The 55,939-nt window shown below is 71.0% G+C and carries 57 protein-coding genes and 2 pseudogenes (2 of these 59 only partly in view); 15 read left to right on the top strand and 44 right to left on the bottom strand.

Annotated features, from left to right (window positions below; genetic code table 11):
* The 3 genes from AB0B68_RS04650 to AB0B68_RS04640 all read right to left on the bottom strand — a co-directional run.
* Nucleotides 1–566 carry the 5' portion of an HAD family hydrolase gene (locus AB0B68_RS04650; protein WP_357193594.1) on the bottom strand. It extends 247 nt beyond the left edge of the window, so the window shows 566 of its 813 coding nt (coding positions 1–566); the start codon lies at nt 564–566; the stop codon falls past the left edge of the window.
* Nucleotides 566–1,387, bottom strand: a complete 822-nt coding sequence (locus AB0B68_RS04645) for an HAD hydrolase family protein (protein WP_355004487.1) — start codon at nt 1,385–1,387, stop codon at nt 566–568. The genes AB0B68_RS04650 and AB0B68_RS04645 overlap by 1 nt, the downstream gene beginning before the upstream one ends.
* 174 nt (nt 1,388–1,561) lie before the next feature.
* Nucleotides 1,562–2,305, bottom strand: a complete 744-nt coding sequence (locus tag AB0B68_RS04640) for a hypothetical protein (RefSeq protein WP_357257852.1) — start codon at nt 2,303–2,305, stop codon at nt 1,562–1,564.
* Nucleotides 2,306–2,436: 131 nt separating this feature from the next.
* Between AB0B68_RS04640 and AB0B68_RS04635 the strand changes: the two genes are divergently transcribed.
* From AB0B68_RS04635 to AB0B68_RS04625, 3 genes are all read left to right on the top strand, one after another.
* Nucleotides 2,437–2,868 carry an OsmC family protein gene (locus AB0B68_RS04635; RefSeq protein ID WP_355004485.1) on the top strand — a complete coding sequence of 144 codons (432 nt, stop codon included), beginning with the start codon at nt 2,437–2,439 and terminating at the stop codon, nt 2,866–2,868.
* 149 nt (nt 2,869–3,017) lie between these two features.
* Nucleotides 3,018–3,365 carry a metallopeptidase family protein gene (locus AB0B68_RS04630; RefSeq protein WP_357193788.1) on the top strand — a complete coding sequence of 116 codons (348 nt, stop codon included), beginning with the start codon at nt 3,018–3,020 and terminating at the stop codon, nt 3,363–3,365.
* A gap of 128 nt (nt 3,366–3,493) precedes the next feature.
* A complete protein-coding gene (locus tag AB0B68_RS04625) occupies nt 3,494–4,216 on the top strand; it encodes an AIM24 family protein (RefSeq protein WP_354969821.1) in 723 nt (240 codons plus the stop codon).
* A gap of 87 nt (nt 4,217–4,303) precedes the next feature.
* Here the strand turns inward: AB0B68_RS04625 and pheA are convergent, their stop codons facing one another.
* The 5 genes from pheA to AB0B68_RS04600 all read right to left on the bottom strand — a co-directional run bounded on the left by pheA (nt 4,304) and on the right by AB0B68_RS04600 (nt 7,812).
* Nucleotides 4,304–5,257 carry a prephenate dehydratase gene (gene pheA, locus AB0B68_RS04620; RefSeq protein WP_355004484.1) on the bottom strand — a complete coding sequence of 318 codons (954 nt, stop codon included), beginning with the start codon at nt 5,255–5,257 and terminating at the stop codon, nt 4,304–4,306.
* A 10-nt stretch (nt 5,258–5,267) separates the two neighbouring features.
* Nucleotides 5,268–5,774, bottom strand: a complete 507-nt coding sequence (locus AB0B68_RS04615; RefSeq protein WP_357257850.1) for a hypothetical protein — start codon at nt 5,772–5,774, stop codon at nt 5,268–5,270.
* A gap of 207 nt (nt 5,775–5,981) precedes the next feature.
* Nucleotides 5,982–6,371, bottom strand: a complete 390-nt coding sequence (locus AB0B68_RS04610) for an ACT domain-containing protein (protein WP_357193605.1) — start codon at nt 6,369–6,371, stop codon at nt 5,982–5,984.
* 75 nt (nt 6,372–6,446) lie between these two features.
* On the bottom strand, nt 6,447–6,905 hold the full coding sequence (locus AB0B68_RS04605; protein ID WP_357193608.1) for a hypothetical protein: 459 nt from the start codon (nt 6,903–6,905) through the stop codon (nt 6,447–6,449).
* A 169-nt stretch (nt 6,906–7,074) separates the two neighbouring features.
* Nucleotides 7,075–7,812, bottom strand: a complete 738-nt coding sequence (locus AB0B68_RS04600) for a hypothetical protein (RefSeq protein ID WP_355004480.1) — start codon at nt 7,810–7,812, stop codon at nt 7,075–7,077.
* A gap of 163 nt (nt 7,813–7,975) precedes the next feature.
* On the opposite strand from AB0B68_RS04600, the gene AB0B68_RS04595 reads away from it, so the two are divergent.
* Nucleotides 7,976–9,190: an arginine deiminase gene (locus AB0B68_RS04595; RefSeq protein ID WP_357257848.1), complete on the top strand. Its 1,215-nt coding sequence runs from the start codon at nt 7,976–7,978 to the stop codon at nt 9,188–9,190.
* Here AB0B68_RS04595 and AB0B68_RS04590 read toward each other — a convergent pair.
* The 12 genes from AB0B68_RS04590 to AB0B68_RS04535 form a co-directional block, all read right to left on the bottom strand.
* Entirely contained in the window at nt 9,177–10,064 is an 888-nt protein-coding gene (locus AB0B68_RS04590; protein ID WP_357193613.1) for a DUF5926 family protein, read from the bottom strand. The two genes, AB0B68_RS04595 and AB0B68_RS04590, sit on opposite strands and share 14 nt — an antisense overlap.
* Nucleotides 10,065–10,123: 59 nt before the next feature.
* Complete coding sequence (locus AB0B68_RS04585) at nt 10,124–10,543, bottom strand: ATP-binding protein (protein ID WP_357258037.1); 420 nt, start codon at nt 10,541–10,543, stop codon at nt 10,124–10,126.
* A 61-nt stretch (nt 10,544–10,604) separates the two neighbouring features.
* On the bottom strand, nt 10,605–12,059 hold the full coding sequence (locus tag AB0B68_RS04580) for a PAS domain-containing sensor histidine kinase (protein WP_357193619.1): 1,455 nt from the start codon (nt 12,057–12,059) through the stop codon (nt 10,605–10,607).
* Between the two features lie 54 nt (nt 12,060–12,113).
* The gene (locus AB0B68_RS04575; protein WP_357193622.1) at nt 12,114–12,902 is read right to left on the bottom strand and encodes a glycerophosphodiester phosphodiesterase family protein; all 789 of its coding nucleotides are present in this window, start codon (nt 12,900–12,902) and stop codon (nt 12,114–12,116) included.
* A gap of 10 nt (nt 12,903–12,912) precedes the next feature.
* Nucleotides 12,913–13,248 (bottom strand): rhodanese-like domain-containing protein, encoded by a 336-nt coding sequence (locus AB0B68_RS04570; protein WP_030331693.1) that lies wholly within the window; start codon nt 13,246–13,248, stop codon nt 12,913–12,915.
* 58 nt (nt 13,249–13,306) lie between these two features.
* Entirely contained in the window at nt 13,307–14,254 is a 948-nt protein-coding gene (locus tag AB0B68_RS04565; protein ID WP_357257846.1) for an LCP family protein, read from the bottom strand.
* A gap of 190 nt (nt 14,255–14,444) precedes the next feature.
* Entirely contained in the window at nt 14,445–15,716 is a 1,272-nt protein-coding gene (locus tag AB0B68_RS04560; protein WP_357193628.1) for an LCP family protein, read from the bottom strand.
* A 159-nt stretch (nt 15,717–15,875) separates the two neighbouring features.
* Nucleotides 15,876–17,102 (bottom strand): LCP family protein, encoded by a 1,227-nt coding sequence (locus tag AB0B68_RS04555; RefSeq protein WP_357193631.1) that lies wholly within the window; start codon nt 17,100–17,102, stop codon nt 15,876–15,878.
* A gap of 76 nt (nt 17,103–17,178) precedes the next feature.
* Nucleotides 17,179–18,156, bottom strand: a complete 978-nt coding sequence (locus tag AB0B68_RS04550; protein WP_091396807.1) for an NAD-dependent epimerase/dehydratase family protein — start codon at nt 18,154–18,156, stop codon at nt 17,179–17,181.
* A gap of 88 nt (nt 18,157–18,244) precedes the next feature.
* Complete coding sequence (locus tag AB0B68_RS04545) at nt 18,245–19,936, bottom strand: cation acetate symporter (protein ID WP_357193634.1); 1,692 nt, start codon at nt 19,934–19,936, stop codon at nt 18,245–18,247.
* Nucleotides 19,914–20,279, bottom strand: coding sequence for a DUF485 domain-containing protein (locus AB0B68_RS04540; RefSeq protein ID WP_355004471.1), 366 nt, complete (start codon nt 20,277–20,279; stop codon nt 19,914–19,916). Before AB0B68_RS04540 ends, AB0B68_RS04545 begins: the two co-directional genes overlap by 23 nt.
* 176 nt (nt 20,280–20,455) lie before the next feature.
* Entirely contained in the window at nt 20,456–21,049 is a 594-nt protein-coding gene (locus tag AB0B68_RS04535; protein ID WP_357258035.1) for a flavin reductase family protein, read from the bottom strand.
* 618 nt (nt 21,050–21,667) lie between these two features.
* On the opposite strand from AB0B68_RS04535, the pseudogene AB0B68_RS04530 reads away from it, so the two are divergent.
* Together AB0B68_RS04530 and AB0B68_RS04525 are read left to right on the top strand one after the other, a co-directional pair.
* Nucleotides 21,668–21,805: pseudogene (locus AB0B68_RS04530) on the top strand (XRE family transcriptional regulator); the annotation flags it as partial.
* A pseudogene (locus tag AB0B68_RS04525) lies at nt 21,802–21,888 on the top strand (DUF397 domain-containing protein); the annotation flags it as partial. The pseudogenes AB0B68_RS04530 and AB0B68_RS04525, both read left to right, overlap by 4 nt.
* Before the next feature lie 5 nt (nt 21,889–21,893).
* Here AB0B68_RS04525 and AB0B68_RS04520 read toward each other — a convergent pair.
* The 12 genes from AB0B68_RS04520 to AB0B68_RS04465 all read right to left on the bottom strand — a co-directional run bounded on the left by AB0B68_RS04520 (nt 21,894) and on the right by AB0B68_RS04465 (nt 35,782).
* Nucleotides 21,894–23,585, bottom strand: coding sequence for an ABC transporter permease (locus AB0B68_RS04520; RefSeq protein WP_357193794.1), 1,692 nt, complete (start codon nt 23,583–23,585; stop codon nt 21,894–21,896).
* Nucleotides 23,582–24,346: an ABC transporter ATP-binding protein gene (locus AB0B68_RS04515; protein ID WP_203119014.1), complete on the bottom strand. Its 765-nt coding sequence runs from the start codon at nt 24,344–24,346 to the stop codon at nt 23,582–23,584. The genes AB0B68_RS04520 and AB0B68_RS04515 overlap by 4 nt, the downstream gene beginning before the upstream one ends.
* Before the next feature lie 192 nt (nt 24,347–24,538).
* On the bottom strand, nt 24,539–26,182 hold the full coding sequence (locus tag AB0B68_RS04510) for a cation acetate symporter (RefSeq protein ID WP_357193647.1): 1,644 nt from the start codon (nt 26,180–26,182) through the stop codon (nt 24,539–24,541).
* Nucleotides 26,183–26,596, bottom strand: a complete 414-nt coding sequence (locus tag AB0B68_RS04505) for a hypothetical protein (protein ID WP_238669992.1) — start codon at nt 26,594–26,596, stop codon at nt 26,183–26,185.
* 44 nt (nt 26,597–26,640) lie between these two features.
* A complete protein-coding gene (locus AB0B68_RS04500) occupies nt 26,641–28,407 on the bottom strand; it encodes a DUF4173 domain-containing protein (RefSeq protein ID WP_357257844.1) in 1,767 nt (588 codons plus the stop codon).
* On the bottom strand, nt 28,404–29,405 hold the full coding sequence (locus AB0B68_RS04495) for a HAMP domain-containing sensor histidine kinase (protein ID WP_357193797.1): 1,002 nt from the start codon (nt 29,403–29,405) through the stop codon (nt 28,404–28,406). The genes AB0B68_RS04500 and AB0B68_RS04495 overlap by 4 nt, the downstream gene beginning before the upstream one ends.
* A gap of 68 nt (nt 29,406–29,473) precedes the next feature.
* Nucleotides 29,474–30,154: a response regulator transcription factor gene (locus AB0B68_RS04490; RefSeq protein ID WP_124861938.1), complete on the bottom strand. Its 681-nt coding sequence runs from the start codon at nt 30,152–30,154 to the stop codon at nt 29,474–29,476.
* A gap of 145 nt (nt 30,155–30,299) precedes the next feature.
* Nucleotides 30,300–30,968 (bottom strand): DUF5701 family protein, encoded by a 669-nt coding sequence (locus AB0B68_RS04485; protein ID WP_357257842.1) that lies wholly within the window; start codon nt 30,966–30,968, stop codon nt 30,300–30,302.
* A 66-nt stretch (nt 30,969–31,034) separates the two neighbouring features.
* Entirely contained in the window at nt 31,035–31,796 is a 762-nt protein-coding gene (locus AB0B68_RS04480; protein ID WP_357258033.1) for a LytTR family DNA-binding domain-containing protein, read from the bottom strand.
* A gap of 23 nt (nt 31,797–31,819) precedes the next feature.
* The gene (locus tag AB0B68_RS04475) at nt 31,820–33,046 is read right to left on the bottom strand and encodes a histidine kinase (RefSeq protein ID WP_357257840.1); all 1,227 of its coding nucleotides are present in this window, start codon (nt 33,044–33,046) and stop codon (nt 31,820–31,822) included.
* Nucleotides 33,047–33,085: 39 nt separating this feature from the next.
* Entirely contained in the window at nt 33,086–34,657 is a 1,572-nt protein-coding gene (locus tag AB0B68_RS04470) for a sugar transferase (RefSeq protein ID WP_355418248.1), read from the bottom strand.
* Between the two features lie 264 nt (nt 34,658–34,921).
* Nucleotides 34,922–35,782, bottom strand: coding sequence for a DNA-formamidopyrimidine glycosylase family protein (locus AB0B68_RS04465; RefSeq protein ID WP_238687553.1), 861 nt, complete (start codon nt 35,780–35,782; stop codon nt 34,922–34,924).
* An 80-nt stretch (nt 35,783–35,862) separates the two neighbouring features.
* Here AB0B68_RS04465 and AB0B68_RS04460 point away from each other — a divergent pair, with 80 nt between their 5' ends.
* Entirely contained in the window at nt 35,863–37,137 is a 1,275-nt protein-coding gene (locus AB0B68_RS04460) for a glycosyltransferase (RefSeq protein WP_357257837.1), read from the top strand.
* On the opposite strand, the gene AB0B68_RS04455 is transcribed toward AB0B68_RS04460, so the two are convergent.
* The 3 genes from AB0B68_RS04455 to AB0B68_RS04445 all read right to left on the bottom strand — a co-directional run bounded on the left by AB0B68_RS04455 (nt 37,131) and on the right by AB0B68_RS04445 (nt 40,823).
* Entirely contained in the window at nt 37,131–38,111 is a 981-nt protein-coding gene (locus tag AB0B68_RS04455; protein ID WP_357193665.1) for a tetratricopeptide repeat protein, read from the bottom strand. The genes AB0B68_RS04460 and AB0B68_RS04455 overlap by 7 nt on opposite strands.
* A 97-nt stretch (nt 38,112–38,208) precedes the next feature.
* The gene (locus tag AB0B68_RS04450) at nt 38,209–40,467 is read right to left on the bottom strand and encodes a CHAT domain-containing protein (RefSeq protein ID WP_357257835.1); all 2,259 of its coding nucleotides are present in this window, start codon (nt 40,465–40,467) and stop codon (nt 38,209–38,211) included.
* Nucleotides 40,468–40,493: 26 nt separating this feature from the next.
* Entirely contained in the window at nt 40,494–40,823 is a 330-nt protein-coding gene (locus AB0B68_RS04445) for a hypothetical protein (RefSeq protein ID WP_357257833.1), read from the bottom strand.
* 597 nt (nt 40,824–41,420) lie between these two features.
* Here AB0B68_RS04445 and AB0B68_RS04440 point away from each other — a divergent pair.
* Nucleotides 41,421–42,371, top strand: a complete 951-nt coding sequence (locus tag AB0B68_RS04440; RefSeq protein ID WP_357257831.1) for a tetratricopeptide repeat protein — start codon at nt 41,421–41,423, stop codon at nt 42,369–42,371.
* Between the two features lie 34 nt (nt 42,372–42,405).
* Here the strand turns inward: AB0B68_RS04440 and AB0B68_RS04435 are convergent, their stop codons facing one another.
* The 5 genes from AB0B68_RS04435 to AB0B68_RS04415 all read right to left on the bottom strand — a co-directional run bounded on the left by AB0B68_RS04435 (nt 42,406) and on the right by AB0B68_RS04415 (nt 46,184).
* The gene (locus AB0B68_RS04435; protein ID WP_357193677.1) at nt 42,406–43,125 is read right to left on the bottom strand and encodes a CDP-alcohol phosphatidyltransferase family protein; all 720 of its coding nucleotides are present in this window, start codon (nt 43,123–43,125) and stop codon (nt 42,406–42,408) included.
* The gene (locus AB0B68_RS04430; protein WP_179781433.1) at nt 43,100–44,167 is read right to left on the bottom strand and encodes an iron-containing alcohol dehydrogenase family protein; all 1,068 of its coding nucleotides are present in this window, start codon (nt 44,165–44,167) and stop codon (nt 43,100–43,102) included. The genes AB0B68_RS04435 and AB0B68_RS04430 overlap by 26 nt, the downstream gene beginning before the upstream one ends.
* A complete protein-coding gene (locus AB0B68_RS04425; RefSeq protein WP_357257829.1) occupies nt 44,155–44,886 on the bottom strand; it encodes a phosphocholine cytidylyltransferase family protein in 732 nt (243 codons plus the stop codon). Before AB0B68_RS04425 ends, AB0B68_RS04430 begins: the two co-directional genes overlap by 13 nt.
* A gap of 78 nt (nt 44,887–44,964) precedes the next feature.
* A complete protein-coding gene (locus tag AB0B68_RS04420) occupies nt 44,965–45,735 on the bottom strand; it encodes a hypothetical protein (protein WP_357257827.1) in 771 nt (256 codons plus the stop codon).
* A complete protein-coding gene (locus AB0B68_RS04415; RefSeq protein ID WP_357257825.1) occupies nt 45,732–46,184 on the bottom strand; it encodes an NUDIX domain-containing protein in 453 nt (150 codons plus the stop codon). Before AB0B68_RS04415 ends, AB0B68_RS04420 begins: the two co-directional genes overlap by 4 nt.
* A gap of 109 nt (nt 46,185–46,293) precedes the next feature.
* Here AB0B68_RS04415 and AB0B68_RS04410 point away from each other — a divergent pair, with 109 nt between their 5' ends.
* The 4 genes from AB0B68_RS04410 to corA all read left to right on the top strand — a co-directional run bounded on the left by AB0B68_RS04410 (nt 46,294) and on the right by corA (nt 49,907).
* Entirely contained in the window at nt 46,294–46,686 is a 393-nt protein-coding gene (locus tag AB0B68_RS04410) for a CBS domain-containing protein (RefSeq protein WP_357193685.1), read from the top strand.
* 83 nt (nt 46,687–46,769) lie between these two features.
* Nucleotides 46,770–47,228: an ester cyclase gene (locus tag AB0B68_RS04405; protein WP_357257823.1), complete on the top strand. Its 459-nt coding sequence runs from the start codon at nt 46,770–46,772 to the stop codon at nt 47,226–47,228.
* Nucleotides 47,229–47,334: 106 nt separating this feature from the next.
* Nucleotides 47,335–48,429: a PLP-dependent aminotransferase family protein gene (locus AB0B68_RS04400; RefSeq protein ID WP_357193690.1), complete on the top strand. Its 1,095-nt coding sequence runs from the start codon at nt 47,335–47,337 to the stop codon at nt 48,427–48,429.
* 323 nt (nt 48,430–48,752) lie between these two features.
* Nucleotides 48,753–49,907 (top strand): magnesium/cobalt transporter CorA, encoded by a 1,155-nt coding sequence (corA, locus tag AB0B68_RS04395; RefSeq protein WP_357193692.1) that lies wholly within the window; start codon nt 48,753–48,755, stop codon nt 49,905–49,907.
* An 80-nt stretch (nt 49,908–49,987) separates the two neighbouring features.
* On the opposite strand, the gene AB0B68_RS04390 is transcribed toward corA, so the two are convergent.
* A complete protein-coding gene (locus tag AB0B68_RS04390; RefSeq protein WP_355004449.1) occupies nt 49,988–50,767 on the bottom strand; it encodes a hypothetical protein in 780 nt (259 codons plus the stop codon).
* Between the two features lie 84 nt (nt 50,768–50,851).
* Between AB0B68_RS04390 and AB0B68_RS04385 the strand changes: the two genes are divergently transcribed.
* Entirely contained in the window at nt 50,852–51,382 is a 531-nt protein-coding gene (locus AB0B68_RS04385; protein ID WP_272614231.1) for a peptidylprolyl isomerase, read from the top strand.
* Nucleotides 51,383–51,476: 94 nt separating this feature from the next.
* A complete protein-coding gene (locus AB0B68_RS04380; RefSeq protein WP_357193696.1) occupies nt 51,477–52,388 on the top strand; it encodes a rhomboid family intramembrane serine protease in 912 nt (303 codons plus the stop codon).
* A gap of 16 nt (nt 52,389–52,404) precedes the next feature.
* Here AB0B68_RS04380 and AB0B68_RS04375 read toward each other — a convergent pair whose 3' ends face one another.
* Entirely contained in the window at nt 52,405–52,887 is a 483-nt protein-coding gene (locus AB0B68_RS04375; RefSeq protein WP_357193699.1) for a PH domain-containing protein, read from the bottom strand.
* A gap of 124 nt (nt 52,888–53,011) precedes the next feature.
* Between AB0B68_RS04375 and AB0B68_RS04370 the strand changes: the two genes are divergently transcribed.
* Nucleotides 53,012–54,184, top strand: a complete 1,173-nt coding sequence (locus AB0B68_RS04370) for an acetyl-CoA C-acyltransferase (RefSeq protein WP_357257821.1) — start codon at nt 53,012–53,014, stop codon at nt 54,182–54,184.
* Nucleotides 54,185–54,203: 19 nt separating this feature from the next.
* On the opposite strand, the gene AB0B68_RS04365 is transcribed toward AB0B68_RS04370, so the two are convergent.
* Together AB0B68_RS04365 and AB0B68_RS04360 are read right to left on the bottom strand one after the other, a co-directional pair.
* The gene (locus AB0B68_RS04365; protein WP_357193705.1) at nt 54,204–55,088 is read right to left on the bottom strand and encodes a maleylpyruvate isomerase N-terminal domain-containing protein; all 885 of its coding nucleotides are present in this window, start codon (nt 55,086–55,088) and stop codon (nt 54,204–54,206) included.
* 81 nt (nt 55,089–55,169) lie between these two features.
* Nucleotides 55,170–55,939, bottom strand: the 3' portion of a protein-coding gene (locus tag AB0B68_RS04360) for a hypothetical protein (protein ID WP_357193708.1). The gene runs 169 nt beyond the window's last position; only the last 770 of its 939 coding nucleotides appear in the window; its start codon lies off the right edge, out of view; its stop codon occupies nt 55,170–55,172.

The raw sequence follows: 55,939 nt of genomic DNA, 5'->3' as shown, positions 1-55,939 counted from the left end.
ATCTCCACCAGCCCGGAGGACGACGAGTGCGTGGCCTCGGCCAACCCCGCCACCGCCGCGGCGATCAGCTCGGCGAAGGCATCCGGGTCCTGCTCGCCGGCTCGGGCGAGGAGCTTCACCGCCGGGACGGAGAGCAACTCCTCCGGCGTCTCGACCGGTCGGATGCCGCTGGCGTCGGCGTCCCAGCGCAGGGGGTAGTGCTCCTCGTGCCGCATCTCCCGGCTGTCCAGGATCTCCACGGCGAAGCTGATCCCGGGCACCTCGGCCCGTAGCCTCCGGGCCACCTCGGCCAGGTGGTGCGGGGCGAGCGGGTCAGCCCGCACCACCTCGTCGGAGAACGGGTCGTAGACCACGGCGCCGTTGGCGCAGACCGCCGGCAGCGGTCGGGCGAGCTGGTCGTACACCATTTTGAGCCAGCGGACCGGACGGCCGGTGACCAGGACGACCGGCGTGCCTTGCGCGGAGATCCGCGCGAGCAGGTCGGCGGTGCGTGGGCTGACGGTGTGGTCGTCGCGGATCAGCGTGCCGTCGATGTCGGTGGCGATGAGGCGGGGTGTGTCTCCCATTACCGGGACAGTAGCCGGTCCAGATACACCGCCACCCCGTCGTCGTCGTTGCGCAAGGTCACCTCGTCGGCGACGGCACGCAACTCGGGGTGCGCGTTGGCCACGGCCACCCGCGACCAGCCGGCCCACTCGAACATCGGCAGGTCGTTGGGCATGTCGCCGAAGACCAGCACATCGGCCGGGTCGACCCCGAGGGTCTGCGCCACCACTGTCAACCCGGTCGCCTTGTCCACGCCGGGCGGGCAGATCTCGATGAAGCCGAGCCCGGCCTGGGTGAGCGTGGCGACCTGCGGCGGGACGATCCGGCGGGCCACCGCCAGCAGCTCGTCCACGTGATGGTCGGCGGTCCGGGCGAACGCCTTGATCACGTCGCAGGCGAGGCACTCGTCGCGAGTGCGTGCCTCGAAGCGGTCCTGGTACGGCCAGCTCTCGTGGTAGTCGCCCCACAGCGGGGCGTCGTGCTCGTCGGACGCCTCGACCATCACGGTCAGCGGGCCGACCTCCGCCTCCAGGTCGGCGAGGAGCCGAGCCAGAACCTCGGCGGGCAGCCGCTCGTCGCGGAGCACCACCGGGCCGCTCGGGTCGCTCTGGTCGACCACCCGTCCACCGCCGGCCATCACCAGGAAGTCGGCGGCGCGGATGTCGTTGCGGGTCAACTCGGTCAACCGAGGGCCGCGTCCGGTCGCGCCGACCACCGGGATTCCGGCGGCGCGCACCCGGTCGAGCACCCCATGGGTGTACGCGGAGACGGTGTCATCGCTGCGGACCAGCGTCCCGTCGAGGTCGGTCGCGATCAACTTGGGCAGTCCCGGGCGGGTCATGGTTCCTCCTTCGCCCGCCGCCGTCGCACCGCCAGGGTCAGGGAACCCGAGTCTCGGAGTGACGGCGGGTCAGCAACCGTACCTCGCGGAACGGGTCGCATCCATGACTTCCAGGCGAATCGGACGCCAACTCCCACCCACTCCCGTTCGGTGGGCGGGTGATGGGGGGGCCGGTCAGGGCTGGGAGTCAGGGCGGGCGAAGGGGGCGGCGGGGGTGACCGTCAGGTCGGCCGGAGACGGAAGGCCGTCCTCGATCGGGTCGGGGCCCCGGCGGCGGCGCCAGGGGCGCGGTGCTGGCGCGTCGCCGGGCCGGTCATCGTCGTCTGGTGTGCCGCCGAACACGGCGGGGGGTGCGGCGGGAGTCAGTCGCAGAGCGGCAGCGAACAGCACACAGGCGACGAACGCCATCACCAGCCCACGGCCGTACTCGATCCGAAAGCCGTCCTCGAGCGAGTAGAAGAAGTTTCGCTGACCGGGGTTGTCGAGGCCCGCCGTGGCGGCCACCAGCAGCACCAGCAGGGCAGCGGCCAGGGTGAGGCCGACCAGCCGGGCATTCGGCCGTACGGCCGCCGTGCCGCGCAACGTCAGCGCCACGGCACAGACGAGGGCGATAAGCCCGACCAGGTAGCCGACCCCGAAGCCACCGACCTCGGACACCCCGGCGGGCACCTCGATAGTCGTGTTGCCCTCGGGCCCACCGTTCGGCAGGCTCATCACCAGCCACTCACCGACGAGCGAGGCGATCGCGGCCACCGCGCCCAGACCGGCGAGCAGCAGGGGCAGCCGGGGATCCTGCGCGAGGTCGGCCAGGGACCAGGCGAAGCGGCGTCGCGGGGCCGGCTCGTCGGCACCCCACTCGATCACCGCAGGGGCCTCGGAGCGGTCGCCCTGCCGCGGGATCGGAAGCTCCTCGGACATCGGCCACCCTTCCGCCGGTCACGGACCTGGGTCGCATCATGGCACAGCAAGCTGGTGGTGACAGGGATCGCAGGGCTGGCGCGCGCGCCGGTCTGTCGCCCGATGGTCGCCTTTCCGCTAGCGTTTGCCCCATGCCTATCCGTACCGCTTCAGCACAATGGCAGGGCAATCTCACCGAGGGCGCGGGCACCATTCGCACCGGTAAGGGCGGCCTGTCCGGCAACTACTCCTTCAAGTCGCGCTTCGAGGAGGGTGAAGGCACCAACCCCGAGGAGCTGATCGCCGCCGCGCACGCCGGCTGCTTCTCGATGGCGTTCTCCAAGGCGCTTGCCGACGCGGGCTCGACGGCCACCTCGGTCGAGACCACCGCCAAGGTGCACCTGGACAAGACCGACGCCGGCATGACCGTGACCCGGATCGATCTGGAGACGGTCGGCCAGGTCCCGGGGATCGACGAGGCGGAGTTCCAGAAGCTCGCCGAGGCCGCCAAGGCCAACTGCCCGATCTCCCGTCTGCTCTCGCCGGGCGCCGAGATCACCCTCAACGCCCGCCTGGCTGCCTGAGCCAGCCGGCCCACCCCGTACGTCCACGGAAGGAGCCTCCGCCCGGTTTCGGGTGGTCGCTTCTTCCGTGCATGTGCGGATGACAGTCACCGTCGTCCAGCAGGACCGGGCCGCGTGCCCGCGCGTCGGGCACAATGGGCGAGGTGCCGGTGGAGATGAGCCGTGAGCGCTTCGAGGAGTTGGTCGGCGAAGCCCTCGACGAGGTGCCCGAAGAACTACTCGGCCTGATGAACAACGTGGTGATCCTGGTCGAGGACGACCCACCTCCGGGAGAGGTCGACCTGCTCGGCCTCTACGAGGGGCACGCGCTCACCGACCGCGGTTGGGGCTATTCCGGTGTGCTGCCCGACCGGATCTTCATCTACCGCCGTCCGATCCTGCGGATCTGCGACAACGACGACGACGTCATCGACGAGGTGGCGGTTACTGTGGTGCACGAGATCGCCCACCACTTCGGCATCGACGACGCGCGGTTGCACGCGCTCGGCTGGGGCTGAGCCCCGCCGCTCGACGTCCGCCCACCCGCGCCACACGAACGCGCCGCGCCGCCCGTCCGACGGCCGGCGCTTGCCGAGGTCGCCTACCGTCGGTGCAGCGAACGCGACCCTATTCAGGAGGCCCTTTCATGCGCAGCGAGCTGTTCTCCGCGGAGAATCTGGAGAAGGAGTCCGCGCAGCCCGGCATGCGGTTGCAGAACTCCAAGATGTTGAAGATCGAGCTCAACGGCGAGGCGATGGCCCGGGTCGGGTCGATGGTCGCCTACCAGGGGAATGTGCAGTTCCAGGCGTTGGGTTCAGGTGGGCTCGGCAAGTTCCTCAAGCAGAAGCTCACCGGCGAGGGCGTCCCGCTGATGAAGGTCACCGGGCAGGGTGACGTCTTCCTCGCCGAGCTGGCCAAGGACGTGCACATCATCGACCTGGAGCCGGGCGACGCCCTCTCCATCAACGGCAGCAGCGTGCTCGCCTTCGACTCCACCCTCCAGTACGACATCAGGATGGTCGGCGGCGCCGGGATGGCGTCCTCGTCCGGCCTCTTCAACTGTGTGTTCAGCGGCTACGGGCGGATCGCCATCACCACCAAGGGCACCCCGGTCGTGCTGAACGTGGACGCTCCGACGTACGTCGACCCCCAGGCCGCGGTCTGCTGGTCGGCAAACCTCCAGACCGGCTACCACCGGGCCGAACAGCTCGGCCTCGGCACTCTGTTGGGGCGCCGCACCGGTGAGTCGTTCACCATGAGCTTCGCCGGTCAGGGCTTCGTGGTGGTGCAGCCGTCCGAGGAGCCACCCGTCATGGGCAGTGGCCAGCAGCAGCAGGAGGGCGGTCTGCTCGGCGGTCTGCTGAGCTGATCGACAGTCGCGCGACGCGCACCTGATCCGTCGAGCTGACCGCGGCGGCGCGGGCGCTCCCGTTTCCTCGGGGGCGCTCCGCGTCGGTCAGGTCAACTCGCCGGTACGCAGGCGGGCCAACCAGGCCGCCGCGTCGGCGTAGTCGACGTCGGAGAGGCCCGCCGGCGCGGGCACTGGGCGTTCGCCCGCCTCGGCCCACCGGTGCCGGGGGTAGGAGCCCAGGAAGCGCACGTCGGCACAGACCCTGCGGAGCCCCTGCAACGCCTCGCCCAGGCGTACGTCGGCGACGTGGCCGGTGCAGTCCAGGAAGAAGACGTAGCGGCCCAACGCCTCGCCGGTCGGCCGGGATTCGATCCGGGTCAGGTTGACCCCACGGACGGCCAGCTCCATCAGCACGGACAGCAGCGCGCCGACCCGGTCGTGGGCGATGAAGACCGCGAGCGAGGTGAGGTCGTCACCGGTCGGCGGGGGTGGCGGCCCGGGGCGGGACACCAACGCGAACCGGGTCACCGCGTCGGGGTGGTCGGCGATCTTGTCGGCGAGTGTGGTGAGTCGGTGCCGGGCGGCTCCGATCGGTGCGCAGATCGCCGCGTCGTACTCGCCCGTGCCGGCACCGGCGGCCGCCGCGCCGTTGGAGAGCACGTCGACCACCACGGCGTCGGGCAGGTGGTTGCGCAACCAGCCCCGGCACTGGGTGGACGCCTGTGGATGGGCCGCCACGGTGCGGATCGAGGTCAGCGGGGTGTCGGGCCGTGCGGCGAGCACGAACTCCACCGACAGGATCACCTCCCGGGTGATCACCAGCGGCTCGCCCTCGGCCATCTCGTCCAGCGTGACGCCCACCGCCCCGCCGATCGAGTTCTCCAGTGGCACCAGGGCGGCGTCGGCGTCGCCGGCGCGGACGCTGTCCAGCGCCTCTCCGACGCTGCGAGCGGGCGTACGGGCGCCGCGCTCGGCGGCGGGTATCGAGCGCAGGGCCTGCTCGGCGAAGGTGCCTTCCGGCCCGAGGAAGACGAAACGTGTCGGCGGTGTTCCCGGCATGCCGATCAGCCTACGCACCCGGCCCGTTGGCCGGGCCGGCGTCACAGGCGAGGGCCCGAATCCCGGCCGGACTGGTGGCGCGGACCTCGATGGTGCAGACGTCAGTGCCGGCGGTGACCAGCACCGGGGAACCGGGCTCGCCCCGGGTGATCACCTGGAGTTCCTCGTGCCCGGTCACCGTCAGCACTGTGAACTGCCAGTCGCCCGCGCAGAGCGGCCCGGTGCGGACCTGGACCCGGACGTTCGCCGGCAGCACTCCGGCCCTGCCCCGCAACAGTTGCAGCACACGCTGGCCGGTCGGCCCGTTGCGGCAGGCCGTCGCGACCAACCCGGCGTCCGGGGTGGGCGTGACAGTGCCGAGAGACGGGGCGGTGGCCGGCGGGGTGGTCGGCGGGGTGGCCGGTGCGGTGCTCGGGCCGGACGGTGTCGGGGCTGCGGTGTGGGTGGGAACGCTCGTCGGCTCCCCCAGCCCAGGTGGGGCGCCACAGCCGGCCAGCGCCGCGACGGCGAGCGCCATCGGCAGGACTCGGGCGAGGCTCCGCGCCGGAACGCGATCGACTGCCCGCCCAGGAGCCGCCGGTGCGGGGTGGATCGTCGACCGCGGTGCGGGGGACGCGGGCGGGGGCGGGATGAACGGCACGGGCCGATCCTCGGGACATCGGAGAATTCTTCGCGGCCGGGGTGGCCGAGCCCATCGTAGGGTGAGCGGCCGGTCGGGTGAAGGTCAGCCGGTGACGCGATGCCCGGCGCGCTGGAGCGCGGCCGTGCCCTCGGTCAACCGGACGGTCGGCACCAGCAGATAGTCGGTGTCGAACGTGGAGAACGTGACGGCACTGACCCGGGCCTCGGCGAGCGGGTCGACCAGCGCGGCCAGACTGCCGGTGCCGGCCAGCGTCACCGGGGCGGTGACCCGTAGGCAGCGCCAGGTCGTCTCCACCACGGCCTGTGCCGGCGCCCGCTCGGTCGGGCAGATCACGGAGATCCCGTCGGAGGTCCAGCTCACGGTCACCACGTCCGCGCCGCGCAGCCCGCTCGACAGCGCGTACGGCAGGGTGTTGCCAGGAGCCAGCCGGCACACAGCGTATTCCCCCGGCAGCAGAGCGATATCGAGCATGAGGGCACCCTACGGCCTTCGTGCAAACCCGCCCCGGCAACGCCGCGTGCGGCGAAGGACACACTGCGCCGCAGGTCAGACCTCGGAGAAGAAGGTGAGTGAGCCGGCGACGGTGCCGTCGGTGAGCACCGGGGTGGAGATCGCGTCAACTGTCGCGTCGGAGCTGTTCGCGGAGGCGGCCTGCACCCTGAGTAGCCCCCGGGCGAGTCGGCCGGAGGAGAGCGCCAGCAGGGGCGGAATCTTGTCGATCTCGGCTTCGGTCAGCTCGCCCCGGTTGGCGGTGAAGTCGAGCAGGCGCAGCCCGCCATCGAGCAACGGTCGACCGATCAGCCCGGCCGGCTCACCGAGGCAGAGCAGTTCGCAACCGGCCGCGGAGATCGCCACCACCCGGGTGTCGGCGTCGATCAGCAGGCACGGCTCGTCGGCCCGGGAGACTGTCGACGACCATTGGCCGACATTGTCGGACTCCGGCTCTGTCGAGGCCCGCACCGCCGGCACGAACGCTTCCGAGAGCGAAAGTTCGACGTGGGCCACCGCGCCTCCTATGTGCACCGATCGACTGTCCACGCTAGCGGGTCGCCGACGGAATCACCGAGCGCACCGGGTCACCGGGGCGCGCAGCGTGAACCGCAGCGACCGGTGACGGCGCGGAAACCGGTGAGGTGAACGGGGGGACCGGAGCCGCGTGGCGTCGCCGGTGACGTTACCGGCGGTGGGCCGGCTTGTCAGCGGCCGTTCGGCCCTCGTCGTACCACCGGTAGTCGGCGGTTGGACGGTACGTGCCGTTCAGCCAGGTGCCCGGGTGTTGCGCGACCCGGGAAAGCTTCTCGGCGGTGGCAGGGCTGATCCGGCTGCCACCGGCCACGAGCAGCCGGTCCAGTTCCCGGTGGGTGGCCATCAGACAGTCCTTCGGAAGGCCGTAGACGCTGATCACGCCCGAACCGACGAAGGTCAGCACCGGTGTCACCGGAACGGGAAGCCCCACCGCCTCCGAGAGGGCCTTGCTGGCCCTCTTGGCGTCCCGGCGGGACTCGGCCACGTACGGAGGTCGCTTGCCGTTGATCTGCACCACGTCTCCGGCGACGAGCACCCGGGCCCGGCCGTGGTCGGCGATGGTCACGGCGAAGAGGCCACTCGGCCCGATGGCGAGGAACCCGGCTCGATCGTCCTGACCGTGGTCGAGGACGTCTGTCACGTCGGTGCGCGGCCACTCGATCACGTGCCAGGAAGGCCCGAGGTGGTCGAGTTGGCCCAACGCCCGTGCACCGGCCGCCTCCAGGCGGCGTGCACCCCGCTCAGCACGACGGCGGCGGGCCCATTCGAGCGGTGTCGGACGGACCGGTTCGAGAACCCCCGGCGCCTCGACGCGGGGGTGTGGCACCGCGACGGGCGGCAGTGCCCGAGCGGACGGTACGGCTCGTCGTGCGGGAAAGACAGTCATCGCGACCTCCGGCAAAAGGTCCCTCGAAGTTATGTCCTCACTACCCTACGTTGCCACTACCGGTGTTCTGCAAGCCGGAGCGCCGGAGTGACTGTGGATGAATGCCATATTCATCCACAGTTCTTTTCTCGGATGCCGCTAAACCCTGCCCTACGCTGCGGGAGTGACCCACTACGTCGACAGTGAAGTCGGCCGGCTCGGCACCGTACTGCTGCACCGGCCCGGCCCCGAACTGGCCCGGCTCACCCCGCGCAACAACGACTCGCTCCTGTTCGACGCGATCCCCTGGGTGGAGCGCGCCCAGGAGGAACACGACGCGTTCGCCGCCGCCCTGCGCGAACGCGGCGTCGAGGTGCTCTACCTGGCCACCCTGCTGGCCGAGACGCTGGCCGTCGCGGACGCCCGGGCCGAACTCACCGAGCAGGTGCTGCGCTCCCGGCGGCTCGGCGACACGCTGCGCGCCCGCGTCGCCGACCACCTCTCCTACCTGGACCCGGCCGCGCTGGCCGACGTGCTCACCGCCGGGCTGGCCCACGAGGAGTTGCGGATCAGCTCCGAGCGGCCCGGTGGGCTGGTCTACACGCTGATGGACCGACACGACTTCGTCATCGACCCGTTGCCCAACCTGCTCTTCACCCGCGACTCGTCGCTGTGGATCGGCGACCGGGTCGGCGTCACCAGCCTGGCCATGCCGGCCCGCCGCCGCGAGACCACCCTGACCGACGCCATCTACCGCCACCACCCCCGGTTCGCCGGCACCGAGTTCGTCTACCGCCCCACCCTTGAGCACCTGGAGGGCGGGGACGTGCTGCTGCTCGCGCCCGGCGTGCTGGCGGTCGGGGTGGGTGAGCGGACGACACCGGCCGGCGCGGAACGCCTCGGTCGGCAGGTCTTCGCCGCCGGCCTGGCCCACACCATTCTGGTGGTGCCGATCGCCCAGAAGCGCGCCACCATGCACCTGGACACCGTGTGCACGATGGTCGACGTGGACGCCGTCCTGATGTACCCCAACATCGCCAGCACGCTGTCCGCGTACACGGTGATCGCCGGCGGGGACGGCGAGGACCCGCGGGTGGACGGGCCGGCACCGTTCCTGCGGGCCGCCGCCGACGCGATGGACCTCGACCTGCTCCGGGTCATCGACACCGGCCTGGATCCGGTCACCGCGGAACGCGAGCAGTGGGACGACGGCAACAACACGCTCGCGCTGGCCCCCCGGCTCTGCGTCGGCTACGAACGCAACACGGCGACCAACGCCCAACTGGAGCGGGCCGGCATCGAGGTGATCCCGATCGCCGGCTCCGAGTTGGGCTCCGGTCGGGGCGGACCGCGCTGCATGTCCTGCCCGATCACCCGGGACCCGCTCAGCGCAGGGTGAGCTGGCGGCCGAGCAGCCCCTGACGGGCCCGGCGGCCGGCGGCGTCGAGTGGGTCGGTGACGGTGAGCGCCTCGGCGTACCGCTTGGCGAACTGCGCCACCGGCTCCTCCCACTCGGCGGCCGGGGTCTCCTCCGGCAGGTCCCAGACCGGCACGAGTCGACCGTGCGCGCGGAACATGCCGGCGAACTTGGTCTGCTCGCCGAGCGTCAACGTGCCAGCCGCGCCGAGTCGAGCCAGCGCGTCCAGGGCGGCGTCCTCGTCGTCCGGCAGCACCCAGCGCACGTGGGCCTTCTCCGGGACCTGACACCAGTACGCGGCCTTCGCCGCGGTCAGCCGGACCGTTGGGTAGATGGCCGCGTTCGCCCGCTCCAGTGACGCCTGGACGGTCGGATCGTCGGCGGCCCCGGGGTCGAGCCAGAAGTCGAAACCGTCGTGCATGGTGATGTCCAGCGGACCGTCCACGAGGATGTCCTGCAGCCGGGGCCCGGGGCCGGGCAGCGGCGCCACCGCCACCTGGCCACCCGGCTCAGCACGCAGCGCGCTGAGCAACGCGTCGGCCAGGTCCCGCGACACGTCACCGGACTGCTGGTGGCGCTGGAGGCCGATCAGCACCCGGCCATCCGGCTTGGTGATCGCCGGGGCGGCCATGGGCAGCACCGTGGCGAGCGTCGCCGTCCGGTCACCGAACTCGTCGACCAGGGCGGGCGCCAGCCGCAGCGGGGCGGAGGCAGCGGGCACCAACTCGCGCAGCGCGATCCACTCGGACTCGTCGACCAGCCCGTCGAACGGACGCGGCACGAAGACGTCCCGCACCTTGTCGCGACGGGGGGTGGTGTCGGCGGCGGCGCGCTGGCTCTTTCGACGCTTACTCACGGCGTCACAGCCTAGAGCTTCGAGCGGCTCGCCGTGACCGGGACCCGCCCGAGTGGTCCTCAGCCCGCCGGCACCAGGTCGGGTCGGGGTGTCGGCACCCCGTCGAACTCCGCCCAGACGCGCTGGCCCATGCCGTCCTGCTCGAAACCCCAACGGGTCGCCAGGCCGGCCACGATGTGCAGGCCGCGCCCGTCCGCCGCATCCGCGCTGGCCGTCCGGAGCCGTGGCCCGGTGCTCGCGCTGCCGCCGTCCGTGACCCGAAGCTGGATCAGTGTGCCCTCGGCCGAGGGCCGCAGGTGCCAGGCAACCCTGATCACGTCGCCGGGCAGCGGTCTGGCGTGCCGCACCGCGTTGCCCACCAGCTCCGCGAGCACCGCGATCAGGTCCGCGAGGATCGTCGGGGGTACGACATCCGTCAGCTCGGCGGCGAGCCGGTGTCGGGCCAGCCGTGCCCCGCCCGGGTGGTGCGGAACCACCACGCACCAGGCCCGATCCCTCGTTGCCGCTGCCACCGTCGCCTCCACGTCGCGCCACCCCTGGTCAACCGCGTGGTAGCCGCACCTCTGCGACCGTACCGCCGCCGGTCCTCGGACGTAGGGATACCCATCCATTCTGTTGTTCAACGATCCGGCGGACGAGATAGAGCCCGAGCCCGGCTCCGGGATAGCCGCGCCGGTCGCCGGACTCGCCCTGCCAGAACCTGTCGAACGCCCGTTCCACGTGCTCGGGTCGGATGCCGATGCCCTGGTCGCTGACCCGGAACGCCACCAGATGACCGTCGCCCGAGGCGGTGATCTCGATGGGAGATTCAGGTGCCGAGTACTTACCGGCGTTCGTCGTCAACTCGGTCAGCACCGTGGCCAGGCTGGGCCGGTGACCGAGCGCCTTGGGTAGGTCGCTCGGAAGGCGGAGCACCAGCCGGCGGCGCAGCTCGGCCGGCAGGTCGACGACGGCGGAGCGCAGCGCCTCACCGAGGTCGAACGGGGTGGGAGGGTCGTCGCCCGGCCCCACCTCGGCCGCCGAGCTGAGCAGACGGTCGACCAGCCGGGCCAGCTCGTTGGCGCGTTGCCCGATTACCCGGGCCGCCTGCCTTCGGTCGACGTCGGTCAGCGACTCCCAGTGGTCGGTGAGGGTGTCCGCGTACCCCTTGATGACGGTGACCGGGGTGCGTAGCTCGTGGCTGGTCACCGCGACGAACAGTTCGCGGTCGTGGTCGCGGCGCTGCTGGTCGGTGATGTCGCGGAAGGTGACCACCCGTAACGTTCCCGGGCCGGGCAGGTCGCCGGAGGTGATCCGCAGCCAGCGGCCGTCCGGCATCCGGTGGTCCCGAACCTGCCCGGAGGGTGGCAGCGGGAACGGCAACGGGCGGCTCAGCGACTGCTCGACCGTCCGGCCGGTGACCTGGGCGGCGGCCGGGTTCCAGAGCCGGACGTGCCCGTCCCGGTCGACGACGGCCAGCCCGTCGGCGAGGGCCGCCACCACCGGGCCGTCGCCGTGCACCGGCAGGCCACTCTGGTCGCCGTACATGTGCCCGACGCAGGAGGCGAGATAGGCGATCACCCCCTGCTGCTCGGCGCCCGGCTCGTCGTCGCCCGGGTAGAGCGCGTGCAGGCTGCCGACGGTGTGACCGCCGATCTCGGCCCGGGAGACGACCATCCGGCGCAGGCCGCTGCCGGCCAGTTCGGCGGCCAGCTTGCCGTTGAGGTCACTCACCCGCGCCTGTCGTACTCGTGGCCCGGTGAGCAGGCAGACGGTGTCCGGGTCGTCGACCGCCAGTGGTCGGCCCAGGGCCCATTCCGCCGCGCCGGTCGCGGCGATGACGCGACCGCCGGTGGGACCGAACTCGACGAACGCCATCCCGGTCGCGCCGAGCGCCGGCTGGGCCACCCGGAGCAGTTGGGTGAGGACCGGCAGGCCCGCGTCGCCTGAGTTGATCATCTCGATCACGACGGTGTGGCCGGCGAGGAGAGCGGGGAAATCGATACGCTCCGGCATGTGCCGAGTCTGCCCCGCCGACCCGGTTTTGGGCACCCCCGCCCGGTCGATGGGTCAGCGGTCCAGCCGGGCGAGGGCGTACGCGGGCCGGTCGGTGATGATCCCGTCCACCCCGGCGGCCAGCACCAGCTCCAGGTCGGTCGGCTCGTTGATCGTCCAGACGTACACCTGGTTGCCAGCGGCGCGTAGCGCGGGCAGCAACTGCGGGCGGGTCCGGACCAGGCCGATGCCCGGCCCGGCGATCCGGGTGCCGAACGGCAGCCGACCCAACCGCAGCCAGCGCGGCAGCACCTCCAGCAACAGCACGGTGGGCAGCGTCGGGGCCAGCTCGCGCACCCGACGGACCGCCAGCGGGGAGAACGACATGACTGTTACCTGCACCGGGTCGTCCGGCGTGGGGTCGGCGAGCCCGTACCGGCGCAGCAGGCTGACCAGCCGCCGTTCCACGTTCGAGCCGTAGCGGGACGGGTGCTTCGTCTCCACCAGCAGTCGGACCGGCCGCCCGGCGGCGAGCACCGCGTCCAGGAGCCGGGCCAGGGTCAGCAGCCGGGTGTGTGACTCGTCAGGCGGCAGATCACCGTCCGGGGCGCCGCCCGGGTGCCACGAGCCGAAGTCCAGGGCGTCCAGTTCGGCGAGCGTACGCGCGCTGACCAGACCGCGACCGTTGCTGGTGCGGTCCAGTCGTCGGTCGTGCACACAGACCAGGTGCCCGTCCCGGGTCAGCCGGACGTCGCACTCCAGGCCGTCGGCGCCCTCGTCGAGGGCGCGCAGGTACGCGGCGAGGGTGTGCTCGGGTAGGTCGAACGAGGCGCCGCGGTGCGCGAAGACCAGTGGCCCGCCCATTGCGCCGGCCTCAGATGACCTGGCCGGGCTGCCCGTTCGCATCGACCACCGGTCGGCCGACGGCAGCCCACTGGCGCATCCCGCCGTCGGCGTTGCGCACCTGCTCCCAACCGTTGTTGATCAGGTAGGCGACGACCTGGGCGGAACGCCCGCCGGAACGGCAGACGACCGCCACCTCCCGGTCGGTGGGCACCTCGGCCAGCCGGGCCGGCAGCTGCATCATCGGCAGGTGGTGAGCGGTGGGCGCGTGGCCGGCCGCCCACTCGTCGTCCTCCCGCACATCCAGCAGGTAGGTCTCGTCGGCGATCTCGGTCACGGGCACTGTGGGAACCTGGGGTCCGAACACAGGAAGCAACACTAGATCCTCGTGGCCCGGTTCGACACCGACCGGGCCGTCGGCACCGTCACAACCGGGTCACCCAGCGGGGATTGGCCTGCGCCCAGGCCGGCACCCGGGTGTCGCGCAGCGCCTCGAACAGCCCGTTGCCGCCGTTGTCCAGCACCACGTACGAGACCTCGTCGATGGTCTGCGGCGAGGAGGGCACCTGGACGCCGCGCATCCCGTCGGGCGGCAGCGCGCGCAGCGCGAGGAGCAGATCCTCCAGGGGTACGCCGTTGGTGTCGACGGTCAACGAGCCGCCGACCGCCCGGAGCACCTGGTCCAGTTTGACGGGGTTGCTCCGCAGGTCCGCCTTGCCGGCGCTGTCCAACATCGCCCTGAGCAGCTGCTGCTGGTGGTGCTGCCGGTCGTAGTCACCGCCGGGCAGGTCGTAGCGCTGTCGGACGTAGTCGAGCGCCTGCGCGCCGTCCATCTGCTGGCAGCCGGTGGGGAAGACCCGGTTGGTGTGGATCGAGCGGACCTCGGTGTCCACGCACATCTCCACCCCGCCGAGCAGGTCGATGACCTTCCGGAAGCCGGAGAAGTCGATCAGCGCGGCGCCGTCGAACCGGATGCCGGTGAGCCGGTGCAGGGTGGCGGAGAGCAGTTGGGCGCCGGCCTGCCCGCCGCCGCCGTGCTCGTACGCGGCATTGATCTTGTCTTGACCGCCGCCGAAGCCGTTCGCGGGCGGGATGGCGACCAGCAGGTCACGCGGGATGGAGACCAGGTACGCCTCCCGCTGCCCGGCGGGGACGTGCACGATGAGGATGGTGTCCGAGCGCTGGTCGGGGCCGCTCTCGCCCGGGCGCCGGTCGGAGCCGACCAGGAGGTAGTTGAGCGGGCCGTCCAGGTCGCTGCGCTCGGTGCGGGCGTCGGCGTCGAGCAGTTGCTCCTTGGTCACCGTGCGGTCGTAGCGGTGGCTGAGCGTCTTGAGCCCGGCCACGGCGAGCCCCGCCAGCAGGACGAGGGCCAAGCCGATGCCGAGCAGGATCCGCGGCCCACGGGCGCGGGGCGACCGGGCGGACGGGGCTGCTTCGGCCCGGCCCGCTGCGTTCCGTCCCCACCTGGACGTGACCGCCTCCCCGCAGCCGATACGTGAAACCCGTTCACGTCAGGCTACGGGCGGTGAGGAGGTCGTCGCTGGCTTTCCGCGACTCCCGGCCTCACTTGCGAGTGGAGATCACCTCGGGGTGGGTGAAGACGAACTCGGCGAGTTTGTCCTGCTTGACCGCCTGGAACATCGCCAGGGTCTCTTCGTTCAGACCCTCGGTGTTGTTGTTGTTGGCGTTGAAGGTGCCGTTGTTGGTCTTGAGCATGGTCAGCTCGTTGCCGGTGACCCCGCGCATGGTGAAGATGAAGTCCTCGATCGGCACGCCGCCGGTGTCCAGCACGAATGCCTTGCCCGCCGCCTTGATCAGGTTGTTCATCTTGGCCGGGTTGGACAACATCCCACCCTCGGTGGCCTTCTTCGCCATCGCCTTGATCAGCTGCTGCTGGTTGGCCTGCCGGTCGTAGTCGCCGTTCTTGAGGGTCTTGCGCTGGCGGGAGTAGTCGAGCGCGGCCCAACCCTCCATCTCCTGGCAGCCCTTCTTGTGCACCACCGGGGTCCGCTGCTTGCCGGTCTTCTTGGCGTCCGCGTTCCACATGGGCTTGCCGTCGACGTACGACATGTGCAGCGACTTGACCTCCTGGCTGACACAGATCCGCACCGTGCCCAGGGTGTCGATGACGTTCTTGAAGCCACCGAAGTTGATGATCGCCGCGCCGTCGAAGCTGATCCCGGTGAGCCGCTTGATCGTCTGGGCCATCAGCTGGGCGCCACCCTCCCAGCCGCCACCGTTGGCGGCACCGGCCTGGAACGCGGCGTTGATCTTTCCGGAACCGCCGCCGTAGCCGCTCTTCTTGAACGCCGGGATCTGCGCCTCGGTGTCCCGGGGGATCGAGATCAGGTACGCCTGGTCGTGCGTGGCCGGAATGTGCAGGACGATGATGCTGTCCGAACGGACGTCGTCGGCGGCCCAGCGCTCCCGCGCGTCCACGCCGAGCAGCAGCATGTCGATCGGGCCGTCCAGGCTCGCACCGCCCTCGGCGTCGGACTTGCCGGCATCACCCAGCAGGTTGCCCTTCGCGATGCCGCCGGTCGCCTGCCCGATCAACGCCTTGCTGCCGACGATGGCCACCCCGCTGCTCAGCATCAGCACGGCACCGAAGACGACGGTCAGCCTGGCCCAGAGCGGGTCCTTGCGCTTGGTCCGCTTCTTCGACCCACCGCCACCCGGGCGGTCGCCGCCACCGCCACCACCGCCGCTACCCGGCGGACGCGAGCCCGGCCCGCCTCCCGAGGGGCGCGCCTGCGCGGGTATGGCCGCAGCGACTCGGCCGCTGGGGGCGGCGGACCCGGAGGAAGAAGGGCGACGACTGGCCTGAACCGGCATGCGTGCTCCAGCTCGTGATCAGGAGGGGGCGGCACCACTGTACGTACATCAAATCGACTTGGCGAGTTCATCCCGGGTCAATCCGGACGTCGAATTTTGCAGACTCAGTCGATCGTCGCCGCTCGATGATCCGAACGGCTGGTGCCAGCCGGGCCGCGCTCAGCCGCCGTCGTTGCTCTTCGGCGGGTTCGCCTTGACCCAGTCGGCCATCGTGTCGGCGGACATGGCCTGGTACATCGCGAGCGCCTTCTCCCGGTCCGACACCACCACCGACTCGCCGTTGATCGTGTCGCTGCCCGAGTTCGGGCTGGTCACGAAGGTGAGGTTCTGGCCGCGCAGGTTACGGAACTGAAGCGCCATGTCTGTAACCGAGAAAGTCTGGTCGACGGTTACGGCCGCGGTCACCGATTTGAGGAAATCGTTCAGCTTCTTCGGGTTCGCCAGCGTGCCGGTGCTGGCCGCCTTGTCCATCAGGGCCCGGAGGAACTCCTGCTGGTGCCGCATCCGGGCGAAGTCACCGTCCGGGAACTGCTTGCGCTGCCGGATCCAGTCCAGGGCTTCCGCGCCGTCCATGTGGTTGGTGCCCTTGGTGAAGGTCCGGTACGGCTTGTGGATCGAGGTGATGGTGCGCTCCACCTTCAGGTCCACCCCACCGAGAGCGTCGGTGACCTCCTTGAAGCCGCCGAAGTCGATCGCCATCACGTGGTCGATCCGAACGTCGGTGAAGCACTCCACGGTGCGTACCGCCAGCGGCAGCCCACCGAACGCGAACGCTGCGTTGATCTTCGCGCGCGAACCGGAGCCGCAGTCCGCGCCGGCGCTCTCCGGGATCGGCACGTACAGGTCCCGGGGGATGGAGACCAGGTAGGCCTCCTGGTGGTCGGCCGGGATGTGCATGACGATGATCGTGTCGGCGCGCCACTGACTCTTGCTGTCTACCGGTGCGTCCGGGTCCCGTGAGTCGCTGCCGACCAGCAGGATGTTCAGCGCGCCATCGACGGTCTTGGCGGGCCGACCACCGGTGATCTCCGCGAACGGGTCGGTGCGGGCCAGGTCACTGTTGAGGTTGCGGGCGTACAACCAGGCGCCGACGCTGCCGAGCAGCGCCAGCACCAGCACCGCGGCCCCGGCGACCAGGGCGATCCGGCCCCAGCGCGGTCGCGGGCCGCGCCGTCCCGACCCGCCGGTGCCACCCGGGCCGCCAGGCCCGGTCGGCCCCGCCGGGCCGCCGGACCGGGGCTGTTCCTCGTCGTACGACGGGTAGAAGCGCGCCTCGGTCGGACGGGCACGCCCGGAGGCGCCCCGATCGGGGCCGGGCACCGATGCGCGCCCGGCGCTGCGGTGCAGGTACGGATGCGGGACGCCGGCAGACGAGGTCGCGGACATGTAAATCAGGGTACGTAGCGGGAGCCACTGCCGCCTTCAGGCGACACTCAGCGGCAGGCGGTACGCGGGGATCCGGTTACCCTAGCCGCGACCGGAAGTACTCGATCGTGCGTCGCAGGCCATCTTCGGGCGCGACCGACGGCTCGTATCCGAGCAGTTCGCGAGCGAGCGTCAGATCCGGGCGGCGCATCTCCGGGTCATCCGAGCTGCGGGTGACATAGGTCACCTTCGAGGTGCTGTCGGAGAGTGACACGATCAACTCGGCGAGTTGCCGCATGGTCAGCTCGTGCTCGGTGCCGCAGTTGACCGGGCCCGTCTCGGTCGAGTCGAGCAGCAGCAGGATGCCGCGCACCAGATCCTCGACGAAGCAGATCGACCGGGTCTGGTTGCCGGTGCCGTGCACGGTGATCGGCTCGCCGCGCAGCGCCTGGGAGATGAAGGTGGGGATGGCGCGGCCGTCGTCCGGGCGCATCCGCGGGCCGTACGTGTTGAAGATCCGGACGATCGCCGCGTCGAGCCCGCGGTAGCGGTGGTACGCCATCGTCGCGGCCTCGGAGAAGCGCTTGGCCTCGTCGTAGACGCTGCGGACGCCGATCGGGTTGACGTTGCCCCAGTAGGTCTCCCGCTGCGGGTGCTCCTTCGGGTCTCCGTACGCCTCGGAGGTGGAGGCCATCAGGAACCGGGCGCCGTCGGCGACCGCGCGCTCCAGCAGGTGCAGGGTGCCGACCGAGCCGACCCGGAGGATCTCCACCGGCAGTTGGGCGAAGTCGGTGGGGCTGGCCGGAGAGGCCATGTGCAGGATCGCGTCGAACCGCTCGGCCAGCGCCGGGTGGTGGGTCGGCAGACCGTCGGAGATGTCCGCTTCGACGAGGGTGAAGGTCGGCCGGTCCAGCAGGTGGGCGACGTTCTCCTTGGAGCCGGTCACGAAGTTGTCCAGCGCCACCACCGTGCAGCCTCGGGCGATCAGGGCGTCCACCAGATGTGACGGGACGAAGCCAGCTCCGCCGGTGACGAGGACGCGGTGATCGGAACCAAAGCGCTCAGCAACCTTCATGCGCTCAGCCTACCGACCGCCGAATTCGCCGAAGGGGTCCCCTGTTGACGTGCGACGTCAACAGGGAACCCCTCGACAGGTGCTGTGATCAGTGGGCGCCTGAGCCGGTGAGGGCGCGCACCTCCAGCTCCGCGTACTTGTCCTCGTCGTGCTCCTTGGAGATGACAGTGCCGATCCACCCGCAGAGGAAACCGAACGGGATGGAGAGGATGCCCGGGTTGGACAGCGGGAACCACTGCCAGTCGTGGTCCGGGAACATCGACGTCGCCGCACCGGAGACCACCGGCGAGAAGAACACCAGCAGCACGGCCGAGATCAGCCCGCCGTAGATCGACCACACCGCGCCGGAGGTGTTGAACCGCCGCCAGAACAGGCTGTAGAGGATCGCCGGCAGGTTGCCCGAGGCGGCGACCGCGAAGGCCAGCGCCACCAGGAACGCCACGTTGAGGTTCTGCGCGTAGATCGACAGGGCGATCGACACCGCGCCGATCCCCAGGGCGGAGATCCGGGCGACCCGCACCTCCTGCCGCTCCGACGCCTCACCCTTCTTCAGCACGTTCGCGTAGAAGTCGTGCGCCAGGCTGGACGACGAGGCCAGCGTCAACCCGGCGACCACCGCGAGGATGGTGGCGAAGGCGACCGCCGCGATGATCGCCAGCAGAGCTGCCCCGCCCAGTTCGCCGCCGAAGAAGTCGATGCCGAGCGCTTCGGCCAACTGCGGCGCGGCGGTGTTGCCGGCCTTGTCCTGTGCCGTGATCGCCTGGCTGCCGACCAGCGCCGCCGCACCGAAGCCGAGGGCCAGGGTGAGCAGGTAGAAGGTGCCGATGATGCCGATCGCCCAGAGCACGCTCTTACGGGCCGCCTTCGCGGTCGGCACCGTGTAGAAGCGGATCAGGATGTGCGGCAGACCGGCGGTGCCGAGCACCAGGGCGATGCCCAGGGACAGCAGGTCGACCTTGTTGTAGAACGTCTGCGTCGAGTTGCCGGCGACCTCGACGCCGTACCGGAGCCCGGGTTCGAGGAACGCGCTGCCCTTGCCGGATGCGGCGGCCGCCTGGCCGAGCAGCTCCGACAGGTTGAAGTTGAACTTCGCCAGCACCAGGATGGTCATCAACAGCGCGCCGCCCATGAGCAGGAACGCCTTGACGATCTGCACGTAGGTGGTGCCCTTCATGCCACCCACGGTCACGTAGATGATCATCAGGGTGCCGACCATGATGATGGTGGCCACCTTGGCGGTGGCCGCGTCCATGCCGAGGAAGGTCGTCCCCGGCCGGATGCCGAGCAGCAGCGCGACCAGCGCGCCGGCGCCCACCATCTGCGCGAGCAGGTAGAAGATCGACACCGTGATGGTGGAGACCGCAGCCGCGGTACGCACCGGACGCTGACGCATCCGGAAGGCCAGCACGTCCGCCATCGTGTACCGGCCCGAGTTGCGCAGCAGCTCCGCGACGAGCAGCAGGGCCACCAGCCAGGCGACCAGGAAGCCGATCGAGTAGAGGAAGCCGTCGTAGCCGTACAACGCGATGATGCCGGCGATGCCGAGGAACGAAGCGGCCGACATGTAGTCGCCGCCGATCGCCATGCCGTTCTGGAAACCGGAGAAGGACCGGCCGCCCGCGTAGAAGTCGGTAGCCGTCTTGGTCTGCCGGCTGGCCCAGATGGTGATGCCCAGGGTCACCGCCACGAAGACCAGGAAGAGCGTGATGGTCAGGTTGCGGGCGGTGTGATTGCCCGCCTCAGCCGCGAGGAACGACTCAACCGCGTGAACCGTCTTCACGGGTCACCTCCCCGATCTCGGCGCGGATCCGGTCCGCGATGGGGTCGATCTTCCGGTCCGCGTACCGGGAGTAGAGCCAGGCGATCACGAACGTGGAGACGAACTGGAGCAGGCCGAAGACCAGTGCGACGTTGATGTTGCTGCCGAACAGCTTCGTGCCCATGAAGTCCCGGGCGTACGCGGAGAGAATGACGTAGAGCGCATACCACAGGAAGAACGCGACGGTCATCGGGAAGACGAAGCCGCGCAGCGCACGCCGCAGCCCGGCGAACTCGTCCGACCGTTGTACGGCCAGGTACTTGTCCGACTGGGAAGCGGCCGGAGCGGGTGTGTCCGTGGACATCTGTGGATCACCACCTTCACAGGCGTCAGAGGAGTTTCGCGCACCGTAGAGAGCGCACTCCCCGGCAGGGAAGGCTGAGATCGACGCCGGTCGGCGAGTGCGCCGAGCGGTTGGCTGGCTGCGCCAAGTGACTCAGGTCACTGCGGTGATCGGTCGCCTCATGGGGAGGCTTCCGTTCAGATCGGCAGCTCGTGGTAGCGACCCCGGTAGTGCAGCAGCGGGGTGGCCTCCCCGGTCAGGTCGACCGCCTCGATGGTGGCCTCGACCAGCAGGCCCCAGCCGTACTCCCGGGCGGTGTCCAGCCGGCACCCGGCCCAGCCACCGGCGTCCGCCGGAACCGGCCCGTACGGCGTCTCGTTCCACGCGCCGGTCGCGAAGAGCCCGCCCGGGGCGGGGAAGAGGCCGGCGAACCGGTCGGCGAGCTGCCGGTGCGGCGGGCCGAGCGGCGTGACAGCGAACCGACCCGACTCCTCGGCCGACGCCCAGAGGTCGGACTCCGGGTCGATCAGCCCGAGCAGCCGGTCGGGTTCCCCCTCGGCCACCAGGGTGGACGAGACGGTCAGCCCGGCCGGACCGGGCGCCGTCCAGAGGGTCACCGGTGCGGCGAGGCGACCACGCAGCCGGCGTACCGGCGACCGTTGCCCGGTCGGCACCGCGAACGGATCGGTGTGGTGGATCTCGGCACCCGGCTCATGATTCACGTGAAACATTGTGCCGCCCCGGGCCCTCGCCCAACCAAGGAAGCGCTCGTGCAGGTCGGCGGGCCGCATCGGCAGGTGCGGTCGGCTCACGTCGGCTCTCCGGCCGCCCGGGGAGGTGTGGTGGTCGCCCGGCTGCGGCGCGGTCCGCTCGGCGGAGGGCAATGCCCGAATGAGGGTGATGTCTGTGAGTCATATTGATGCCTCAGGGACATCACGCTCGCGGTGAGACACCGATCCCTGGTGCGGTGCGTCGTGCGGTCGCCTGCCTGGTCGGAGGCCCGATCCGCAGGCTGGGCTGCGGGGTTCACCAGCGCCCGCCGTTCGCCCGCCAGGTCTGCGCCGGGGTCAGCCAACCGGCCCGGCCGGGTCGCGGCAGGGCCACCGTCGGCCCGTCAGCCCACGCGGGTGGTTGATTCGGCGGGCCTGCCGACCGCTCCGATCCGGTCGCGCCCGGCGCGGCCGCCTTCCTTTTCCAGTAAGACCACAGCGCCCGTTCCTGCCCCGGATGAGCCCGAACATGGCCGATCTCCTTTCGTCGACGAGGGCCGCCCCGGCCGGGGGGATGACCGGGGCGGCCCGAACGCAGGACCCGGTCGCCGGGACGTCGCCTCCACCGGCCGGGCCGCGTGCCCTCCACCCTGGACGGCAAGGCGCGGACAGCGGAGGATGCCAGGGCTTACTACACAGCGCGGTCACGTACTTACCGGAGAGGACGACCCGGAGACACTCCGGTTGATTGATCGCAAATGGGATAGCCTGCTCGGCGAAGCGCTGTCCACAAGCGCCTCGATGGATCTGATCCGGAAGCTGAAGGTGACCCCATGACGATCAACGAACCACGATGGCGCACCTCTGCTCGGTCGACTGACTCCGGCGGCAACTGCGTTGAGGTCGCGGACAACCTGCCCGTCGGTTAACGGCGCGGGGTGACAGTGGCCAGGAGTTCCGGCTGGCGGCGGTCCAGCACGTCGCCGGCCAGGTACGCGCCCAGCAGCGCCGCGCCCAGCCCGTACGCCGCGCCGACCGGCAGGGCCAGCCAGAGCCACGCGTCACCGAGCAGCGCGGCGGCCACCACCATCGGCACCGCGGCTACCGCCGAGGCGAGCATGCTCAGCAGGGTGAGCAGCCCCTTCGTGAGGCCCGCGCCGCTGTTCATCGCGAACGGGTTGCTGGTCTCCGGCAGTGAGTACGCACCGAGCACCGAGACCAGGCTGTTCACCGCCAGCCCGACGCCGTAGGTGGCGACCAGGCTGCCGAAGGTGAGCCCGATCCATCCGGGTCGACTGAGCAGCACCGACAGCACCACCGACACGAACGCCAGCATCGGCAGCACGTACAGCGAGAAGGCCGTCATCCTCGCCCGCAGCTCGACCCGGCCGGGCACGCCGGCCACCACGTTCGCGGCGTACGCGCTGCCGTCGAAACCGAACTGGTTGGCCAGGGTGGCGGCGGCCAGCACACCCACGAGAACCATGGAAATGGTGACCACGACCGGCGAGCTGTCGTTGGCAGCCGCCGTCAACCCCCCGCTGTCCATGGCAGCGAAGTCGCCGCCGGTGACGTTGACGAAGACGGGCACGAAGATGCCGACCACCGCGATCGAGATCAGGTTGGCGCGGCGGCGCGCGTCCCGCCACCAGTAACGGGCCTCCCGGGCGACCAGGGCACCGAACCGGTCCCGGCGGGCCCAGCCAGCGGCCCGGGGGAACAGTTGGGCGACCGCGCCACCCGCGACCCCGCGTCGAACCGGTGCCTTACCGCCGCTCGCCGCGCCCACCATCGCCGACTCGAGCGACCGGGACCACCAGGCCAGCAGGCCGCCGAGCGCCACCACAGTGATCAGCAACTTGACCGGTGCCGCCCACGCACGCCCCTGGGCCACGTCGATGCCGAGCGTCCACGGGGCGCCCAACGGCGTCCAACCGATCACGGTCGCCACACCGCTCAACCGGCTCCAGTCCGCCTCCCGTAGCGCGGCGAGGCCGATGACCTGGAGAGGGCCGAGCAGCGCCGCCGTCACCGCCAGCAGCACGGCTGCCAGGTCGCGGACCCGTCGGGACCGCAGCATGGTGGCGAAGGCGCTGGTCACCGCACGGCTCGCCGCAACACAGAGCAGGAGCCCGGCGAGCACACCCACGGCGGCGACCAACCCCGCCGACCAGCCACCCAACGACCAGGCGGTCAGCACCAGCCCGGACGTCGCGAGGAGCACCGCGAGCACCGGCACGCTGACCAGAGCCGCCGCGAACAGGCCGGTCACCAACGTGCGCCGGGGCAGTGGCAGCAGCGCGAACCGGGCTGGATCGAGCGTCTCGTCCACGCCGAAGAAGACAAGTGGCAGGAGCAGCCAGCCGAGCACCAGCAGCCCGCCGCCGGCCGCCGCGACGAGCACCGCGTACCGGCCGTTGCCGGCCAGGCCCGGCGCGGCGAAGAGGAAGAACCCGCTGGCCGCGAACCAGAGCCCGAGCAACGCGCCGCCGATGAACAGGGCGATCCGCCAGCCCTGGCCCCGGAAGTTGTTGCCCATCACCCGCAGCTTGAGCCGTACGAAGTGTCGAGCGGAGACCGACCGTAGCGGCGCGGCGGGGGTGGCGTCCGCGCTCACTGGGAGAGCCACGACAGCTCCTCGCCGGTAGCGGTGCGCCCGCCGACCACCTCGACGAAGACCTGCTCCAACGAGCGACCGCCGCGAACCTCGTCGATGGTCCCGACCCGCTTGATGACGCCCTGAGCGAGGATCGCCACGTGCGAGCACAACCGCTCGACGACCTCCATGACGTGACTGGAGAACACCACGGTGCCGCCACCGGCCGCGTACCGGGTGAGGATGTCCCGGATCAGCGCTGCGGACACCGGGTCGACAGCCTCGAACGGCTCGTCCAACACCAGCACCCGAGGACCGTGCAGCAGCGCGCAGGCCAGGCCGATCTTCTTCTTCATGCCCGCCGAGTAGTCCACCACCAGCGTGCGACCGGCGTCGCCGAGCGCCAGCACGTCCAGAAGCTCGGCGGCCCGCTGGTCGACCACCGCCGGGTCCATCCCCCGCAACAACCCGTTGTACGCCAGCAGCTCCGCCCCGGTCAGCCGGTCGAACAACCGGACCCCGTCGGGCATCACGCCGAGCAGCCGCTTGGCGGTGACCGGGTCCTGCCAGACGTCGTGCCCGAGCACCCAGGCAGAGCCGGCGTCCGGTCGCAACAGCCCGACAGCCATCGACAGCGTGGTCGTCTTGCCGGCGCCGTTCGGGCCGAGCAGGCCGTAGAAGGAGCCGGCGGGGACGTCCAGGTCGACGCCGGCCACCGCGATCGTGCCGTCGAACCGCTTGGCCAGGCCACGCAGTGCGAGCGCGGGGTGCTCAACAGTCATGCGCCGACGTTATCCGCCGATCACCAGTTCCGCCCTCCAGCGACAGACGGACCCGCGATCATCCCCGAGGCGGACCGCGACGCGATCTTGCACTTTCTGCACCGACACAAGGTGCATAAACACTCGTATCCACCACCGAAACTGCAAGATCGGCGCCGGCGTTGGCGCGAGACCGGGGCCGGGCGTTGGCGCTCACTGCATGCGGAGGGCTTCTGGAGTGTGCAGGCGGAGCATGGTGGCGGCGACGTCGGCTGGTGCGCGGCGGCGGGTTGCCATCGACACGGCGACCATCACGGTGAAGGCCAGTGGCACCGTCCAGGCGGCCGGCTGGGCGATGAGCGTGGCCGGCCAGCCGGACAGCGGTGGGCCGAGCACGGTGACCAGCACCGCGCCGATCGCCGCGCCGCCGCCGGCCACCACGCCGGCGGTGGCGCCCACGTCGGTCAGCCCGCGCCACCAGATGCCGAGCACCAGCAGCGGGCAGAAGCTCGACGCGGCGACCGCGAAGGCCAGCCCGACGACCTGCGAGACGTCCAGCCCGGAAACGTGCAGCGCCAGCAACGCTGGCACACCACCGGCGATGACGGTGGCCAGCCGGAACCCGCGTACCGATCCCCGACCGAGCACGTCCGTCGAAATCACCCCGGCGACGCTGGTCAGCAGGCCGGACGAGGTGGAGAGAAACGCCGCGAAGGCGCCTGCGGCGACCAGCGCGGCGAGCAACCGCCCAGCCAGGCCGTCACCCAGGGCGGCCTCGGGTAGCAGCACCACCACCGCGTCGGTCTGGCCGCTGAGCAGCAACTGCGGGGTGTAGATCCGGCCGAGGACCCCGTAGAGAGTGGGCAGCAGGTAGAACGCGCCGACCAACGCCAGCACGACCAGGGTGGTCCGACGGGCCGCCGCGCCGTCCGGATTGGTGTAGAAGCGCACCAGCACGTGCGGCAGGCCCATGGTGCCCAGGAAGGTGGCCAGGATCAGCGAGTACGTGGCGAACAGCCCCCGGTCGTCGTCACCGGCGGCGCTGGGCAGCAACCAGTCGTTGGCGTCGGTGGCCACCCCGGAGACGTTCGGCACCGGATCACCGGCGGCGAAGGTCAACTCGTCGCCGGGGCGTACCTCCCGGATGTCACCGTTGGGCAGGGTGAGGGCCGCGCGGTGCTCGACCACGACGGTGGTCGAGGCCCGGAACGTCGGCCCGTCCGGCGGGGTCACCGCCGGGCGGCCGTCGGCCTGCCACTGCAGGGCCAGAAAGATCACCGGTACGGCGAGAGCGGTCAGCTTGAGCCAGTACTGGAACGCCTGCACGAAGGTGATCGCGCGCATGCCGCCCAGCGCCACGTTCGCGGTGACCACGGCCGCCACCAGCAGGGCTCCGAGAGGGTACGGGGAGCCGGCCACCGTGGCCAGGGTCAGCCCGGCGCCCTGGAGCTGCGGCACCAGGTACAGCCAACCGATGAAGATCACGAAGGCGGTGGCCAGGATGCGGAGTCGACGCGAGCCCAGCCGCAACTCGCAGAAGTCGGGCAGGGTGAACGCACCGGAGCGGCGCAGCGGCGCGGCCACGAAGAGCAGCAGGGCCAGGTACCCGGCGGCGAACCCGACCGGGTACCAGAGCACGTCGACGCCGTACTTGAGGACCAGCCCCGCGATACCGAGGAAGCTCGCTGCCGACAGGTACTCCCCGCCGATGGCGGCGGCGTTCCAGGTCGGACTGATCGCCCTGGACGCCACCAGGAAGTCGGACGTGGTCCGGGCCAACCGCAGCCCGTAGAAGCCGATCCCGACGGTGACCAGGGTGACCGCGACGATGGCCGGGACCACGAAGTCGTTGCCCACTCAGCGCTCCGGCCGTTGCACCAGGTCGGTGAAGTCCTGCTCGTTGCGCTCGGCCAGCCGCACGTACGCCCAGCCCACCGCGATCAGGAATGGAAAGGAGACCACCCCGAGCAGCAGCCACGGCAGGTTGACGCCGGCGACAGTGGTCCGGCCGAGCGAGGGCGCGATCGCGAACAGCCAGGGCAGCCCGCCCAACCCGATGGCCACCACCAGGGACAGCCGCAGCGCCAGCGCGAGTTGGGCCCGGACCAGGCCGCGGACCAGCGCCTCGCCGACCTGGGTCTGCTGGGCCAGCTCGGCGCGGGTCCGCTCGGCGCGGGTGTCCTGCCTGGTGATCTCGGCCAGCACGATCCGGGACCGCCGGGGCGGCGGCACCGCACCGCTCGACCCCACGTCGGGGAGTTGCTTGGCCACCCCGGCAGTCTCGCCCGCCGTACGCGATTGTCAAGCGCTCACGCTCACCAGCGTCTTAGTTCGAGGCAGTAGGTCAGGGTGCGGTTCAGCGGAATCGTGTCGAGTTCCGCTCGGGCCCGCAGCCGGCCGAGGTTCGTCGCCCAGAGGCCGTCCCGGGGCTGCTCGGCGGCGATCTGCGTCAGTGCGCAGATGCGCATCGGATCGGGCAGTCGGGCCAACGCGGGTACCGCATCGGCGGACAACCCGGACACGTACCCGACGTCCAACCGGCCGGTCTCCAGGTACCTGTCGACATTCCGGTCGGCGATCAGCCGGTCCGGATTGACGAGCGCCAACCCGAGCAGCGCCAGCACCGCCGTACCGATCACCAACCGGGGCAGCCACTCGGCCCGCAGCCGCACCACGGCGACCCCGACCAGGACGAAGAGCAGCCCGAGCCACAGTTCCATGGTCGCCACGACAAGCCGCAGCCGGGTCGCCCCGTACGCGTCGGCGTAGACCTGCATCCGGTAGAGCGCCGAGGCGACGATCACCAGACTGAGCGCGGTGAGCGTGCCGAGCAGTACGCGGACCAGCAGCCGGTCCGCGCGGGTGGCCTGCGACGCCCGGCGGGCGGCGACCGCGATCACCAGCAGGGTGAGCGCGGTGACGGCGAGCAGTTGCCAGAACCCGCCACGGGCGTACTCGGCGTAGGTGAGCCCGGCCGTACGCAGCACGTGCCCCGCGCCGCCGAACAACACCGTCAGCTGGACCAGCACGAACGCGGCGAACAGGGCGTCGAGCAACACCAGCGGGAGGGTCCACTCCAGTCGGTGGACCGGTCGTGACGGCCTCGGTCGCAGGCCCTCCAGGTCGGGTGGGCGGCTGATCAGGTACGCGCCGCCGAGCAGACCACCGCCGATCACCACCAGGCGGAACGTCCAGCCGATCACGCCGGGTAGCGAGATGTCGGGCAGCAGACCGGTGACCAGTTCGGCGAAGACCGCGTCGGCGGAGGAGAAGAGCAGCCCGAACAGCGTCAGCAGGACGGCGGAGACGGCCAGGCTGGTGAGGATTCGTCCGAAGCCGACCCCGGACCCTGCCGGGCGGGTGTCGCGTACTCCGCGTACCGCCCACGGAAGCGCCCGTACCGTCGCGGCGGGCGGCAGCGTCACGGCGACCAGCATGCCGAGCGGGCTTCGCCCACCGGTCACCGCGAGAGCCCCGGTCACCGCCGCCGCGAGCAGGCAGAGGGCGAAGAGCCAGCCGGCGGCCCGGACCGTGCCGACGGCGACCAACGCGACCGTCGCGGCGGCCCAGAGGGCCTGTACCGCCCGCCCCGGTGCCCCCGTGGCACCGGGACGGGCGGTGGCCGTCTGGACGGTCGGCTCGGGCGCGGCGGCCGGATCCGCCTGGACAGTCCGCTCCGGCGCGGAGGTCGGTCCCTGCGGTACCGCCGCGCTGGTCGGTGTGATGGCGCTCCCCGTCGGGGACGGCCTCCCGGAACGGACGACGCTGGCGGTGCCGAGGGCAGCGGTGACGGCCAGCGCGGCCACCAGCCAGCCGAGGCCGGGACGAAGCATCGTCAGGGTCGACGCCCCGATGACCGCCGCAGCCGCCAGCGCCCCCAGCACCAGCGGACGGGCAGGTCCGGACGGCCCCGGCCAGCGGCGCTGGATCAGCGACGGGGGCCTGGGCGGGGCGGGTGCGACAGGCCACGCCTGAGGTCGGCCGGCGACCGGTGTGGCAGCCGGGCCGGGGCCGACGACCGGGGAGACCGGCGGTCCGGTCGGCCCGTTGGCCGGGAGAGGGGTACTGCCAGGGCTGGTCATGCTGCCTCTTCTCGGTATGGCCCGTCGCACGGGATGGTGACCTGGATGCGGCAGCCGGGCCGGCCACCCCGGTCCGGTCCGGCGGGATCGAGGACACCGATCCGACCGCCGTGCAGTTCGACGACCCACCGGGCGATGGCCAGGCCGAGCCCGGTCCCGCCGCCGGCCGACCGGTCGCCGCGGGTGAAGCGCTCGAACACCCGGGAACGCTCCGCCGGTGGAATGCCCTGGCCCTCGTCGCTCACCTCGAAGCGGAGCTGGTCGCCGTGTTCCTCGGCGCACACCCGTACCGTGCCGCCGGGTGGGCTGTGTCGGGCCGCGTTGTCGAGGAGGTTCGCGAAGACCTGGTGCAGCCGCCACGGGTCCGCGTGGACCGTCAGCGGTGTCGGCAGCTCCCGGAGCTCGAAGCGCACGTCCAGACCGGCACCGGACGCGCTGGCGGTGGCGTGCTCCACCGCCTCGTCGAGGAAGTCCCACACGTCGATGCGTACCCGCCGCAGCGGCACCACCCCGGCGTCGAGTCGGGACAGGTCGAGCAGGTCCGCGACGAGGTGCCCGAGCCGTTGGGTCTGGGCCAACGCCGAACGCAGCGCTGCCGGTTCGGGGTCGGCGACCCCGTCCACCATGTTCTCCAGCACGCCCTGCAACGCGGTGATCGGCGTACGCAGCTCGTGCGAGACGTTCGCGATCAGCTCGCGTCGGCGCTGGTCGGAGGCGTGCAGGTCCTCGGCCATCTTGTTGAACGCCTGGGCCAGCTCGCCGACCTCGTCGCGGGAGGTGGCGCGCACCCGACGTGTGTAGTCGCCGCGGGCCATCGCGCCGGCGGCCGCCGTCATCTCGCGCAGCGGCGACGTCATCCCGTGGGCGAGCACCTGCGAGGTCACCAGCGCGATGCAGATGCTGGTGACCGCCGTGCCGGGCGGGAGCCAACCGATGCCGTACCAGAAGTAACCGATGGCCACGGCCCAGGACGCGACCAGCAGGACGCCGAGCTTCATCTTGATCGAGCGGACGGGATCCAGTGGACGCGGTAGCACCCGTTCCAGCCAGTCGAACGCGCGGCCGATCACGCGGGCATCTCCAGGGCGTACCCGACGCCGTGGACGGTCCGGATCAGGTCGGCGCCGAGCTTGCGGCGCAGAGCCTTGATGTGGCTGTCCACGGTGCGGGTGCCGCTCCCGTCGACCCATCCCCAGACGTCGGCGAGCAGCCGTTCCCGGGGGAGCACCGTGCGGGGTCGTCCCGCGAGGTGGACCAGCAGGTCGAACTCGGTAGGGGTGAGGTGCACGTCCGCCCCGGCCCGGCGGACCCGTCGCTCGGCCTGGTTGATCTCGATGTCGCCGAGGCGGATGGCAGGCGGCGCGGGAGTGGCGGCGGCCCGCTCCATCCGACGCAGCAGGACATGCACCCGGGCGGTGAGTTCCCGCATGGAGAACGGCTTGGTGAGGTAGTCGTCCGCGCCGACCGCCAGCCCCACGAGCAGGTCGGTCTCGTCGTCCCGCGCGGTGAGCATCAGCACCGGCACCGGCCGGTCGGCCTGGATCCGGCGGCACACTTCCAGTCCGTCGAAGCCCGGCAGCATCACGTCGAGGACGACGAGATCCGGCTGTCCGGCGTGGAACTGCGCGACCGCGCTGGGCCCGTCCGCCGCGATCTCCACGGTGAATCCCTCGGCCCGCAGTCGGGCGGCGATGGACTCGGCGATGGTCCGTTCGTCCTCGACCACCAGTACCCGACGTTCGTTCATGGGTCCTGACTGTAGGGAGCGGCCGTGGAGATCAGTGGTTTGCGTTGTGAATAACCTGTGGAGAACCGCGCACGGCTGTGGATAACTCGGGGATCATGCCGACTGGCGTGTGGGAACTCCAGGGCCTCCCCGAGGACGACCAGGCCTACGAGATCTTCAACGGGATGCGCTCCGGTCGGGCCGAGGCGGAGCCGAGCCAGGTGTGCGGGTTGCCGTACCAGCACCAGCCGAGCTTGGGTGCGCCCTGGCTGATCCACAGCGCCGGCACCCGCTTGTCGCCACAGCGGGAGCCGACCAGCGAGAAGCACCGGTTGCTCGCCAACGCGGCCGGGTGCAGCGTGATGAAGGCGAGCCCCTCGTCGATGCTCAGCGGCAACCGGCCCTGAGCGGTGATCCCCTCCATGGCCGTGGCCGGGGCCAGATTGCGGAACTCCTCGCCCCGGTCGACGTCGAAGAGCAGGTACGCCGGACCGGCCGGGACCTCCAGCTCCTTGATCGGGTCGAAGCGGGGCAGGTCGTCCTCGGTGTAGTTCCGGTCGATGACGCCGGGCTTGCGCTTGCCGGCCAGTGTGGTGAGCTCCACCCGTTCCGGCACACCGATCAGGTCCCGGGTGATGACCAGCAGGAACGGCACCCGGGCGTCGGTGGGGGCGGGCAGTCCGGCGGCCCCCTCGACGGCAGTGGCCCGCAGTGGCGTGACCAGGTCGCGGAAGGCGTTCTCGGTCAGCCCGGCGAGGGCGGGGTAACCGAGCTGCACCAGTCGGTCGAGTTGGTTGTCGAACTCGGATGCGGCGTCGAACGGGGTCTCGGTCACGGCAGGCCTCCCGGAAGTCGTACGGACTAGCGTACAACGTACGGTAGGGCTGCTTCCATTCCCGGCTCAGCGACTCCAGTCCTGCTTCGCGGCCCTGACCAGCTTGTCCTTCAGCTCCCGGGTGTGCCGCCGGCTCACCGGCAGCTCGGTCGAGTCGATCACCACCACGTGGCCGGAGTTGACCAACCGCAACTCCGCGATCAACTTCAACTGCACCAGGTACGACCGGTGCACCCGGACGAAGCCGGCATCGGCCCAGCGCTCCGCGAGCGTGGCCAGCGAGACCCGCACCAGGTGCGACCCCTCAGCGGTGTGCAACCGGGCGTAGTCCCCCTGCGCCTCCACCCAGCGCACCGCCGAGCGGGGCAGCATCCGGGTGGTGCCGGCCAGCTCGATGGGGATGGTCGGGTCCTCCTCCGCGCGGGCCAGCGCCGCCGGGTGCGACGGCACCACCCGCGAGCCGATCACCCGGCGCAGTGACTCGGCCAGCCGATCGGCGCGCACCGGTTTCCGCACGTAGTCGGTGGCGCCCAGATCGAAGGCGTCCACCGCGCCGTCGTCGTACGCGGTGACGAACACGATCGCCGGTGGCCGGGCGAACCGGCGCAGCACCCGGGCCAGCTCCATCCCGTCCAGGCCGGGCATCCGGATGTCCAGGAAGACCACGTCCACGTCACCGTCGCGCAGCAACCGGAGCGCCTCGGTGGCATCCCCGGCCGTGTGCAGGCGGGCCACCCGGGGGTCGGCCCGCAGGTGGTACGCCAGCTCGTCGAGCGCGGGCGGCTCGTCGTCCACCGCGAGGACGCGCAGGAAACCGGTCGCGTTCACCGCCCCCGTCCCGGTCCGCTCGCTCACGACCCTGCCCGTACGCCCGGGTGGAACTTCGGCACCCGCATGCTCACCTTCGTGCCCGAGCCCAACCCGGTCTCCACGACCAGGCCGAACCGGTCCCCGAAGACCGAGCGCAACCGCTCGTCGACGTTGGAGAGGCCGACGTGCTGGCCCGTGTCGTCACCGGGGTCGCCGGTGCTGCGGGCCAGCTCGGCGATGCCGGCGGTCAGCGTGGTCGGATCCATTCCCACTCCGTCGTCCTCCACCGTGATGTGGCATTCGGCTCCCGCGTCCCGGGCCTCGATGCTCACCATGCCCGTGCCCGGCTTGCGGGACAACCCGTGGCGAACCGCGTTCTCCACCAGCGGCTGGAGGCAGAGGAACGGCAGCGTCACCGGCAGCACCTCCGGGGCGATCTGCAACCGCACCTGCAACCGGTCGCCGAACCGGGCCCGCTCGATGGTCAGGTAGCGGTCGATCGACCGCAGCTCCTCGGCCAGCGTGGTGAACTCCCCGTGCGCCCGGAACGAGTACCTGGTGAACTCCGCGAACTCCAGGATCAACTCCCGGGCCCGCTCCGGGTCGGTGCGGACGAACGAGCCGATGGCGGTCAGCGCGTTGTAGATGAAGTGCGGGCTGATCTGCGCCCGCAATGCACGGATCTCGGCGCGGGCCAGCCGCTCCCGCGACGAGTCCAGCTCGGCCAGGGCGAGCTGGTTGCCGGCCCAGTGCGCCGTCTCAAGGGTGGCCTGCACCAACCCTGGAGGCGGCGGGCTGTCGGCGACCGCCACCAGAGCGCCCACCACCCGGCCGTCGGCCCCCAGCAACGGCGCGACCACCGCCCCGCGGACCGGGCAGTCGACCCGGTCGCAGTGCAGTTCCTGCTCACCCAGCACCGTCGAGCGGCCGCTGCCCACAGTCCGCTGCGCCGCCGCGAGCAGTTGCTCCCCGTGGTGCGTGCCGCGCCCGTCGAGGGCGAGCAGCCGGTCGGCGTCGGCGAGCGCCAGCCCGACCGCGCCCACCAGCGCCCGCAGATGCCGTACGGCCTTCGCCGCGCCAGCCTCGCTCAACCCCGCCCGCAGCGGCTCGGCGGCCAGGCCGGCGGTGTGTAGCACCTCGTAGGTGGCCCGCTGGGTGGCGGTGGCGATGCCACGGCGGGCCCGCAGCCGCAGCACCGCCAGCAGAGCCGCGGTCAGCGCGGTGACGAGTGAGACGACGCCGACCACGGCGGAGAGGTTGGCAGCCACGCAGCGATCCTCGCCCCTGCGAGCCCGCGCGCCAACCCTCTAGTACGCGCCCTTGCGGGCGAGCACCACCCCGACGGTCCGCCACAGGATGCTCAGGTCATACGCGAGCGACCAGTTGTCGACGTAGTAGAGGTCCAGTCGGACCGACTCGTCCCAGGACAGGTCGGAGCGGCCGGAGACCTGCCACAGCCCGGTCATGCCGGGGCGGACCAGCAGTCGGCGCCGCACGTCACCCAGGAAGTCACCGTCGTCGGCCGGCAGCGGGCGGGGCCCGACCAGCGACATCTCGCCCCACAGCACGTTGATCAGCTGCGGCAGCTCGTCGAGCGACGTGGCCCGCAGGAAGCGACCGACCGGGAAGACCCGAGGGTCCTCCTTCATCTTGAACAGCATGCCGTCGGTCTCGTTCCGATCCACCAGGCTGGCCAGCCGGTCCTCGGCGTTGACGTACATGGTCCGGAACTTCCACACCCGGAACGTGCGCCCCTCGTGCCCCACCCGGGGCTGGCGGAAGAAGACCGGCCCGGGGTCGGAGATCCGGATCGCCACGGCGATGGCCAGGAAGAGCGGGATCAGCAGCAGCAGGCCGAGGCCGGCGGCGACCCGGTCCATCAGGTTCTTGGCCAGCAGCGCCGGCCCGGAGAGGGTCGGCTCCTCGACGTGCAGCAGCGGCAGACCCTCGATGGGCCGGATGTGCACCCGGGGGCCGGCGATGTCGGTGAGCTGCGGGGCGACCACCAGGTCGACGCCGGAGCCCTCCAACTGCCACGCCAGCCGGCGCAACTCGCCCGGCTCGGCGCTGGCCGACCCGCAGACGGCGATGGTGTCCCCACCGACCTCACGGACCAGGGCCAGGACGTCGCGTCCGGCGTACACCGGAACCGGGGTCGGCATGCCTCTGGCCGCCGCGTACCCGTCGGTGATGTGGATGGCGACGGGCATCAGCCCGGCGGCCGGGCTGCGGGTGACCGCCGCGTAGACCTCCAGGCATTCGGGCAGGGTGCCGACCAGCACCATCCGGTGAGCGGCCTGGCCGGCCCGCCGCCGGATGTAGTGCAGCGCCCACCGGGCGACAAAACGGCCCCACAGGATCAGCAGCAGCGCCCCGAGGAGTGCCGTGCCGACCGTCCAGCGGGACAGCGCGGTCTTGGTGGCGAACGCGAGGAACGAGACGCTCGCGGCGACGGTCACCGCGGCCCGGATGACCCGCTTGAACTCGTCTGGGCCGAGCCCCAGGTAGCGCCGGTCGTAGGCCCGGTTGCTCCAGAGGATGACCACCCAGCCGAGCGGGAGCAGCAGGTAGGAGACGGTGTGGAACCAGGTCGGGTCCTGCTTGAGGTCGTTGAACCCGGAGGCGGCCTGGTCGAAGAGCTGGATCGCGATCCAGCTGGCGAACGCCGCCGCGCCGAAGTCGAGCAGCAGCAGTATCGCGATGTAGGGGCGGTGCCAGCGGGAGACACGGCGTCGCGCCCTCGTCCAGGCCGACCGAGGGACGCCGTTGTGGGACGGCGGCGTCGGCGGCTGGATCTCGAAGCTGTCGACGTGCCGCACGAGTCTGCTCCGGCCTTCGTTGGTTACCGGGCGCTGGAGGCTTGCCGTCACCTCACCCATGTCCTCCCGCATGACACGGGCCGCTCACTCGGCGTGAAGGCCCGGGTCGCCCACCGTCCCAGTCTCCCACGCGGGCTCCGACCGGTCGTCGCCCCGAAGGAGATTGGCGACCGCCGGTGCTGGCGGGATCTGGCCGGCTCCGCACCATTTCAGAAGCCGGGGACCGGGCCACTATACCGATGGATACGCGCGTGACCAGAACGGCGGACCGGAGCTTTCACTCAGTGAGGGCGATTCCGCTCCGTAGTCCTGAAGTGCAATTACTCACCGTACGAGACGAGACAACCGACGGTCAGCCAGTGGCTTGCCGCCGGTCTGGCAGGTCGGGCAGTACTGGAGGCTGGAGTCGGCGAACGACACCTCGCGCACGGTGTCCCCGCAGACCGGGCAGGGCAGCCCGGTGCGGGCGTGCACCTTCAGCCCGGAGCGCTTCTCGCCCTTCAGTTCCGCGGCCCGCTGACCGAGGGACCGCTCGACAGCGTCGCCGAGAACCTGTCGGGTGGCGGCGTGCAGGGTGGCGATCTGGGCGTCGGTGAGCCGATCGGTGATCGCGAACGGGGACAGCTTCGCGGCGTGCAGAATCTCGTCGGAGTACGCGTTGCCCACCCCGGACAGCACCGACTGGTCGGTCAGCACCCCCTTGACCTGCCCCCGCCTGCTCCGCAGCCGCTCGGCGAAGAGGGGCAGATCCGCGGCGAGCGCGTCCGGGCCCAGCTTGGCCACCCCGGGGACCGTCGCGAGGTCGGTGACCAGATACGCGGCCAGCTTCTTCTGGGTGCCGGCCTCGGTGAGGTCGAAGCCGGAACCGTCATCCAGGCGTACCCGCACCGCGATCGGGCCCTTGCCCGGACGGAGCGGGGTGGTGGCGGGGAACGCCTCCCGGTAGTGCAGCCAGCCTGCTCGCGCCAAATGCACCACCAGGTGCAGGCCGCCCTCGAAGAGGACGTCGAGGAACTTTCCGTGCCGACTGGCGTCGACCACCGCCCGGCCGGCGACCTCGGTGGGTGCCGGCTCGTACGTCTTCAGGGCGCTGATCGCGGCGATCTCCAACCGATCGACGCGCCGCCCCACCGCGCGCTGACGCAGGTAACCCGCGAGCGCCTCAACCTCCGGTAGTTCGGGCACGACACAACGGTAGCCTTCTTTCCCGTGAGCGTGAGGAATGAGCTTGCGAGTCCCGCAATCGCGAACGAGAGGCAAGCTCCGTGAGAATCGTGGTGGCCCACAACCGGTACCGGGAAGCCCAGCCCTCCGGTGAGAACACGATCGTCGACTCGGAGATCGCCCAGCTCACCGCCGCTGGGGTCGAGGTGCTGCCCTTCATTCGCAGTTCGGACGAGATCCCGTCGATGTCGAAGTCGGCGAAGGCCCTGCTGCCGATATCGCCGATCTGGGCGCCCCGCGCACAACACGACCTGAGCCGCCTGCTCACCGAGCACCGACCGGACGTTCTGCACCTGCACAACCCGTACCCCCTGATCTCGCCCTGGGTGGTGCGGACCGCGCACCGGCACGGCGTGCCGGTGGTGCAGACGGTGCACAACTACCGGCAGGTCTGCTCGTCGGGGATCTACTTCCGCGACGGCGTGATCTGCCAGGACTGCAAGGGCCGGGCGTTGGGTGTGCCCGCGATCAAGCACCGCTGCTACCGCGACTCGGCCGTGCAGAGCGCGCTGATGGCGACCACCCTGGCCGTGCACCGGGGCACCTGGCGCTCGGTGGATCGGTACATCGCGCTCACCTCGGCGATCGCCGACCACCTCCGCGACTACGGCATTCCGGACGAACGCATCGTGGTGAAGCCGAACGCCATCCCCGACCCGGGTCGGCCGGCGCCGCTGGGCGACGGGTTCCTCTACATGGCCCGACTCTCTCCGGAGAAGGGCGTCGACCTGCTGCTGGACGCCTGGCGTCGGCACCCGGTGGGTTCGCTGGGCACGCTGCGGGTGGCCGGTGACGGCGAGCTGCGCCCGCTCGTGGAGGCGGCCGCCGCCGAGCGACCCGACGTGGTCTACCTCGGTCAGCTCGACCGGGCCGGCGTGCAGGCCGCGGTTGAGGCGAGCGCCGTGGTGATCGCCGCCGCGATGTGGCACGACGTGCTGCCTACCGTGATCATCGAGGCGTTGGCGAATGGCCGACCCGTGCTCGGGACGGCGCTGGGCGGCATTCCGTACCTCGTCGGGGCGGACGCCCCGCACGAGCCCGCCGGCACCGGGGCCGCCGAGATCGCCTCCGCCGTCGCCGGCCATTCCCCGCCGCCGGCAGGTCCGCCTGCGGTGCCGGCCGGCCTGGTCACCGGCACCGCCGGCTGGGTGGTTCCGCCGGAAGCAGCCGCGTTGGCCGCCGCGCTTCCGGTCGCGCGGGCCGGTGCCGCCGCGCTCTCCGCACCGGCCCGGCTGCGGTACGAGCAGACGTTCCACCCCGACGTGGTCATCAAGCGACACCTGGACATCTACGCCAGCCTGACCCGCCCTCATTGACCCCTGGCCGTGTCAGGCAGAGAGCGTTGTCGGCGGAGTTGTTCGAGGACGGCGGTGTCGGCTTCGAGGTCGGGATGGTCGACCTGCCGATCGAGGGCGACGACGTGTTCGAGTTCCCGGATCGCCTGGTCGAGGTCACCGCCCGCCAGGTGGGCCATCGCGATGTTGTACCGGGTGACGGCTTCGCCGGCCCGGTCGCCGACCTCCCGCGTAATGGGGAGGGCCTGGTAGTAGTGGTCGAGGGCCCGCCGCCGGGCCCCTAAACCGGTGTACACGTGGCCGATGTTGTTGAGGGTGGCGGCTTCGCCGGCCCGGTCGCCGACCTCCCTCCGGATGGGCAGGGCCTGGTGGTAGTGGTCCAGCGCCTGCTGCTGATCCCCCAAACCGTCGTGCACGCTGCCGATGTTGTTGAGGGTGGTGGCTTCGCCGGCCCGGTCGCCGACTTCCCGTTGGATGGGCAGGGCCTGGTGGTAGTGGTCCAGCGCCTGCTGCTGATCCCCCAAACCGTTGTACACGTGGCCGATGTTGTTGAGGGTGACGGCTTTGCCGGCCCGGTCGCCGACTTCCCGTTGGATGGAGAGGGCTTGGTGGTAGTGGTCGAGGGCCCGCTGTCGATCCCCTAAACGGGTGTACACGTGGCCGATGTTGCTGAGGGTGACGGCTTCGCCGGCCCGCCCGCCGACCTCCCTCAGGATGGGCAGGGCCTCGTGGAAGTGGTCGAGGGCCCGCCGCCGATCCCCCAAACCGTTGTAAACACTGCCGATGTTGTTCAGGGTGGCGGCTTCGTTGCCCCGGTCGCCGGCCTGCTGGTACAAGGTCAGAGTCTGCTGGTAGTCCTCCAGTGCCGGCCGGGGCCGACCGGTCGACGACCGCGCCCAGCCACGTTGGTAGAGGGCGCTGGCATCCGGGCCGAGGGTCAAGGTCGCGGTGGCCATGGCCTCGACCGCCGCGAACCGCGAGGTACGCAGCCACACCCGACACACCCTGTAACCGACATGCCGGGCGATCACCGGCTGCCGACCGGCGACAGCAAGTCGATGCACCTCGACCCATCGGGCGAGGTCCCTTGGGTCAGTGGCCATCGGAACCGGCGGGGTCGAGGACCCAGAGTTGGTAGAGGGACTGGGCGGCGGCGGCGCATGCCTCGATGTACTCGTCGTCGGTAATCAGAGGGCGGACGAGGGGGTGCAGGACGTTGGAGACGTAGTAGCGGGGCTGGCGGGTCTCGGGGTCGATGCCCTCTTCGAGTAGGCCGAGTTGGACGGCCCGCTGAAGGTGCCGATCGGCGTCGACGTGTTGGTGCATTGCGTGGACGGTGGCGGCGGGCACGGGTAGTTCGACGACGTTGATCCTGGCGAGCATGCGACGGAGTTCGAGGGGCTGGGAGTCGAGCAGGTTGTCGGCCAGCACCGTCTCGCGGCGGAACCTGTCGGTCTCGTTTTCGATGGCGGTGAGCAGGCCATCGATGTCGAGGGCGGTATCGTTGACGATCCGGTTGAGCCAGTCGAGCAGGCGGGGATTGCCCGCCGCGGCCTCGATCGCCCGGTCTCGGATGGCCGGGTCGATGGTGGATTCAGGGCGCAGGTTGACCAGATTGGCGATCTTCTTGGTCCGCTCGACGGGGCTGAGGGTCTCCAGAGCCTCGACGGCGACGGTGGTGCCGGCCGGGGTGGGGAAGCGGTAGCGGCTGGTGATGATCACTCGGCTCGGGCTGCCGGTGTCGCGGATCGCCGCGAGTAGGGCGGGCAGGATCTCGGCCATCGCCGGGGCGAGCACGTGGCTGCCGTCGTCGCGGATGTCGAGGTTGCCGGTCTCGAAGTCGTCGAACACGAACAGGCAGGGTGTCCCACCAAGGAGCCCGTCGACGTCGAGCAGGTGCCGCAGCCGGGTCAGGAGCGGAACCAGCTCGTTGTCGAGAATTCTGCCGGCCTCTTCGGACTGCTCGACGCTGTCGAAGCGGATCTTGCTGGTCAGTTCGCGGAACTTGATGGCGTCGACCTGGCCATACCAGACGACATGCTGGTGGGTGGGCATGCGTTCCAGGAGCCGGGAGGCGAGGCTGCTCTTGCCGAGCCCACCCATGCCGGCCAGCAGCAGGCCCTGCGCCGCGTCGGGGGTGTCGGCGGGTTGCCGGAGGGCACGCAGACAGCGCTGGATGATCCGCCGTCGGCCGACGAACTCGGCGCGGGACGCGACCCGGGACAGTTGGGTCTGCGGGTCCAGGAACTGCCGGTCGGCGGCGCGCACCTGCGACCGTCTGCGACCCCGGGTGTGCAGCGGCGTGACCAGGGGCGTCAGCGGCGACCGGTCGGCGTAGACCCGGAGCAGATGCCAGTAGTTGCTCTTCCTGTCGTGGAACAGGTGACGGCGAGCCTCGATGACGGCCTGGTCCAACGACCCGCCGTCAGCCAGTGCCCGGTAGAGAGCTGCGGCGAAATCGGTGGCGGACACGTCTCCCACCGGTAGCGCCCAGCCCAGCACCGCGGGGGCGCCGGCGTCGACCAGGCTCTCGCTCATCGAGGGGAAAACCCCACCCCCGGGGGCGTCAGCAGTCAGGCAGCCGGAAACGAACACCAGTCTCGGCCAGTGTCCCTGCATCGCCTGGGCGATCTGGTCGGCCGTTGCCTTGGCGCGCCCGCCGAACTCGTCCTCCACCACGAAGACCGGCTCCCCGCCGTCGGTGGTGGCGTGCCCGCTCAGATGCAGCACATCGAAGTGGTCGGGCCCGTAGGCGCGGCTCAGGAACCGGAGCCCTTCCAGGGTGCCGCTCTCCTCGACCACCAGGTCGGTGCCGGTCCGTCGGGTAGCGGCGAGGATCGCCGCCTCCTCGGCCTCGAAGTTGAGCACCGGCTCGACGCCTTCGGGCGAGGCTGCCATGAACAACACCCGCAACGGCCGGTTGTTCGGCATGACCGGGCTGGTCAGTGCCGCGTGGGTGCCGACCGCACGAACCGGCAACAGCGGTGCCCGCCCTGCCACGGTCAGGAACGTGCCCTCCCGGGCGAGCAGTTCCCAAGGCAGGTGCCGCAACCGCTCCTCGGCGGCGATCCGCAACACCGCCCCGGCAGGATGGGTCAGGATCGGGGTCAGCCACCGCTGATCGCCGTCGAGGAAATCCGCCAGCCTCGCCCCCAGCTCAGCCAGCCGGACCGCGCCGTACACCCGTTGTGCGTTGGCGTCACTGCTGTAGTCACGCTGTACCAGCGTGATCAGCTCATCGACCGCCGCCCGGTCCAGGTTGCGGGTCTGTGGCGCCGCGCCGTCGGCGGACAGCCGCAGCTCGTAGTAGTTCGAGGTCTGCGCGAAGACCTCCAGTTCGAAGGTGCCCATCTGCCCATCCCGTCGTGGCGGTCAGTTCAGTGCGGCTCGGTGCCTTCCTGCCGCATGGCGATCTCCAGCCGAGCCTGGCTGCCCTCGGCCAGCTCGATCCGGGTGCCGTCCGGCAGCAGCACGGTCACCGCAACGCCTTCCCGGCGGCGGGCGCTCCACCACTCGGCGATCGTCTTGGCCACCTCGACCCCGGAGAACACCAGCCCGATGACCGCGATCACCATCTCGGCCGACCGCTGCACCTGCACTGGCGACACGCTGTCGTCCGGCCTCATCGCTCCGACCAGCGCGGACCGCAGCTCTGCCGCCCAGCGCGCGGCCTGCGCCCCGGACACCTCCACTGTGGCGTTCCCCATCACCCGCACCCTCCCCTGATGCGCCTGATCAAGCCCGCCCAGGACCGCGGATCCCTGAGCGGGCCGGGCGATCAACGGGTGGACTTTGGCGGCCACTGTACGTTTATTCGCGTCCCGGGACCGCTCGGTGAACCCGACTGACGGGTTTCCGACTCGCTGACCAAGTCCCGGCCGTCGTGGGAAGAACAATGACGACCCGTGCAACCGTGCGACACCGCTCTTGTGCCACGGTCCGGTCAGTGGACACGTCGAACAGGCAACCGGGAGCAGCGGGAAGAGCGAGGGGGATTCGGCATGGAGGATCGAGAACCATCACCATTGCGCCCCGTTCCCCACGCTACGGCGGCCACCGTCGCCCGACATGTGGAGGTGCATCGGCTTGCTGTCGCCGGTCGGCAGCCGCTGATCGCCCGGCATGTCGGTGTCCGGGTGTGTCGGGTGTGGCTGCGTACCTCGCGGTTCGCCGCGGTCGAGGTCATGGCCACCGCGACGCTGACCCTCGGCCCTGATGCCAGCGCCTTCTACCAACGTGGCTGGGCGCGGTCGTCGACCGGTCGGCCCCGGCCGGCACTGGAGGACTTTCAGCAGGCCCTCACCATGTACCAGCAGGCCGGCGACCGGGGCAACGCTTCCGCCACCCTGAACAACATCGGCAGCGTGTACAACAGGTTGGGGGACCGGCAGCGGGCCCTCGACTACTTCCACCAGGCCTTGCCCGCTCAGCGGGAAGTCGGTGACCGGGCCGGCGAAGCCGCCATCCTGACCAACATCGGCCACGTGTACGGCAGGTTGGGGGATCGGCAGCGGGCCCTCGACCACTACCACCAGTCCCTGCCCATCCAGCGGGAAGTCGGTGACCGGGCCGGCGAAGCCGCCACCCTGATCAACATCGGCAGCGTGTACGCCGCCTTGGGGGATCGGCAGCGGGCCCTCGACTACTTCCACGAGGCCCTGCCCATCCGGCGGGAAGTCGGCGACCGGGCCGGCGAAGCCGTCACGATGAACAACATCGGCAGCGTGTACAACGACTTCGGGGATCCGCAGGGGGCCCTCGACTACTTCCACGAGGCCCTGCCCATCCGGCGGGAAGTCGGCGACCGAGCCGGCGAAGCCACCACCCTCACCAACATCGGCCTTGCGTACAACGGGTTGGGGGATCGGCAGCGGGCCCTCGACCACTACCGCCAAGCCCTCCCCATCCAACGGGAAGTCGGCGACCGAGCCGGCGAAGCCGTCACCCTCAACAACATCGGCGGCGCATACAAGGGGTTGGGGGATCGGCAGCGGGCCCTGGACCACTATCACCAGGCCCTGCCCATCCGGCGGGAAGTCGGCGACCGGGCCGGCGAAGCCGTCACCCGCTACAACATTGCGATGGTCCACCAGGCGGACGGTGATCTGGACCAGGCGATCCGGGAGCTCGAACACGTGGTCGACCTCGACCGGCAGGTCGACCATCCCGACCTCGAAGCCGACACCGCCCTCCTCGAAAAACTCCGCCGACAACGCGCGCAGGACGGCGAGACGGAACTGCCTTCGGGATCGTGATGACGGTGCGAAGGCGGTGGTAGGGCGTCCTTCGTTACCAGGAGGCCCGGGCGGAGAAGGCGATGCTGGCCAGCAGGAAGCCGCCGTTGACGATGGTGAAGGCGACCATCACCCAGAGGACCAGCGCGGGGGCCACGGCGAGCACCACGGCGGCCACGAAGATCACCGCGCCGTAGTCGCGGACCAGCTTCACCAGGCGCACCGGCAGCGAGGTCGAGGTGACCATGCTGGCCGCGTTCGGGCCGGCCTGCATCACCGACGTCACCAGGTTGACCATCCAGGTGCCGGCGAAGGTCGCCACGAGCCAGGTCGGCGTGGCCGGCTCCTGCGCCACGGCGGTGGCGGCCAGCGCTGCCACCAGGGCGATCTGCGCGGCCACGTCGCAGAGCACGTCGACGCGCGCGCCGGCCGCGCTGCCCTGGCCGGTCACCCGGGCCAGTTGCCCGTCCGCGCAGTCCAGGGAGTACGCCACCTGCCAGCCGACGAGGGCGAGCAGGCCGACCACCCAGGCCGGTACGTCCCCGGCGGCGACCGGGCCGGCGAGAGCCACGACGGTGACCGAGGTGGCCAGTCCGAGCAGCAGGTTGGTGATTGTCAACGCTGTCGGTCGCAGCCCGAGCCGCTGGGCGACGAGCGCGAAGACGGCCCCCAGCCACTGGCTGATCGACTCGCTGAACAGGCCGCCGCCCCGGTTCACCCGGTGGAAGTCGGCGACGGTGGGACGGGGGTCAGCCAAGCTGGTCGCGGATTGCACCGGCGTAGTCTGCCAGCCGCTCCCGGGTCTCGGTAGGCGACAGTGCCAGGTGTTCGAGGATGGTGTACCGATCCGGCCGGGTACGCGGCGCGAACTGCACCGCCTCGATGAACTGGTCGTCGGTGAGCGCCACCTCGGCGGGGAGTCGGGGCAGGCCGTGCCGGGCGAGGCAGGCCGACATCTCCCCGAAGCGGCGGAGATCTCCGCGCAGCCAGGTGCAGAACAGCGCACCGAGCCCGGCCAGCTCGCCGTGTGAGGCGGTTCCCGGAAAGAGCGAGTCGACCGCGTGCATGATCTCGTGGCAGCCGCCGCTGCACGGGCGGCTGGTGCCGTCGACTGCCATCGCCAGACCGCTGGAGATCAACGCCTCGGCGAGGACGATCACGAAGGCGTCGTCGCTCATGTCGCCGGGGTGGTTGAGCACCGCCTCGGCGCCCGCCCGTGAGAGCGAAGCGGCCAGCCCGTCGACCGGCTCACCGCGTACCTGCCGGGACAGCTCCCAGTCGGCCAGCGCGCTGATGTTGCTGATCACGTCGCCGATGCCGGCCCGGTTGTGCCGGTCCGGGCCGCTCTCCACGAAGTCCAGGTCGACGATCACCCCGATCGGGATGTGTACGCCGTAGGAGCCCTTGATCCCGTCGGTGATCAGGCTGGCCACCGGGGAGGCGATCCCGTCGTTGGCGAGGCTGGTCGCCACCGACACCATCGGCAGCCCTCGGCGGGTCGCCGCGTACTTGGCCACGTCGATGGTCTTGCCGCCGCCGATGCCGACCACCGCGTCGTAGGACCGGGCGCGGAGTTTGCCGCCCAGGTCGTCGGCGGCGTCCAGTGTCCCGCCGGAGACGGTGAACACGTCCGCCGAGCGCAGCGACGGTCGGATCAGCTCCGCGATCTGGGCACCCTGACCCGGGCCGACCACCACCGCGACGTCGCCCCCGGAGGAGATCCGCCCGTCGGCCAGGATCGCGCCCAGGTCGGCTACCGCCCCGCGTCGCACGTCGATGTGCAGCGGGGTGAGGACGCTCCGAGCTAGTAGCGGCACGCGATCTCCCGCGCGCGGGCCAGGTCGGCGTGGTTGTCGACCTCGACCCACGGGACGTCACCGATCGGTGCCGCCCGCACCTCCCCGCCCCGGTCGGAGAACTCCTGGTAGCCGTCCTCGTAGTAGAGGTTCGGGTCCCGTCGCCAGGTCGCCTCCAGCGCGTCGGCGAGGGCGTCGGCGACCTGCGGTTCGATCAGTGTCGCGCCGATGTACTCCCCGTACGCCTCGCCCGGGTCCATGATCTTGGTGATCCGGGTGAGCTGGCCGGCGGCGTCGAAGGTGGTCTTCATCTCCTCCTCGGCCAGCGGCTTGAGGGTGTCCACGGCCAGCAGGATGCCCGGGCCGCGCTCGGCGAGCAGGGTCTTCTCCACGCTCACCGGGTGCACGGTGTCCCCGTTGACCAGCAGCACGCCGCGCGCGAAGTACTCCCGGGCCAGCCAGAGCGAGTAGGCGTTGTTCCACTCCTCGGCCTTGTCGTTGTGCACAAGGGTGAGCGTGACCCCGTACTTCTTTTCCAGCTCCGCCTGGCGGGAGACGACCGCGTCCGCCGCGTAGCCGATGACGATCACGATGTCGGTGAGGCCGACCTCGGCGAGGTTGCCCAGCGCGATGTCCAGGATCGTCGTCTCGCCGTCCACCGGCACCAACGCCTTGGGCAGGGTGTCGGTGTACGGGCGCAGCCGTCGTCCCGCTCCGGCCGCGAGCACCATTCCGATCATCGCGACATCCTCCCTAGTCCTGCTCCGGTCACCGGTGGAGGATAGCGCCGGCCGGGTGCGCCGCTCCGGCCAACCGGGTCAGCCGGGCAAGGCCGCCAGGTCGGCGAGCATGGTCAGGCGCTCCTCCGCGCTGAGCGCGGCGTACGGGGCGGCGGCCCGCCGGTCGCTCTCCAGTTCGATGGCGAGCCGCTCGGGACCGGCCGGCAGGGCGGCGATGCTCGACGCGGTGTGCCCTGCGGCGGTCCAGGCGGCGGCGTGCGCGTCGGCACGGTGGTGTCGCAGCGTGCCGAGCCGGTTGAGCAGCAGCACGCCCGACGGGGTGCCGTCCGGCTCGTACGGGGGCGCCAGCGCGGTGAAGGCCGAGGAGGCGACCGGGTTCGCCTCCTCGTCGGCCAGCACGAGTGCGTACGACAGCAGTCGGCCGAGCATGGACACCAGCCGGGCCACCCGGTCGTCGTGGCCGGCCCACAACTCCTCGGTGACCTCGGCGTGCACCTGGTACAGCTCGGCGAGGAACGCCGCGCCCCGCTCTGTGGCGGACAGGGACCCGTCCGGGCCGCGGTAGATCATCCCGTGGGCCACCTGCTTGTCCACGGTCCGCCGGCAGGCGACCGGGTCGTGGTAGCGGGTGATCGCCGCGAACCCGGGCCCGTCGACAGTGCCACCGGGTGCGGCCAGCCGGGTGCGCAGGTCGACCAGGAAGCCGGTCGCCGTGATTCCGCCGTAGCGCTGGGACAACTCGGCGCCACCACCGTCCCGGCCGGCCAGGATGCCGGCGCGGAAGGTCCGGTCCACTGCCGGTGCGAGCAGCCCGGCGATCCGGTGGGGCGCCAGTTCGACGGTGTTCACAGACCGATCGACCGCAGGACGGCGAAGCCCTCCTCCGCGATCCGCCGGATCAGCCCGTCGTTGACGTCGCGGTGCTCGTCGAGCACCGTCACCTCATGCTCGGCCAGCCAGCGGTACTCGGTGTGCTTGCCGGCCTCCAGCATCGGGTGGTCGAGGTCACCGTCGACGCGGACCAGGAAGTCGTACTCGGTCCGGGCCAGGCCGTCGTCGCCGACGTAGCTGTACTCGCCCACCTGGCCCAGGACGTGGGAGAGGACCCAGCCCGTCTCCTCGGTGATCTCCCGGCGCAGTGCCTCGTCGATGTCCTCGCCCGGCTCCACGTGGCCGCCGACAATGTCCCAACAGTTGGGAAACAGGCGTCGGTGTGGTGAGCGGCGCTGAAAGAAGATGCGGCCGTCATGGTCGACGATCAGCGCGCCGGCGCAGCGCAGGGGCTCGTTGGACACCATCCGACAGTAGCCAGCGTCCGCAGCTTGTGCGATGCCGCTCTTGTCCCGGAAACATCCACCGACCACCATGTCCGTACCGAATGCCACCGTCCCAAAGGGGTGATGTGTGATGCAGGTACGGGATGCGATGTCCAGCCAGGTCCTCGTCGTCGGTCCGGAGCACACGCTCCGCCAGGCGGCCCGGATGATGTCGGCCCGCGGTGTCGGGTCGGCGGTCGTGATCGACCCTGATTCCGAGGGTGTGGGGATCATGACCGAACGCGACGTGTTGAAGGCCATCGGCGCCGGCCTGGACCCCGACGTGGAACGCACCGGCGCCCACCTGACCTGGGACGTGGTCTACGCGGGGCCGGAGTGGACGGTGGCCGAGGCCGCCGCCGCGATGGCCCGGGGCGGATTCCGGCACCTGGTGGTGCTCGACGGCCAGGAGGTGGCCGGCGTGATCTCCGTCCGGGACATCATGCGGGTCTGGTCGGAGAGCCAGGCGGTCGCCACGACCTGATCGGGGGTGGTGTGCGGGGCCGGATCGATGGGTAGACATCCCTTGCGGGCGCGGAGATGCCGTGGCCCGTGGGGGAGGTCCCGATGCGCGACGCGGAGCGGCTGGTCGAGCAGCAGTACGACATGCTCCTGCGCCGGGACGTGGCCCGGCTGCCGGATCTCTACGCCTCGGAGGCGTTCTACGCCATGCCGGGCGTGACGGTCCGGCCGATCGAGCTGCCCGCGCTGCTGCGCACCTGGACCGGCGCCTTTCCAGACCTGCGGGTCGACCCGATGGGCGCGGTCCGCACCGGCGGTGGCGCCGCGGTCGAGCTGCGACTGACCGGCACCCACACCGGCACCCTGCATTCGCCGTACGGCACCGTCGCGCCCACCGGCCGGCTGGTGAGCTGGGAGGTGGCCGACGTGGTCCGGGCCCGCAAGGGTCGGATCACCGCGTGGCGCTCCTACTTCGACTGGAGTCAGCTCCTCGACGCGCTCGGTGTGCAGCTGGAGGGACTTTCCCGGGGCGCGCAGCACGACGCGCTCGCCCTTCCGGTCTGATCTGCCGCCGACCGGTCGAGTGGGGTCACCCGACCCGGTGGCTCAGGATGCGGACATCGCCGTGCCGACCGCGCGTCCCCCGCCGCCGCCCGTACGCTCAATATCCATGACCGCCGAGCAGTTGATCTCCTTTGCCCGTGGGGCTCCCTCCCTGGACATCGTCGATGTCGAAGGGCTCAAGGCCGCCGCCGTCCGCGCCTTCGACGCCGACCCCGCGGGGGTGACGGCGTACGGCACCTCCGTCGGGTACCTCCCGCTGCGGAAGTGGATCGCCGAGAAGCACGGGGTCGAGGCCGACCAGGTGCTGGTCACCAATGGGTCGCTCCAGGCCGACGCGTTCCTCTTCGACCACCTGGTCCGCCCGGGCGACGCGGTGGTGGTGGAGCGCCCGACGTACGACCGGACGCTGCTCAACCTCCAGCGCATGGGCAGTGAGCTGCACAGCGTCGCCGTTCAACCGGACGGCCTGGACACTGCCGAGCTGCGCAAGCTGCTGGAGTCCGGGGTCCGCCCCCGGCTCGCGCACGTCATCCCGAACTACCAGAACCCGGCCGGCATGACGCTGTCCCTGGAGAAGCGCCGGGAGCTGCTCGACCTGGCCGCCGAGTACGAGTTCACGATCTTCGAGGACGACCCGTACGCGGACGTCCGCTTCCGTGGCGAGGCGCTGCCGTCGATGCTCTCGCTGGACACCCGCAACGTGGTGGTGCACGCGTCGAGCTTCACCAAGACGGTCTGCCCGGGTGTGCGGGTCGGTTACCTGGTCGGCCCGGCCGACCTGATCGCCTCCATCGCGAAGAACGCGACGAGCCTCTACATCTCCCCCGGGATGGTGTCCCAGGCGATCGTGCACCAGTTCTGCGTCTCCGGTGACATCGACCGCTCGATCGAGACGGTTCGGGCGGCGCTCGGCGAGCGTGCCCAGGTGCTCGCCGAGTCGTTGCGCCGGCACCTGCCGCAGGCGCGGTTCGTGGAGCCCGACGGCGGCTACTTCCTCTGGGTGGAGTTCCCGGAGGACGTGCTTGTCGACCGGCTCGCCCCGGCGGCGGCCGAGCGCGGGGTCGCCGTGGTCAAGGGCAGTGACTTCGTGCTGGACGGCGGGCGGCACGCTCTCCGACTGGCCTTCTCGGCGGTGACCGCCGACCGGATCGACGAGGGTGTCCGGCGGCTCGCCTCGGCCGTCGAGGCCGTCCGCAGCTGACTCAACTGTCGGGTTCCTGACAGAACGACGATGCCGGCCGTCCCGGGGCTCCCCTCCGGGCGGCCGGCTGGCCCACAATGCTGCGAGCGTCACCCCGCGAGCTGCGGTGTTCACCGCCGGCCTCCGGGCCCGGTCCCGCCGGGTCGACGCGGCAGCACAACCTCCCGCCCCCACAGGTGCCGGGTGGGCCGTGTCGTCCCCCGCACACCCCCCGATGCGGCCCGGCCCGCCCGGCGCCGCCCCCACGCGACCGCCGTCACACCGGTCCTCGACCGCGATCGGCGTAGCCTGCAAGCCGCTGACTGAGCGCGGGAGGTGACGCGATGACGGATCGGACAGAGCGGGACCGGACGGCACCGTCGACCACCGGTCGGGTGCTGCGACCTCGGGCGTGGCCCTCCCCGGTCCGGGCGATGACCCGGATCCTCAACGCCGACGGCTCGCCGCCCGCGCCGGCCCCGACGGGCACTGGCACCGGCCGCAGCGCCGTGGTCGACTGCGCGCTCTACGTCGACGGCAAGCGGCAGCCCGGCGACTGGACCTACGCGGAGGCGTTGGCCGCTGCCCGCCGCGAGGAGCACGGCTTCGTCTGGATCGGTCTGCACCAGCCGGAGCTTGCCGAGATGACCGCCATCGCGGAGACCTACGGCCTGCACGAGCTGGCGGTCGAGGACGCGGTCAAGGCCGAGCAGCGCCCCAAGCTGGAGCGGTTCGGCGACGTCGTCTTCCTGGTGCTGCGCACCGCCCGCTACTGCGAGCACACCGAGCTGACCGAGAACTCCGAGGTGGTGGAGACCGGGCAGGTGATGCTCTTCATCGGCCCGAACTTCGTGATCAGCGTCCGGCACGGCGACGCCTGCCGGCTCGCCCCGATCCGCGCCGACCTGGAGACCAAGCAGGAGTTGCTGCTGCACGGCCCGTGGGCGGTGGCGTACGGGGTGACCGACCGGGTGGTCGACCTCTATCTGGAGGTGGCCGAGCAGATCGAGGACGACCTGGACGTGCTGGAGGCGGAGGTCTTCGACCGGCAGGGCCACGGGCGGATCCAGCGGATCTACCAGATGAAGCGGGAGCTGGTCGAGTTCAAGCGGGCGGTGGTGCCGTTGCAACGGCCGCTGATGACGCTGACCTCCCAGGTCAACCGGGACGTGCCGAAGGAGATCCGCAAGTACTTCCGGGACGTGCAGGACCACCTGAGCCGCACCGTCGAGCAGGTGAACTCCTACGACGACCTGCTGAACTCGATCCTCCAGGCGCGGCTGGCCCAGGTCACCGTCGACCAGAACAACGACATGCGCAAGATCGCCGCGTGGGCGGCCATCGCCGCGGTCTGGACCTCCATCGCCGGCGTCGAGGGCATGAACTTCGACAACATGCCCGAGCTCAAGATGACGTACGGCTATCCGGTGGCCCTCGCCCTCATGCTCGGCGTCTCACTTGCCCTCTACCGCTGGTTCCGCCGCAACGGCTGGCTCTGAACCGGCGACAGCGCCGCGCACGCGGAAGCGCCGACGAGTGGGTGACCACTCGCCGGCGCTTCGATGCGCTGCTGTTCAGCTCAGCGGCGGCCGTTGGTGCGGGCCGTGTCCTTGCCCAGCGCCTTGGTGAGGTCGTCGGTCGGCCGACCGGAGACGTCGGTGGCGCCCTCGGCGACCGACGGGACCTTGTCGGTCGGGCGGACAGCGGTCTGCTTGGCCGGGGCGGTGGTGCTGGCGCTGGAGCCGCCGGCCACCGCCGAGCTGCCCGCGCCGGTCATCCCCGCCGCGCCGGACATGGCGGACCCGTCGGAGCCCCGGGCGGCGGACGGCGTACGCACCTCGATCGAGTCGACCTCGTCGCGCATCGGCTCCAGGGTGCTGCGGGTCGGGTCGTACTCGGCCCACTCCTGCTGCTCCCGGCGGCGACGCAGCGCGACCGCGCCGGCCAGGCCGGCGATGGCACCCGCCGCCAACAGGCCGGTCATCATCGAGCCGCGACGACGCGGCTGCTTCTTCTTCCCGGTGATCCGCATGGTCTTCGACTTGGCCTTCCTGGTCAGCGGCCCTGCCTGCGCGGCGCCGTCACGCGCAGCCGCCGCCAGCGGTGCCAGCGTGGTGAGAGTCGTCCCCCAGCCGGTCGACGCGCGGTCGCGTACCTTCGCGGCGGTCGGTGCGACGTAACCTCGGGCCACCTGGACCCGCGGGCCGACGGTCGCGCCAGCGCCCTTCGCGGCGTGGTTGGCTGCCAGCATCAGGTGGCTGATGCTCTGGTTCAGCTCGGCCTTCGCCAACTGCCCCTGGGACTTACGCCGCCCGAATCCAAACACGGTCCTACCTCCTGGGAGTTGTTCCTTCGTCATCCTCCACCTTCGGATGCCTCCGCGATGCCAGATCGGGCACATGGGAGGATCCGCATGGAACTGACCAACGAGTGAGGAGTACCCGTGGCCGAGGCTGTCTACGCCACCCTGCACACCAACGCTGGCCCAATCCGGCTGGAGCTCTTCCCCAACCACGCGCCGAAGACCGTCCGCAACTTCGTCGACCTGGCCGAGGGCAACCGTGAGTACACCGACCCGCGCACCGGTCAGCCGGGCAGTGGTCCGTACTACGACGGCACCATCTCGCACCGGGTGATCAGCGGTTTCATGGTCCAGATGGGCGACCCGACCGGCACCGGCCGGGGCGGCCCGGGCTACAAGTTCGCCGACGAGTTCCACCCGGAGCTGCGGTTCGACCGTCCGTACCTGCTGGCGATGGCGAACGCCGGACCGGGCACCAACGGTTCGCAGTTCTTCATCACGGTGTCCCCGACGCCGCACCTCAACAACCGGCACACGATCTTCGGCCAGGTCGCCGACGAGCAGTCGGTGAAGATCGTGGATTCGATCGCGAGCACCCCGACCGGTCCGAGCGACCGTCCGCTCCAGGACGTCGTCATCGAGCGGGTCGAGATCGAGCGGTCCGCTTCCTGAGCGACCGGCGAGGTACCTTTGCTCGCATGATTGAGCGCTCCGGAGCACAGCCGGTGCCGGTGGACCGTGCGGTGGCGGACGGAGGGTCGGCCCGGTGAGCGAGTCTCCACCGACCACCCCGGTCTGCTACCGGCACCCCGGCCGGGAAACCTACGTCCGGTGTTCCCGCTGTGACCGGCCGATCTGCCCGGACTGCATGCGGGATGCCGCGGTCGGGCACCAGTGCCCGGAGTGCGTCAACGAGGGACGTCGCAGTGTCCGGCCGGCGCGTACCGCCTTCGGCGGCGGTACGGCCGGCCGGCACGGCTATGTCACCAAGGCGCTGATCGCCGTGAACGTGCTGTTCCTGCTGGCCTCCATCGCCTCAGCCCGGGGCGGGGACGCGGCGGTCGGCGGCTCCGGCTTCGGCGGCCTGATGGGTGGCAGCACGCCGCTGACCGAGTGGGGTGCGGTGCTCGGCCGGGCCTACCTCTCCGACTACACGCTGGGCGGGATCGCCGAGGGCCAGTGGTACCGGCTGGTCACGGCGATGTTCCTGCACTATGGCGTACTTCACCTGCTGCTCAACATGTGGGCGCTGTGGGTGCTCGGCCGGTCGTTGGAGGCCAACCTCGGGCGGGTGCGGTTCGCCGCGCTCTACCTGATCGCGGGCCTCGGCGGCAACGTGGCCGCCTACCTGTTCAGCAGCCCGCGGGCGGCCACCGTCGGCGCGTCGACGGCCGTGTTCGGTCTCTTCGCCGCGCTGATCATCATCGAGCGCAGGTTGGGCCGGGACATCTCACGGATCATCCCGATCCTGGTGATCAACCTGGTGTTCACGCTGGCCGTGCCGGGCATCTCGATTCCCGGGCACCTGGGCGGCCTGGTGGTCGGCGCGCTGATGGCGTTGGTGCTCGCGTACGCGCCACGTGGTCGGCGCACGCTGGTGCAGGTCACCGGTGGGGCGCTGATCCTGCTGATCCTGCTCGCGCTGGTGCTCTTCCGGACCGCCGCACTGCTCACCTGACAGACCGCCGCACTGCTCACCTGACAGGGCGGACGGCGCGCAGTGCGGCGGCCACCTCTTCCGGGGTGGCCCCCAGGTCGTACCGGCCGAACAGATGCAGCGAGTTGCCCGCGTCGATCTCCAGGGTTTCGCTGGTCAGTCCGAGGCGGGGCCGCCGGTCGACGGCGATCGCCTCGACCGTCGACCAGGGCAGCAGCCGCCGGCCGGCGAAGCCGTGGATGACGGTGAGCCCGGCCGGGTCCACCGCCAACCGGACCGGCGCGACCAGGTCACGTACCGCCCAGCCGGCCAGCGCGGCGGCGGCCAGGACGGCCAGTGCCAGCCGGACCGGGTCGCCGTCGGCGAAGAGCAGACCGAGCGCGATGAGCAGAACCGCACCGGCCAGTTTCGCCGCCGGCAGGCTCGCCGGCACTCGCCACTGCCGGGCCGGGGAGGTCTCAGTCACCCGCCCAGCATGCCAGCGGTACGCCGAATCGCCGCCCCCGCGCGGGTCGATCATGCAGTTGTGGTGCCCCTCATATGGTGCGAAGCAGGAGCTTCTGCCCACCACAAGTCCATGATCGACGCCGGAGGGTCGAGGGACGACGTAGGATCGGGGCAGCCCAAGTTACCGGGGAGTAAACATGAGTGACGCGGTCATCGTCGGCGCGGTACGTACCCCGGTCGGACGGCGCAAGGGCAGCCTCGCCGGCGTCCACCCGGTCGACCTCTCGGCGCACGTGCTGCGCGCCCTCGCCGAGCGCACCGGGCTCGACCCGGCCCAGGTCGACGATGTCTTCTGGGGCTGCGTGTCCCAGGTCGGCGAGCAGTCGTGGAACATCGCCCGCAACGGCGTGCTCGCCGCCGGCTGGCCCGAGACGGTCCCCGGCACGACGCTCGACCGGCAGTGCGGCTCCAGCCAGCAGGCCCTGCACTTCGCCGCCGCGACGGTGCTCTCCGGTCAGGCCGACCTGGTGGTCGCCGGCGGCGTCGAGTCGATGACCCGGGTGCCGATGGGCTCCAGTGTGGCCGGCGGCATGCCGTTCAGCGACCAGTTGCGCGCCCGTTACCGAGGCGTCGAGGGCTTCGCCGACGACGCGCCGCTGCCGTTCAACCAGGGGGTCGGGGCCGAGCTGATCGCCCAACGGTGGCGTCTCTCGCGTACCCAACTGGACGAGTTCGCGCTGACCAGCCACGAGAAGGCGGCCGCCGCGCAGGACGCCGGCGCGTTCGACAGGGAGCTGACCCCGGTGCCGCTCGCCGACGGCGGCAAGTTCGCCGCCGACGAGGGCATCCGCCGGGAGACCTCCCTGGAGAAGCTGGGTGAGCTCGCCACCCCGTTTCGCGCCGACGGCGTGGTGACCGCCGGTTCCGCGTCCCAGATCTCCGACGGCGCCGCGGCCCTCGCGGTGACCACCTCCGACTGGGCCAGCCGACACGGCCTGCGCCCGCTGGCCCGGATCCACACCGCCGTGGTCGCCGCCGACGACCCGGTCACCATGCTCACCGCACCCATCCCGGCCACCGCGAAGGCGCTGCGCCGCGCGGGGCTGGGCATCGAGGAGATCGGGGTGTACGAGGTGAACGAGGCGTTCGCCCCGGTGCCGCTGGCCTGGCTGGCGGAGACCGAGGCGGACCCGGAGCGGCTCAACCCGCGTGGCGGGGCGATCGCCCTCGGCCACCCGCTCGGCGGCTCCGGTGCCCGGATCATGACGACCATGCTCCAGCACATGCGGGACAACGGCATCCGCTACGGCCTTCAGACCATGTGCGAGGGCGGCGGCATGGCCAACGCCACAATCGTCGAGCTGGTCTGAGGACACCGCCACACACCGGTCACCTCCGCCGGGGCGCTGGTGGGGGCGCAAGCCGGCCGTTGGGCATGTGCACGACCCGGAGGAACGCGGGCAGTCGCCACGGCCTCGGCCCACCGATGACGACGTCGCGCCGCAGCACCGCCTGCGCGGTGCTGATCCGGCCGAACATCATCAGGTTGAACCGGGCGGGGCGGAACGTCACGCTCGCGTCGAACGGGGCGTCGGGAGCCGCGATCCACACCCGGCGGTCGCCCAGGGTCAGCGTCGTCGTCGGCACGTACCGTGAGCGGAACTGCACCGACACATCGTGCCGGGGCGTCGGCAGTTCGGTGTTGAGCAGCACCCCGTACGTGTCGCGCAGCATGTCGAACATGAACAGGTCCCAGTAGAGCGCGGCGTGCTCGTCCGGCATCGGCCACGCCCGGCGGAGTGCCCGGGCGATGTCCCAGCCGTGCACCAGCAGCTCGTTGGTCAGATGGGCGAACAGGCCGCCGACCGTCACCCGCGCGTTGCCCAACCAACTCACCGTCGATCGCGGGTCAGCCGACGTCGCCAGGAGGCGGTCGACCATGGTGTTCAGCTGCGTCAGCAGCACCTGCGGGTCGCGTTCGGTGAAGTGGGCGAGCACGTGGGCATTGACGTCGGCCACCGTGTCCACGTTCGTGGTGGCGAGCAGGTCCTCCAGCCCTGGCACCCGGATGGGGACCTCGGTGCCCTCCAGTCTCGACACGTACAACATCGCGATCGACACCACGTGTGCCAGCGTGTCGGCCACTGTCCAATCGGCGGTCGCCATGACGACGGGCGAGGGCGCGGCGGCCACCAGGTCGGTGAACCGGTCGGTTGCCGTTCGCAGTGCCGTGTTGGCCACACTCCAGCGGTCCGGATCTGCCGCGCCAGTCATCCGAACAGCATCGGTGACCTGACGTGCCGGAGCATCTTCGAACGTGCCGTCTTCGCCTCGGGCGGCAGGTCCGGACCGGCGTCAGTGGTTGTAGAACATGGTGGGGAACCAGCCGAAGCCGAAGATCGAAGGCACCCGGACGTCCCAGTACACGACTGTGAAGACCCCGAGGGCGATGAGCAGGGCGCCGCTGAGCACCATGCTGCGCCGCACGTCGGCGGCGAGCCAGCCGATGAACCGGCCGCGGGTGAGCATGATCAGCAGTGCGAACAGCGCGGTGACCACCACGATGTTGCCGAGGGACTGCAGGACGAACGCGGCCGAACCGTACAGCGGGTTGCCGCTGTCGACCGCCCAGTGGAACAACTTGTTGAACAGCGGGTACGGCCGGCCGATGAGGAAGCCGCCGATGAGCGCGCCGAGAGTGATCACCCGCGCGACCGGTCGGTCGGCGAACACGTCCCGCACCGTCCCGATCGCGGCCAGCCCGAGGTAGATGAGGGCCAGTCCGATGACACCGAACACCACTGACGACTGGATGATGCGTACCGGCACCCCACCGGCGGTCTCGGTGGACAGCTGAGGGAGCCGGTCGCCCAGGAGGACTCCAATGAATCCGTACGCCGCAGCGACGGCGACCATGCCCAGGGTGAGGTAGCCGACCGGCCGCAACAGCAGCCGGAGCCGGTCGCCGTTGCCGCCGCTTGCCGCGCCGAGCGGCCCGATGGACGCGAGCATCGCGATGTTGCACGCGGTGAAGGTGCCAGCGAGGCCCGACACGAACGCGAACACCAGGCCGGCGGCGGTACCGGAGATCGCCGTCGCCTTCGCGTCGTGACCGAGGAGCCCGC

The organism is Micromonospora sp. NPDC049049 (assembly GCF_040649115.1).
GTDB lineage: Bacteria > Actinomycetota > Actinomycetes > Mycobacteriales > Micromonosporaceae > Micromonospora.
The sequence above is the reverse complement of the archived record's forward strand: the minus strand, read 5'-3'. Positions and strand labels throughout refer to the sequence as shown.

Coding starts and splice junctions, on each gene's coding strand:
- pheA (WP_355004484.1), bottom strand. CDS start 5,257: ATGCCGGGAACACCGCCGACACGTTTCGTCTTCCTCGGGCCGGAAGGC.
- AB0B68_RS04495 (WP_357193797.1), bottom strand. CDS start 29,405: ATGAAGCTCGGCGTCCTGCTGGTCGCGTCCTGGGCCGTGGCCATCGGT.
- AB0B68_RS04490 (WP_124861938.1), bottom strand. CDS start 30,154: ATGAACGAACGTCGGGTACTGGTGGTCGAGGACGAACGGACCATCGCC.
- AB0B68_RS04450 (WP_357257835.1), bottom strand. CDS start 40,467: ATGGGCACCTTCGAACTGGAGGTCTTCGCGCAGACCTCGAACTACTAC.
- AB0B68_RS04440 (WP_357257831.1), top strand. CDS start 41,421: ATGTACCAGCAGGCCGGCGACCGGGGCAACGCTTCCGCCACCCTGAAC.
- AB0B68_RS04615 (WP_357257850.1), bottom strand. CDS start 5,774: ATGGCGCTCGCCGTCGCGGCGCTGGCCGGCTGTGGCGCCCCACCTGGG.
- AB0B68_RS04600 (WP_355004480.1), bottom strand. CDS start 7,812: ATGACTGTCTTTCCCGCACGACGAGCCGTACCGTCCGCTCGGGCACTG.
- AB0B68_RS04550 (WP_091396807.1), bottom strand. CDS start 18,156: ATGAAGGTTGCTGAGCGCTTTGGTTCCGATCACCGCGTCCTCGTCACC.
- AB0B68_RS04470 (WP_355418248.1), bottom strand. CDS start 34,657: ATGGGTGAGGTGACGGCAAGCCTCCAGCGCCCGGTAACCAACGAAGGC.
- AB0B68_RS04555 (WP_357193631.1), bottom strand. CDS start 17,102: ATGTCCGCGACCTCGTCTGCCGGCGTCCCGCATCCGTACCTGCACCGC.
- AB0B68_RS04415 (WP_357257825.1), bottom strand. CDS start 46,184: ATGGTGTCCAACGAGCCCCTGCGCTGCGCCGGCGCGCTGATCGTCGAC.
- AB0B68_RS04515 (WP_203119014.1), bottom strand. CDS start 24,346: ATGACTGTTGAGCACCCCGCGCTCGCACTGCGTGGCCTGGCCAAGCGG.
- AB0B68_RS04390 (WP_355004449.1), bottom strand. CDS start 50,767: ATGACGAAGGAACAACTCCCAGGAGGTAGGACCGTGTTTGGATTCGGG.
- AB0B68_RS04625 (WP_354969821.1), top strand. CDS start 3,494: ATGCGCAGCGAGCTGTTCTCCGCGGAGAATCTGGAGAAGGAGTCCGCG.
- AB0B68_RS04645 (WP_355004487.1), bottom strand. CDS start 1,387: ATGACCCGCCCGGGACTGCCCAAGTTGATCGCGACCGACCTCGACGGG.
- AB0B68_RS04540 (WP_355004471.1), bottom strand. CDS start 20,279: ATGTCCACGGACACACCCGCTCCGGCCGCTTCCCAGTCGGACAAGTAC.
- AB0B68_RS04445 (WP_357257833.1), bottom strand. CDS start 40,823: ATGGGGAACGCCACAGTGGAGGTGTCCGGGGCGCAGGCCGCGCGCTGG.
- AB0B68_RS04535 (WP_357258035.1), bottom strand. CDS start 21,049: ATGCGGCCCGCCGACCTGCACGAGCGCTTCCTTGGTTGGGCGAGGGCC.
- AB0B68_RS04560 (WP_357193628.1), bottom strand. CDS start 15,716: ATGCCGGTTCAGGCCAGTCGTCGCCCTTCTTCCTCCGGGTCCGCCGCC.
- AB0B68_RS04640 (WP_357257852.1), bottom strand. CDS start 2,305: ATGTCCGAGGAGCTTCCGATCCCGCGGCAGGGCGACCGCTCCGAGGCC.
- AB0B68_RS04425 (WP_357257829.1), bottom strand. CDS start 44,886: ATGATCGGAATGGTGCTCGCGGCCGGAGCGGGACGACGGCTGCGCCCG.
- AB0B68_RS04500 (WP_357257844.1), bottom strand. CDS start 28,407: ATGACCAGCCCTGGCAGTACCCCTCTCCCGGCCAACGGGCCGACCGGA.
- AB0B68_RS04375 (WP_357193699.1), bottom strand. CDS start 52,887: ATGATCGACCCGCGCGGGGGCGGCGATTCGGCGTACCGCTGGCATGCT.
- AB0B68_RS04410 (WP_357193685.1), top strand. CDS start 46,294: ATGCAGGTACGGGATGCGATGTCCAGCCAGGTCCTCGTCGTCGGTCCG.
- corA (WP_357193692.1), top strand. CDS start 48,753: ATGACGGATCGGACAGAGCGGGACCGGACGGCACCGTCGACCACCGGT.
- AB0B68_RS04580 (WP_357193619.1), bottom strand. CDS start 12,059: ATGCCGGAGCGTATCGATTTCCCCGCTCTCCTCGCCGGCCACACCGTC.
- AB0B68_RS04365 (WP_357193705.1), bottom strand. CDS start 55,088: ATGACTGGCGCGGCAGATCCGGACCGCTGGAGTGTGGCCAACACGGCA.
- AB0B68_RS04575 (WP_357193622.1), bottom strand. CDS start 12,902: ATGGGCGGGCCACTGGTCTTCGCGCACCGCGGCGCCTCGTTCGACCTA.
- AB0B68_RS04405 (WP_357257823.1), top strand. CDS start 46,770: ATGCGCGACGCGGAGCGGCTGGTCGAGCAGCAGTACGACATGCTCCTG.
- AB0B68_RS04370 (WP_357257821.1), top strand. CDS start 53,012: ATGAGTGACGCGGTCATCGTCGGCGCGGTACGTACCCCGGTCGGACGG.
- AB0B68_RS04400 (WP_357193690.1), top strand. CDS start 47,335: ATGACCGCCGAGCAGTTGATCTCCTTTGCCCGTGGGGCTCCCTCCCTG.
- AB0B68_RS04635 (WP_355004485.1), top strand. CDS start 2,437: ATGCCTATCCGTACCGCTTCAGCACAATGGCAGGGCAATCTCACCGAG.
- AB0B68_RS04610 (WP_357193605.1), bottom strand. CDS start 6,371: ATGCTCGATATCGCTCTGCTGCCGGGGGAATACGCTGTGTGCCGGCTG.